Origin of the sequence: Halomonas sp. HL-93 (genome assembly GCF_900086985.1) — a bacterium.
Lineage (GTDB): Bacteria > Pseudomonadota > Gammaproteobacteria > Pseudomonadales > Halomonadaceae > Vreelandella.
Window position 1 is genome coordinate 1,370,341 of record NZ_LT593974.1, and the last position, 56,471, is coordinate 1,426,811.

The 56,471-nt window shown below is 54.8% G+C and carries 52 protein-coding genes and 5 tRNA genes (2 of these 57 only partly in view); 27 read left to right on the top strand and 30 right to left on the bottom strand.

The window, feature by feature from the left end; genetic code table 11:
- The 3 genes from phaC to GA0071314_RS06190 form a co-directional block, all read left to right on the top strand.
- On the top strand, positions 1–741 hold the end of the coding sequence (gene phaC, locus GA0071314_RS06180) for a class I poly(R)-hydroxyalkanoic acid synthase (protein ID WP_074395836.1). Its footprint begins 1,119 nt before the window's first position; 741 of the gene's 1,860 nt are visible here — the last part of the coding sequence; the start codon falls outside the window, past its left edge; it ends in the stop codon at positions 739–741.
- Positions 742–908: 167 nt separating this feature from the next.
- Positions 909–1,361, top strand: coding sequence for a copper chaperone PCu(A)C (locus GA0071314_RS06185; protein ID WP_074395837.1), 453 nt, complete (start codon positions 909–911; stop codon positions 1,359–1,361).
- A 23-nt stretch (positions 1,362–1,384) separates the two neighbouring features.
- Positions 1,385–1,966, top strand: coding sequence for an SCO family protein (locus tag GA0071314_RS06190; protein WP_074395838.1), 582 nt, complete (start codon positions 1,385–1,387; stop codon positions 1,964–1,966).
- A 1-nt stretch (position 1,967) separates the two neighbouring features.
- Here GA0071314_RS06190 and GA0071314_RS06195 read toward each other — a convergent pair whose 3' ends face one another.
- The 6 genes from GA0071314_RS06195 to miaB form a co-directional block, all read right to left on the bottom strand.
- The gene (locus GA0071314_RS06195) at positions 1,968–2,309 is read right to left on the bottom strand and encodes a hypothetical protein (RefSeq protein ID WP_074395839.1); all 342 of its coding nucleotides are present in this window, start codon (positions 2,307–2,309) and stop codon (positions 1,968–1,970) included.
- 132 nt (positions 2,310–2,441) lie between these two features.
- Positions 2,442–3,908, bottom strand: a complete 1,467-nt coding sequence (gene lnt, locus GA0071314_RS06200) for an apolipoprotein N-acyltransferase (RefSeq protein WP_074395840.1) — start codon at positions 3,906–3,908, stop codon at positions 2,442–2,444.
- A gap of 47 nt (positions 3,909–3,955) precedes the next feature.
- On the bottom strand, positions 3,956–4,846 hold the full coding sequence (locus GA0071314_RS06205; protein ID WP_074395841.1) for an HlyC/CorC family transporter: 891 nt from the start codon (positions 4,844–4,846) through the stop codon (positions 3,956–3,958).
- Between the two features lie 101 nt (positions 4,847–4,947).
- A complete protein-coding gene (ybeY, locus tag GA0071314_RS06210; protein ID WP_074395842.1) occupies positions 4,948–5,415 on the bottom strand; it encodes an rRNA maturation RNase YbeY in 468 nt (155 codons plus the stop codon).
- Entirely contained in the window at positions 5,415–6,491 is a 1,077-nt protein-coding gene (locus GA0071314_RS06215) for a PhoH family protein (RefSeq protein WP_074395843.1), read from the bottom strand. The genes ybeY and GA0071314_RS06215 overlap by 1 nt, the downstream gene beginning before the upstream one ends.
- Before the next feature lie 86 nt (positions 6,492–6,577).
- A complete protein-coding gene (gene miaB, locus GA0071314_RS06220) occupies positions 6,578–7,921 on the bottom strand; it encodes a tRNA (N6-isopentenyl adenosine(37)-C2)-methylthiotransferase MiaB (RefSeq protein WP_074395844.1) in 1,344 nt (447 codons plus the stop codon).
- A 180-nt stretch (positions 7,922–8,101) separates the two neighbouring features.
- On the opposite strand from miaB, the gene GA0071314_RS06225 reads away from it, so the two are divergent.
- From GA0071314_RS06225 to GA0071314_RS06240, 4 genes are all read left to right on the top strand, one after another.
- Positions 8,102–8,177 (top strand) — tRNA-Asn (locus GA0071314_RS06225).
- Positions 8,178–8,215: 38 nt separating this feature from the next.
- Positions 8,216–8,291 (top strand) — tRNA-Asn (locus tag GA0071314_RS06230).
- 49 nt (positions 8,292–8,340) lie between these two features.
- Positions 8,341–8,416 (top strand) — tRNA-Asn (locus GA0071314_RS06235).
- Between the two features lie 214 nt (positions 8,417–8,630).
- Positions 8,631–8,993, top strand: coding sequence for a metalloregulator ArsR/SmtB family transcription factor (locus GA0071314_RS06240; protein ID WP_074395845.1), 363 nt, complete (start codon positions 8,631–8,633; stop codon positions 8,991–8,993).
- Positions 8,994–9,069: 76 nt separating this feature from the next.
- Here the strand turns inward: GA0071314_RS06240 and GA0071314_RS06245 are convergent, their stop codons facing one another.
- Positions 9,070–11,181 (bottom strand): carboxy terminal-processing peptidase, encoded by a 2,112-nt coding sequence (locus GA0071314_RS06245; protein WP_074395846.1) that lies wholly within the window; start codon positions 11,179–11,181, stop codon positions 9,070–9,072.
- Positions 11,182–11,320: 139 nt separating this feature from the next.
- On the opposite strand from GA0071314_RS06245, the gene GA0071314_RS06250 reads away from it, so the two are divergent.
- A complete protein-coding gene (locus tag GA0071314_RS06250) occupies positions 11,321–12,625 on the top strand; it encodes a M18 family aminopeptidase (protein ID WP_074395847.1) in 1,305 nt (434 codons plus the stop codon).
- 64 nt (positions 12,626–12,689) lie between these two features.
- Here the strand turns inward: GA0071314_RS06250 and GA0071314_RS06255 are convergent.
- The 9 genes from GA0071314_RS06255 to GA0071314_RS06295 form a co-directional block, all read right to left on the bottom strand.
- Positions 12,690–12,766 (bottom strand) — tRNA-Met (locus GA0071314_RS06255).
- A gap of 64 nt (positions 12,767–12,830) precedes the next feature.
- Positions 12,831–13,922 (bottom strand): redox-regulated ATPase YchF, encoded by a 1,092-nt coding sequence (gene ychF, locus GA0071314_RS06260; RefSeq protein WP_074395848.1) that lies wholly within the window; start codon positions 13,920–13,922, stop codon positions 12,831–12,833.
- A gap of 84 nt (positions 13,923–14,006) precedes the next feature.
- Positions 14,007–14,591, bottom strand: a complete 585-nt coding sequence (gene pth / locus GA0071314_RS06265; protein WP_074395849.1) for an aminoacyl-tRNA hydrolase — start codon at positions 14,589–14,591, stop codon at positions 14,007–14,009.
- Positions 14,592–14,723: 132 nt separating this feature from the next.
- A complete protein-coding gene (locus GA0071314_RS06270) occupies positions 14,724–15,380 on the bottom strand; it encodes a 50S ribosomal protein L25/general stress protein Ctc (RefSeq protein WP_074395850.1) in 657 nt (218 codons plus the stop codon).
- A 96-nt stretch (positions 15,381–15,476) separates the two neighbouring features.
- Positions 15,477–16,418, bottom strand: a complete 942-nt coding sequence (locus tag GA0071314_RS06275) for a ribose-phosphate pyrophosphokinase (RefSeq protein WP_172822093.1) — start codon at positions 16,416–16,418, stop codon at positions 15,477–15,479.
- A 58-nt stretch (positions 16,419–16,476) separates the two neighbouring features.
- A tRNA-Gln gene (locus tag GA0071314_RS06280) sits at positions 16,477–16,551 on the bottom strand.
- Positions 16,552–16,580: 29 nt separating this feature from the next.
- Positions 16,581–17,429 (bottom strand): 4-(cytidine 5'-diphospho)-2-C-methyl-D-erythritol kinase, encoded by an 849-nt coding sequence (gene ispE / locus GA0071314_RS06285; RefSeq protein WP_074395851.1) that lies wholly within the window; start codon positions 17,427–17,429, stop codon positions 16,581–16,583.
- Positions 17,430–17,440: 11 nt separating this feature from the next.
- Positions 17,441–18,034 carry a lipoprotein insertase outer membrane protein LolB gene (gene lolB, locus GA0071314_RS06290; protein ID WP_441316778.1) on the bottom strand — a complete coding sequence of 198 codons (594 nt, stop codon included), beginning with the start codon at positions 18,032–18,034 and terminating at the stop codon, positions 17,441–17,443.
- Positions 18,035–18,155: 121 nt separating this feature from the next.
- Positions 18,156–19,910 (bottom strand): tetratricopeptide repeat protein, encoded by a 1,755-nt coding sequence (locus GA0071314_RS06295; RefSeq protein ID WP_074395853.1) that lies wholly within the window; start codon positions 19,908–19,910, stop codon positions 18,156–18,158.
- Between the two features lie 202 nt (positions 19,911–20,112).
- Between GA0071314_RS06295 and hemA the strand changes: the two genes are divergently transcribed.
- The 5 genes from hemA (at position 20,113) to GA0071314_RS06320 (ending at position 24,716) form a co-directional block, all read left to right on the top strand.
- Positions 20,113–21,426 carry a glutamyl-tRNA reductase gene (gene hemA, locus GA0071314_RS06300; RefSeq protein WP_074395854.1) on the top strand — a complete coding sequence of 438 codons (1,314 nt, stop codon included), beginning with the start codon at positions 20,113–20,115 and terminating at the stop codon, positions 21,424–21,426.
- Complete coding sequence (gene prfA / locus GA0071314_RS06305) at positions 21,423–22,511, top strand: peptide chain release factor 1 (protein WP_074395855.1); 1,089 nt, start codon at positions 21,423–21,425, stop codon at positions 22,509–22,511. Before hemA ends, prfA begins: the two co-directional genes overlap by 4 nt.
- Positions 22,511–23,362, top strand: a complete 852-nt coding sequence (gene prmC, locus GA0071314_RS06310; protein WP_074395856.1) for a peptide chain release factor N(5)-glutamine methyltransferase — start codon at positions 22,511–22,513, stop codon at positions 23,360–23,362. The genes prfA and prmC overlap by 1 nt, the downstream gene beginning before the upstream one ends.
- A 100-nt stretch (positions 23,363–23,462) precedes the next feature.
- Positions 23,463–23,963 carry a leucine-responsive transcriptional regulator Lrp gene (gene lrp / locus GA0071314_RS06315; protein WP_074395857.1) on the top strand — a complete coding sequence of 167 codons (501 nt, stop codon included), beginning with the start codon at positions 23,463–23,465 and terminating at the stop codon, positions 23,961–23,963.
- Between the two features lie 3 nt (positions 23,964–23,966).
- Complete coding sequence (locus GA0071314_RS06320; protein ID WP_074395858.1) at positions 23,967–24,716, top strand: HesA/MoeB/ThiF family protein; 750 nt, start codon at positions 23,967–23,969, stop codon at positions 24,714–24,716.
- On the opposite strand, the gene GA0071314_RS06325 is transcribed toward GA0071314_RS06320, so the two are convergent.
- Positions 24,713–25,279, bottom strand: a complete 567-nt coding sequence (locus tag GA0071314_RS06325; protein ID WP_074395859.1) for a bactofilin family protein — start codon at positions 25,277–25,279, stop codon at positions 24,713–24,715. The two genes, GA0071314_RS06320 and GA0071314_RS06325, sit on opposite strands and share 4 nt — an antisense overlap.
- A gap of 207 nt (positions 25,280–25,486) precedes the next feature.
- Between GA0071314_RS06325 and GA0071314_RS06330 the strand changes: the two genes are divergently transcribed.
- Positions 25,487–26,083 carry a bactofilin family protein gene (locus tag GA0071314_RS06330; RefSeq protein WP_074395860.1) on the top strand — a complete coding sequence of 199 codons (597 nt, stop codon included), beginning with the start codon at positions 25,487–25,489 and terminating at the stop codon, positions 26,081–26,083.
- A 69-nt stretch (positions 26,084–26,152) separates the two neighbouring features.
- On the opposite strand, the gene ahpF is transcribed toward GA0071314_RS06330, so the two are convergent.
- Complete coding sequence (gene ahpF / locus GA0071314_RS06335; protein ID WP_074395861.1) at positions 26,153–27,709, bottom strand: alkyl hydroperoxide reductase subunit F; 1,557 nt, start codon at positions 27,707–27,709, stop codon at positions 26,153–26,155.
- A 209-nt stretch (positions 27,710–27,918) separates the two neighbouring features.
- On the bottom strand, positions 27,919–28,482 hold the full coding sequence (gene ahpC / locus GA0071314_RS06340; protein WP_074395862.1) for an alkyl hydroperoxide reductase subunit C: 564 nt from the start codon (positions 28,480–28,482) through the stop codon (positions 27,919–27,921).
- 323 nt (positions 28,483–28,805) lie between these two features.
- On the opposite strand from ahpC, the gene GA0071314_RS06345 reads away from it, so the two are divergent.
- The 4 genes from GA0071314_RS06345 (at position 28,806) to GA0071314_RS06360 (ending at position 33,014) form a co-directional block, all read left to right on the top strand.
- Positions 28,806–29,912 carry a polyamine ABC transporter substrate-binding protein gene (locus GA0071314_RS06345; protein WP_074395863.1) on the top strand — a complete coding sequence of 369 codons (1,107 nt, stop codon included), beginning with the start codon at positions 28,806–28,808 and terminating at the stop codon, positions 29,910–29,912.
- Between the two features lie 108 nt (positions 29,913–30,020).
- A complete protein-coding gene (locus GA0071314_RS06350) occupies positions 30,021–31,202 on the top strand; it encodes an ABC transporter ATP-binding protein (RefSeq protein ID WP_074395864.1) in 1,182 nt (393 codons plus the stop codon).
- Positions 31,203–31,266: 64 nt separating this feature from the next.
- Positions 31,267–32,178: an ABC transporter permease subunit gene (locus tag GA0071314_RS06355; RefSeq protein ID WP_074395865.1), complete on the top strand. Its 912-nt coding sequence runs from the start codon at positions 31,267–31,269 to the stop codon at positions 32,176–32,178.
- Positions 32,175–33,014: an ABC transporter permease subunit gene (locus GA0071314_RS06360; protein ID WP_074395866.1), complete on the top strand. Its 840-nt coding sequence runs from the start codon at positions 32,175–32,177 to the stop codon at positions 33,012–33,014. Before GA0071314_RS06355 ends, GA0071314_RS06360 begins: the two co-directional genes overlap by 4 nt.
- Here the strand turns inward: GA0071314_RS06360 and GA0071314_RS06365 are convergent.
- Positions 33,011–33,220, bottom strand: coding sequence for a CPXCG motif-containing cysteine-rich protein (locus GA0071314_RS06365; RefSeq protein WP_074395867.1), 210 nt, complete (start codon positions 33,218–33,220; stop codon positions 33,011–33,013). The genes GA0071314_RS06360 and GA0071314_RS06365 overlap by 4 nt on opposite strands.
- A 112-nt stretch (positions 33,221–33,332) precedes the next feature.
- On the opposite strand from GA0071314_RS06365, the gene GA0071314_RS06370 reads away from it, so the two are divergent.
- The gene (locus GA0071314_RS06370; RefSeq protein WP_074395868.1) at positions 33,333–33,758 is read left to right on the top strand and encodes a DUF3617 domain-containing protein; all 426 of its coding nucleotides are present in this window, start codon (positions 33,333–33,335) and stop codon (positions 33,756–33,758) included.
- A 117-nt stretch (positions 33,759–33,875) separates the two neighbouring features.
- Here the strand turns inward: GA0071314_RS06370 and GA0071314_RS06375 are convergent, their stop codons facing one another.
- Both GA0071314_RS06375 and GA0071314_RS06380 read right to left on the bottom strand, forming a co-directional pair.
- Complete coding sequence (locus tag GA0071314_RS06375) at positions 33,876–36,989, bottom strand: efflux RND transporter permease subunit (protein ID WP_074395869.1); 3,114 nt, start codon at positions 36,987–36,989, stop codon at positions 33,876–33,878.
- Complete coding sequence (locus GA0071314_RS06380) at positions 36,989–38,056, bottom strand: efflux RND transporter periplasmic adaptor subunit (RefSeq protein WP_074395870.1); 1,068 nt, start codon at positions 38,054–38,056, stop codon at positions 36,989–36,991. The genes GA0071314_RS06375 and GA0071314_RS06380 overlap by 1 nt, the downstream gene beginning before the upstream one ends.
- 186 nt (positions 38,057–38,242) lie before the next feature.
- Here GA0071314_RS06380 and GA0071314_RS06385 point away from each other — a divergent pair, with 186 nt between their 5' ends.
- Entirely contained in the window at positions 38,243–39,427 is a 1,185-nt protein-coding gene (locus tag GA0071314_RS06385) for an NAD(P)/FAD-dependent oxidoreductase (protein ID WP_074395871.1), read from the top strand.
- Between the two features lie 32 nt (positions 39,428–39,459).
- Here GA0071314_RS06385 and GA0071314_RS06390 read toward each other — a convergent pair whose 3' ends face one another.
- The 4 genes from GA0071314_RS06390 to GA0071314_RS06405 form a co-directional block, all read right to left on the bottom strand.
- Positions 39,460–39,780 (bottom strand): YqjK family protein, encoded by a 321-nt coding sequence (locus GA0071314_RS06390; protein WP_074395872.1) that lies wholly within the window; start codon positions 39,778–39,780, stop codon positions 39,460–39,462.
- Positions 39,755–40,156, bottom strand: coding sequence for a phage holin family protein (locus GA0071314_RS06395; RefSeq protein ID WP_074395873.1), 402 nt, complete (start codon positions 40,154–40,156; stop codon positions 39,755–39,757). The genes GA0071314_RS06390 and GA0071314_RS06395 overlap by 26 nt, the downstream gene beginning before the upstream one ends.
- Positions 40,156–40,488 (bottom strand): DUF883 family protein, encoded by a 333-nt coding sequence (locus GA0071314_RS06400; RefSeq protein WP_074395874.1) that lies wholly within the window; start codon positions 40,486–40,488, stop codon positions 40,156–40,158. The genes GA0071314_RS06395 and GA0071314_RS06400 overlap by 1 nt, the downstream gene beginning before the upstream one ends.
- Positions 40,489–40,559: 71 nt before the next feature.
- A complete protein-coding gene (locus GA0071314_RS06405; protein WP_074395875.1) occupies positions 40,560–41,588 on the bottom strand; it encodes a phospholipase A in 1,029 nt (342 codons plus the stop codon).
- Positions 41,589–41,766: 178 nt separating this feature from the next.
- Here GA0071314_RS06405 and mscK point away from each other — a divergent pair, with 178 nt between their 5' ends.
- Positions 41,767–45,072 (top strand): mechanosensitive channel MscK, encoded by a 3,306-nt coding sequence (gene mscK / locus GA0071314_RS06410; RefSeq protein WP_074395876.1) that lies wholly within the window; start codon positions 41,767–41,769, stop codon positions 45,070–45,072.
- Here mscK and GA0071314_RS06415 read toward each other — a convergent pair.
- Genes GA0071314_RS06415 through GA0071314_RS06425 form a run of 3 tightly spaced genes read right to left on the bottom strand, consistent with a single transcriptional unit; the run spans position 45,069 to position 49,119 of the window.
- A complete protein-coding gene (locus GA0071314_RS06415) occupies positions 45,069–45,827 on the bottom strand; it encodes a TlyA family RNA methyltransferase (protein ID WP_074395877.1) in 759 nt (252 codons plus the stop codon). The genes mscK and GA0071314_RS06415 overlap by 4 nt on opposite strands.
- Entirely contained in the window at positions 45,824–47,866 is a 2,043-nt protein-coding gene (locus GA0071314_RS06420; protein WP_074395878.1) for a hypothetical protein, read from the bottom strand. Before GA0071314_RS06420 ends, GA0071314_RS06415 begins: the two co-directional genes overlap by 4 nt.
- 29 nt (positions 47,867–47,895) lie before the next feature.
- The gene (locus tag GA0071314_RS06425; RefSeq protein WP_074395879.1) at positions 47,896–49,119 is read right to left on the bottom strand and encodes an ATP-grasp domain-containing protein; all 1,224 of its coding nucleotides are present in this window, start codon (positions 49,117–49,119) and stop codon (positions 47,896–47,898) included.
- Positions 49,120–49,293: 174 nt separating this feature from the next.
- Between GA0071314_RS06425 and GA0071314_RS06430 the strand changes: the two genes are divergently transcribed.
- From GA0071314_RS06430 to tmpT, 3 genes are read left to right on the top strand one after another with little or no spacing between them, the layout of a single operon-like run.
- Positions 49,294–49,620 carry a DUF1820 family protein gene (locus tag GA0071314_RS06430; protein WP_074398453.1) on the top strand — a complete coding sequence of 109 codons (327 nt, stop codon included), beginning with the start codon at positions 49,294–49,296 and terminating at the stop codon, positions 49,618–49,620.
- Between the two features lie 49 nt (positions 49,621–49,669).
- Positions 49,670–50,305 carry a TIGR04211 family SH3 domain-containing protein gene (locus tag GA0071314_RS06435; RefSeq protein ID WP_074395880.1) on the top strand — a complete coding sequence of 212 codons (636 nt, stop codon included), beginning with the start codon at positions 49,670–49,672 and terminating at the stop codon, positions 50,303–50,305.
- 17 nt (positions 50,306–50,322) lie between these two features.
- Positions 50,323–50,955 carry a thiopurine S-methyltransferase gene (gene tmpT, locus GA0071314_RS06440; protein WP_074395881.1) on the top strand — a complete coding sequence of 211 codons (633 nt, stop codon included), beginning with the start codon at positions 50,323–50,325 and terminating at the stop codon, positions 50,953–50,955.
- 14 nt (positions 50,956–50,969) lie between these two features.
- On the opposite strand, the gene GA0071314_RS06445 is transcribed toward tmpT, so the two are convergent.
- Positions 50,970–51,563, bottom strand: a complete 594-nt coding sequence (locus tag GA0071314_RS06445; protein WP_074395882.1) for a YajG family lipoprotein — start codon at positions 51,561–51,563, stop codon at positions 50,970–50,972.
- A 265-nt stretch (positions 51,564–51,828) separates the two neighbouring features.
- On the opposite strand from GA0071314_RS06445, the gene GA0071314_RS06450 reads away from it, so the two are divergent.
- The 3 genes in view from GA0071314_RS06450 to GA0071314_RS06460 are tightly spaced (at most 48 nt apart) and all read left to right on the top strand, a layout consistent with a single transcriptional unit that may run on beyond the window.
- Complete coding sequence (locus GA0071314_RS06450) at positions 51,829–54,669, top strand: SNF2-related protein (RefSeq protein ID WP_074395883.1); 2,841 nt, start codon at positions 51,829–51,831, stop codon at positions 54,667–54,669.
- A gap of 19 nt (positions 54,670–54,688) precedes the next feature.
- Complete coding sequence (locus GA0071314_RS06455; RefSeq protein WP_074395884.1) at positions 54,689–55,936, top strand: RNA-binding domain-containing protein; 1,248 nt, start codon at positions 54,689–54,691, stop codon at positions 55,934–55,936.
- Between the two features lie 48 nt (positions 55,937–55,984).
- Positions 55,985–56,471, top strand: partial view of a site-specific DNA-methyltransferase gene (locus GA0071314_RS06460; RefSeq protein ID WP_074395885.1) — the beginning only. The gene runs 1,616 nt beyond the window's last position; the window shows 487 of its 2,103 coding nt (coding positions 1–487); the start codon lies at positions 55,985–55,987; its stop codon lies beyond the right edge, outside the window.

Sequence of the window (56,471 nt, forward strand, 5' to 3'; positions counted from 1 at the left end):
GATATCGGTGTGTTCCTCAACGAGCGTGTTTTAGAAGGCATCGAAGAGAGCATGCAATTAAAGGGCTATTTGGATGGCCGTTCCATGGCGTACACCTTTAATCTGCTGCGCGAGAATGATCTGTTCTGGTCGTTCTACATCAATAATTATCTGAAAGGTGAAACCCCGGCCGCTTTCGATCTGCTTTACTGGAATACCGACGGTACTAATCTGACGGCCGGCACGCATCCTTGGTATCTGCGCCATATGTATCTGGAGAACAAGCTAGTCGAACCAGGTGGTATTGAACTCGATGGTGTAAAAATTGACCTGAGAAAAGTGTCGGCGCCAAGCTACTTTGTGGCGGCCAAAGAAGACCATATCGCCAAATGGAACAGCAGCTATTATGGTGCCTTGTTGCCCAAAGGCCCCAGCACCTTTGTATTGGGTGGGTCAGGCCATATTGCCGGCATTGTGAACCCGCCACACAAGCAAAAATATGGCTACTGGACCAATGACAAGCTGCCCGAAAGCCATGACGCCTGGCTGGAAGGGGCTACCTTCAATGAGGGTTCTTGGTGGCCACACTGGCAAGCCTGGATGACCGAAAATGGCTATGCTGATCCAGCCCCGAAAAAAATGGTCGCTGCACGTCAGCCGGGGGAAGGCGAGTTGGAAGTGATTGAGCCGGCCCCTGGTCGCTATGTGAAAACTACGATTCCTGAGGTGTTAGGAGAAATACCGGCCACCCATAAAGCATGATGTTTGCAGAGAAAAAGCCCTGTCTTTTGGCAGGGCTTTTTTAGTTAAGTCGTTAGCGGCAGCGCCAGTTGACACAATGTCGCAGCCGGGTTGTAGAAAACTGACGGCAGGTTAAAGTGTCGTTCCTAGCCAGCAATGCTGGGCCTTTTATAGAGTGGATAACAAACATGATGAGCAACTTGCTTTTTTCCTGTCGGCATGTGGCGAGCGGTATGGCGGTGCTGTTCTTAGCGGCTGGCAGTGCCTTTGCGCAAGATGTGCAAGTCACCGACGCAAGGGTGAGCCTATTGCCCGGTGAACAGCCGGGGGCCGGCTATTTTCAGCTATATAATGCGGGTGATGAGGCTGTTGTTTTGGTCGGGGCCGAAAGTGATGCCTTTGAAAACGTTGAGCTACACGTGAGTTCCGAACGAAACGACATGGCGCACATGCATGCGGTTGAGGAAATAGAAGTGGCAGCAGGCGAACATTTCGAGTTTGTACCCAAAGGGCACCACCTGATGTTGATTGGCCGCAAGGATGCATTAGAAGTAGGCGATGAAGTCGAGGTGCTATTGGAGTTCAGTGATGAGCAGCGGCTGCCGGTAACCTTCGATGTGGTGTCGCCCGCATCACTTTAATGCGCTGCAATCAGGACTCATCAATGTATAAATGGTTGTTCATTGGGTTGATGTCGCTGTGGCTCGTCGGCTGTAGTGAGCGAAGTTGGCGCACAGCAGATACATCTGAGATCCAACCGCCGCTGGATTTTTCGCTGGTCGATGAAGACGGTCAGGCCGTAGAAGCTGAAGATTTTCTGGGTAAGGTCACGCTGGTTTATTTTGGGTATACGTACTGCCCAGATGTATGCCCAATTACGCTTGCCAGACTCGCGGGGACGCTGAATCAGCTTGATGATGACGTTCGCGAAGACATCCAGGTGTTGTTCATCAGTGTGGACCCTGAGCGTGATACGCCAGAGGTCGTCAAGCGTTACACAAATGCCTTTGGACCTGACTTTATCGGCATAACGGGAGATTTAGAGGAAATTGACGCCCTGACTAACCGCATGCGGGTGACGTATGAGTACGAAGAGCCTAATCAGCGCGGCGACTATATAGTGACGCACACCAGTGCTGTCTTCGCCTTTGATCGTGAAGGCGAGGCGCAGTTTTTAATACGCGATAGTCATCCGATTTCCGATGCGGTGGCTGATATTAATCGGCTTGTCGATGAAAGCGAGTAAATTACTGACAGGCAACGGAGAGGCTGCAGCGCGATTTATAACGACGCGAATTGATATCTAATTCAACGCTGTCGTTTTCTTTATCGTATAGAAACGATGCGTAACCACTGTCTGACGATGCCGTGCGGTATAACCCGCAAATCGTATAGCCATATTGCACTTTTTGAAGCTTCGAAAGTTCGATATCACCCGACGTATCCAGTTCATCTGCCAGCGCGTGTTGAATATCGCTGTCGACATTGCCGTCAGACATTGCCTGCCCACCAAAGATAATGCCCGCCAGGACCAACGCGACAACAAGGGGTGACGCGACAAGTAATAAAAAAGAACGGGATTTCAACATGGCAATGAAGGCTCTCTCGCAGAATCAGTGGAACTGCTAGCGGACTATCGACTCTCGGATGCCAGCCAACGATTAATGGGGCTGGCATCGTTAGGCGAATTGTCGCTAAGCCGCTAATGCGGTGTGCACAGTTTACTGGTGACGCGTCCGCGAAACACCTGCCAACGCCATGAGTGCGGCTAAAAACCACACCGGCCAGCTACCCATACGGGTAAACGGCGTTAAGCCCTCCGTGGCGAAGAACTCTCCGGTGATCGATGCGGTTTCGAACTGCGGTGCGCGCTCGACGATGCCACCCTGGTGATCGATGATCGCGGTAATGCCGTTGCTGGTGGCGCGCAGAACGTAGCGACCGTTTTCCAGCGCCCGCAGGCGTGCCATTTGTAAGTGCTGGTGGGGGCCAATTGATGCGCCAAACCAGGTGTCGTTAGACAACGTCATCAGTACGTTGCTGTCTTTGGCGCGGCTGGCCACCAGCTGCGGATAAATAATTTCATAGCATATGGCCTGGCCAATGCTGACGCCTGCCGCCTGCATCGGCGCTTGATCAGGCTCGCCTTTGGCGAAGCTCGACATGGGCAGATTGAAAAAGTTGATCGCGCCGCGCAGTAGGCTTTCCAGCGGCAGGTATTCGCCGAAGGGCACCAAATGCTCTTTTTGGTAGCTGCCTTCCACGTTGCCCACGCCCACCACACTATTGAACAAGCGCTCGTCGATGTCTCGCTGGACCACGCCGGTCACCAGCGCCGTGTCGGCGGGTAAATTGCTTTGTACCCGCTCAAGCACCGGTCGCGCCTGGGTTTCCATCATGGGTAGGGCGGTTTCCGGCCAGACAATCAGGTCCACTTCGTCAGCAACGTCGCGGGTTAAGTCGCTGTAGGTGTTAGCGGCATTGCGTTGACCTTCTGGGGTCCACTTCTGAAGCTGGGGAAGATTACCTTGTAAAAGCGCTACCCGCGTTGGCGTCTCAACGGGAGTTGTCCATTGCGATGGCATTGCCAGCGGAATCAGCCAAATGGCGGCCAGCGGTGCCAGCGTCCACCATTGGCGTCTCAGGAGAAGTGCTGCCCCAAGCCCGCCGCTAAGGGCGACCAGCAGGGAAAGTAAATAAACGCCGCCAATGGGCGCCCAGGCGGCTAGTGGTGAATCCACATAGCCTGAACCTAACAATAACCAGGGGAAGCCGGTGAATAAATACGTTCGCAGTACTTCGCCCAGCACCCAGGCGCCAGCAAAGCTTACTAACGCCAGACGCGGGCCGGTAAAACGGCGGTAAAGCCATAGCGTGCCGGCAAAAAAAAGCGCCAGCACGCAGACAAACAGGGCGGTGAGAAATAGCGCGAGCGGTACGCCCGTGTAGCCGTAGTCGTGAATCGATACGTACACCCAGGAGGCGCCGCTGCCAAACAGCGCTATCCCGTAGCACCACCCTTTTAGCGCTGCCTGTGCGGGAGTGAGCTGATGGATACCCGCGTACATTAAACCTGCTGCGATCGGGCCTAGCCACCAAAGCTCAAACGGTGATGCGGTCAGTGTGGTTAAGCCGCCAGCCAGCAGCGCGGCGATAAGCTGTTGATACACAGCGGGAATGCTACCCATAACGCGATATCCTATCTAGCGAATGTCCTGAGCGTGAGGCGTAAAGGTTACACGTCTTCTTGCTCGTCGTCGCTGGTGTCAGGGCGTTGTTCCCGGTAGGCCTCAAGCAAGCGGATGCGGCGGTTGTCGGCGTTGAGGACCTCAAAGCGCCAGCCGCCCAGATAGGTGTATTCTCCGCGCTGAGGGAGGTGGCCAAACTGCTGCATCACCAGCCCGCCGATGGTATCAAACTCATCGTCAGAGAATTGGGTATCGAAATGATCGTTAAAGTCGTCAATGGTGGTGAGCGCGCGAATGGCATAGCGCTTATTGCCTAACTCACGGATATCTTCTTCTTCGTCAGCGTCGTGCTCATCTTCGATATTACCGACAATCTGCTCAAGAATATCCTCGATGGTAATGATGCCCGCCGTGCCACCGTATTCGTCGACCACAATGGCCATGTGGTTGTGGGTATCACGGAATTCTTTAAGTAGGCTGTTAAGCCGCTTGGACTCGGGGATAAACATCGCCGAGCGGACAATGTCATCAAGCTGAAACGCATCGCGTTCGGCCTGGGTTTGCGAGAGCAGGGGCAGCAGGTCCTTGACCAGCAAAATGCCTTTTACATCGTCAAGGTTTTCACCAATCACCGGGTAGCGAGAGTGGCCGGTCTCTTGAATGAGCGCTAAATACTCCTCGCTGGTTTGATCGAGGGTAATTGCCGAGATTTGTGAGCGGGGAATGAGAATTTCGCGGACCTGTTGATCGCTAATTTCCAATGCGCCTTCAATGATCATGATGGCGTCTTGGTCAAGCTTTAAACGTCCTGCCGCGTGGCGTAAAAATTCCAGTAACTCATCGCGTGAGCTGGGTTCGTCGTTGTCGCCGGAAAGGGCACCAAAGAGTTTCTCGAGCCAGGATCGTTGATTGGCGTTGCTCGATCGGTCTTCGCTCATGCGGATAATCTCTTGTTGACGGACTCAGATGGCGTAATGTGAAGAAGTGTTTTATCACTGACTAGGGGCGCGATACCAGTTCAGCGTATAGGCATTAAGTCTTACAGTTCGGCGATATAGGGGTCAGCAATGCCCAGGGCCGCAAGCAGAACGCGCTCACATTGCTCCATTGCCTCGGCCTCGTCGTCGTCCATGTGGTCATAACCCAGTAGGTGCAAGGTGCCGTGAATCACCATATGGGCATAGTGATGCTCAAGGGCTTTATGCTGCTCCTCGGCTTCCTGCACAACCACCGCATGGCAAATCACCAAATCACCAAGTAACGGTAGCGTTATGCCCGGTGGGTTCTCGAACGGAAACGATAGCACATTGGTGGGTTTGTCCTTGCCGCGATAATCGCGGTTCAGCGACTGGCTTTCGGCAGGGTCGACAAACCGAATGGTCATTTCCCGGCGTGCGTCGTCAGGATGTGCGGCCAGGACATCGCTCACCCAGTGGGTGAGCTGAGTCTGACTCGGCAGGTGCTGATCATCGATGGCCGCTTGGCGGTCGATCACGATATCGCTCATTAGAGCGTATCTCCTGAGTCTTCACGGGCCTTTAGGCGAGCTTCTCGCTCTTGCTTGCGTACCTCTTGGCGGGCACGTTCTTCGACTTCCTGTTGGGATTCAAAGGCATCGTAGGCTTCAATGATGCGTTGCACCAGCGGGTGGCGAACCACATCTTTAGCGGCAAAATGCGTCACGCCAATTCCCGGTGTGCCTTTTAATACGTCGAGTACCTGGATCAGGCCTGAGCGCTGTCCCTTAGGGAGATCGACCTGGGTGACGTCGCCGGTAATGATGGCGGTGGAACCAAAACCGATTCGCGTCAGGAACATTTTCATCTGCTCCGGTGTTGTGTTTTGGCTCTCATCCAAAATGATATGGGCATTATTGAGTGTCCGGCCGCGCATGTAGGCTAGCGGCGCAATTTCAATCACCTGGCGCTCAATCAGTTTGGCCACCTGCTCAAAACCAATCATTTCATAAAGTGCATCGTAAAGCGGGCGCAGGTAAGGGTCGATTTTCTGGGCCAGATCGCCAGGTAAAAAACCAAGCTTCTCACCAGCTTCCACCGCTGGACGCACGAGTAAAATGCGCCGCACTTCCTGCTGATTCAACGCTTCCACAGCGGCCGCCACGGCAAGATACGTTTTACCGGTACCCGCAGGGCCAATGCCGAAATTAATATCGTGCTCGCGAATGCTGTTGACGTAGCGTTGTTGATTAAGGCCGCGGGGTTTAATCATGGTGCGCGGGGTGCGCATGATCACTTCATCACTATCGCCTTCGCCATCTTCTTCTTCATCGAGTGCTTCAAGCCCTGATTCTTGTAGAAAAAGATGCACTGTGTCAGCCGATAGCTCTTCTGCTGCCGTCTCACGGTAAAGGTGTTCCAGTACGTTTGCAGCGGCCTTGATACGGTTAGCTGCGCCCGCGAGTTGGAACACATTGCCTCGGTTGCGTAGCGTCACATCCATGCGGCTTTCAATCAGCTTTAGGTGCTCGTCCTGCTGGCCGCATAGGCTGGCAAGGCGCTGCGGATCATTGGGTTCAAGGCTTAGCGTGATAATGCGATTGGCCTGAAGCGATGGCTGGCTCAAGAGTGGAAAACCTATCGGTTGATGGATATGAAACTCAGCTTACTGCCCCAACGGGTGTTGGGGCAATTACCTAGGATAAGCGATATTTAATAACGCTCCGGGGTAGCCAGCTCGCCGCGCAGCGAATTGGGCAGGGCTTCGGTGATCTCAACGTCGACGAAGTAGCCGATTAGCTCGGTAGGATTGGCGGCACGGAAGTTGACCACCCGATTGTTTTCGGTACGCCCGGACAGCTGGCCTGGGTCTTTCGGCGAGAAGCCCGTCACCAATATACGCTGGGTGGTACCCACCATACGGCGGCTGATTTGCCCGGCTTGCTGGAGAATGCGCTCTTGCAAAATCGCCAGACGCTGCTTTTTAACGCTTTCCGGTGTTTCATCCTCAAGGGCGGCGGCAGGCGTGCCGGGGCGCGCCGAGTAGACAAAGCTAAATGAGTGGTCGAAACCAATGCGATGGATCAGATCCATCGTTGCTTCGAAATCCTCTTCAGTTTCGCCAGGGAAGCCGATAATAAAGTCGGAAGAGAAACTGATATCAGGCCGGTTGGCGCGAATCCTTTCCATCTTCTCGATGTAGGATTCTACTGTGTGGCCACGCTTCATCGCGCTCAAGATGCGGTCTGAGCCTGATTGCACCGGCAGGTGCAGGTGGCTGACCAATTCGGGGATATCGGCGTACGCCTCCACCAGACTATCGGTGAACTCAACCGGGTGCGAAGTGGTGAAGCGAATACGGTCGATCCCCTCAACGGCTGCAACGCAGGCGATCAGTTCGGCAAGGTCAATCTCATCGCCGAGCTGGTTTTCGCCTCGGTAGGCGTTGACGTTCTGGCCGAGCAAATTGATTTCGCGTACGCCCTGGTCGGAGAGGTGGATGACTTCATCCATCACCGCTTCAAACGGCCGCGAGACTTCTTCGCCACGGGTGTAAGGCACCACGCAGAAGGTGCAGTACTTGGAGCAGCCTTCCATGATCGATACAAAGGCGGTGGCACCGTCTGAGGTCGGTTTAGGAAGGTGGTCGAACTTCTCGATTTCCGGGAAGGTAACGTCCACCGCGGCAATTTGATTGTCGCGGCGTGCATCCAGCATGGACGGCACCCGGTGAAGCGTTTGCGGCCCAAACACCATGTCGACATGAGGCGCGCGCTTGCGCAATGCTTCGCCTTCCTGACTGGCCACGCAGCCACCAACCCCGATTACGAGGTCGGGATTGGCGTCTTTGAGTTTTTTCCAGCGTCCCAACTGATGAAACACCTTTTCCTGCGCTTTTTCACGAATGGAGCAGGTGTTAAGAAGAATGACATCGGCTTCACGCTCGTTATCGGTAAGTTCGAGCTGATGAGATACGCCGAGTAGATCCGCCATGCGGGAGGAGTCGTACTCGTTCATTTGGCAGCCGTGCGTTTTGATGAAGAGCTTCTTCGCCATCGGTACCTGTCATCTATGAGTCGTCGAAAAGACGAGGGATGAATGAAGTGTCGTTGCGCTTGGGCGCTAGTTGATTCGTTGCATTATACGGACACAACCCACAGGCGGCTAGCGTTGACGCGGAATCGGTGCTTGACCGTAACATTTCTATGAGTATACTACGCACCGTGTTTGAGCAGTTCCCCGATAGCTCAGTTGGTAGAGCAAATGACTGTTAATCATTGGGTCGCAGGTTCGAGTCCTGCTCGGGGAGCCAATGCACTAACTACCTCAAACACGGCAATATTAGATTGTTCCTCGATAGCTCAGTTGGTAGAGCAAATGACTGTTAATCATTGGGTCGCAGGTTCGAGTCCTGCTCGAGGAGCCAAATTGCCCCGCAAGAAGCGTAAAACCTACCCCTAAGGTAGTCCTATTGTTCCCCGATAGCTCAGTTGGTAGAGCAAATGACTGTTAATCATTGGGTCGCAGGTTCGAGTCCTGCTCGGGGAGCCATCTAGTACCTTTTGTCCTTCCTTTTTTGACGCACGCTACCAGTCGATTCAGCTCTTCTTTTAAAGTCTTTTGACGTGAATGTGGCACGTTTGCTGCCTTATAGTGCCTCAGATGATTTTGTGTGGCTGTCTAACGCTTATTACCAGCGGCTTTGCTGGTGTAAACGCAGTTGGCGTAAACTATTCGAATTATTTGCTAGGTGGGGATAATAGCGGTGGGAAAATCCACTTCGCTGCATGCGTTGCAGGTATTCAAGTGCTTAAGCGATGAGACGCGGTTAATGCTGGTGCTTTTGATTGCCCAGGAGCAATCGCTGTGCGTGTGTGAACTGACCTACGCGCTGGAGGCGTCTCAGCCTAAGGTGTCCCGTCACCTAGCACAGCTCCGCCAATGCGAGCTGCTAGTAGACCAGCGGGACGGGCAGTGGGTGTATTACCAGCTATCCCCCCAGTTACCAGACTGGGCTCGGCGTATTATTGACTCAGCCCAGCAAGGCTGCCCAGCCCACTTGGCCCGCTTGACGCAGCGTTTGGCCGCCATGGGCGACCGGCCGACGCGCCGGGCAGCACTGTGTTAACACGTCTAAAACAGCGCCGTTGCCATTGATTGGCATCGGCGCTGTCGAAGCATCTTCCTTTGATGCGCTAATCAGCTTACCGGTTTACGTAGCGTTGAGCGTTTTGTAGCTGAGCGTAATCCAGCAGAACTTCAGCGGCTTCAAGTACGTGGGCTCGTTCTACCGGCATGTCGTCTTCGTTATCGTCATCTTCGTTGCCGTTACTGGTGTCATCTTCAGCAGCGTTATCGCTAAGTGGTGTTTCGTCACGGGCGTCGGTCCATTCTTCAAGCTCGTCGAGTCCCAGAGCGCGACGCCGTTGGTTTTCCAATGACAACTGCTCAGCTTCCTGGGCTTCGGTTTCCCGCTCGCGCTGTTCACGGTTGAGGCTGACGCTGGTGTTTTGCTCACGGAGCTCACGCGATAGCGCTGATTGCTGCTCAAGATAGCGGAAATTAGGGTTATCCGCCGCGCGCTCCTCATGGGCTGATAACAGCGTATCAAGGTAGCGTTCGGGCTCACCGTAACGGCGGTATTGAACGTCTTGAACCGTGTCCCATTCCAGCGCATTGTCCAGACTGCTTTCGCCAATGCGCTCCGGGTCGAGCAGGGAAGGGAAGTCGATGTCAGGCTCGACGCCACGGTTCTGGGTGCTCTCACCCGAAATACGATAGAACTTAGCGCGGGTGAGTTTGATTTCACCATGATTCAAATCGCTTAGCGTCTGGACCGTGCCTTTACCAAAGGTAGAGCTGCCCATCACGATGCCGCGTCCATAATCCTGAATGGCACCGGCGAGAATCTCTGATGCCGAGGCTGATAGCCGATTGACCAGCACGCCCATGGGTCCGTCGTAGAGCGTTCCGGCTTCACTGTCGCCGTAGAGATTGATACGGCCGTCGGCGTCGCGCACCTGGACGGTGGGGCCGCGATCAATAAACAGGCCGATTAGCGAATTGGCCTCTTGCAGCGCACCGCCGCCGTTGTTACGCAGGTCAAGCACAATGCCTTCTATGTCCTGGCTTTTCAGGTGCTCGATCTCTTTGGCTACATCGCGGGTGGTGCTGCGGTAGTCGTCTTCTCCCGCCTGCCAGGCGTCAAAATCGACGTAGAAAGTGGGGATTTCAATAACCCCCAGTCTGTGGGTGGTGCCGTCGCGCTCGACATCAATCACCTCGCTCTGGGCGGCTTGGTCTTCTAAGTCAACCGTGTCGCGGGTGATTTCGACGGTTTGCGAGCGAGTCATATCCACGGCCTGGGCGGGCACCACGTCAAGCTTAACAACGGAGCCTTTGGGGCCGCGAATTAGGTCAACCACGTTATCCAGGCGCATGCCAATAACGTTGACCATCTCGCCGTCTTCTTGACCTACGCCAATAATCCGGTCGGCGGGCTCCAGAACACCAGCGCGTTCAGCGGGGCCGCCGGGTACTAAGCTGGATACTTTGACGTATTCGCCGTCTGCCTGGAGTAGCGCGCCGATGCCTTCCAGTGACAGGCTCATCTGAATATCGAACGATTCGCCTTGGCGCGGCGAGAGGTAGCTAGTATGGGGGTCAATGGTGCCGGTCACCGCGGCCATGACCAAGCCAAAGACGTCTTCCGATTCGGTTTGCTCCAGGCGGGAGAGCTGGCCCTCGTAGCGCTGGCGGAGATTATCGACGATTTGCTCGTCATCCTGGTCGGTTAAAGCCAGGGTCAGAGCATCATTTTTCAGCCGTTTTTCCCATAGCGATTCTAGCTCGCTTTCATTTTCGGCCCAGGCAGTGTCTTCGCGCTCAAGCTCAAGGCGTTCATCGCCGTCGAAGTTGAACGTTGTGTCGTCGTCAAGGCGCTCCAGTAACCACTCAAGGCGTGCGGTATGGCGCTCGCTGAGACGATCATAAAGCGCAAATACCTCATCCAGTTCACCCTCGAAAAGCGTCTCGGCCAGATCGGTTTCCAGGTGGCGATAGGGTTCGATATCGCTACTTAACAGATAAGCCCGCTGGCCGTCTAAGATATCCAAGTAACGGTCGAAGGCCTCTTTCGACCACGCTTGGTCGAAGCTGACCTCTGCGTAGTGCCCGTAACGGAGCGAGTCGGCAATCTCTACCGCCGCTTGGCGCTGTTCTTCGGTCGGCTCAAGTTGCGCTAACGCCGTCGAGCTGGTGACGACCAGCATGACGGTTAGGGCGACCGAGCGCGAAAGCGTTGCAAACAAGCTCATCAGTCAAGCTCTCCCGGATTTGTGTACACTCATGCTTTCCTAGACCCGCATCTGACCTATGAGTTGCGAAGGCCGAAGGAGCATTGTAGCAGGTCGTCTGCTTCGCTGAGACTCAATCATGTCGCTAATGGGGATTTCTATGTCCGAAACATTCAACGCTGATCGCGTCGCGCGGTTATGCGAGTTTTTACGCCAGTCACCTACGCCTTGGCATGCCACGGGTGCGATGGCTGAGCGTTTAGAGCACGCTGGTTTTCAGCGACTGGAAGAGACGGCCAATTGGCAGTTGATGCCCGGTCAGCGCTACTACGTGACGCGCAACGATTCATCGCTGATTGCCTTTCAACTTCCCTCGGGAGCGCTACGGGATTTGCGCATGATAGGAGCGCATACGGATAGCCCCGGCCTACATTTAAAGCCTAATGCCACCCAGTATGCCGCCGGTTGGTTGCAGTTGGGGGTGCAGGTGTATGGCGGCGCGTTGCTTGCCCCGTGGTTTGACCGCGACTTAGGCATAGCTGGGCGGGTGCATATCCGCCATGCTGATGGACAGCTTGAGAGTATGCTCCTTAACGTTGATCACCCGGTAGCGATCATTCCGAGCCTTGCGATTCACCTTGACCGCGATGTGAATGCAGGGCGTAGCATCAACCCCCAAACCCAAATGGCGCCGGTGCTGCTGCAGAGCGATACAGACAAGCTCCAGGACCTGTTGGCACGATGGCTGGAAGCCGAGCATGGCTTACGCGCCGTGGATATCGTCGATTTTGAGCTGGGCTTTTACGATGTGCAGCCACCTTCCCTGGTGGGCGTCAACCAGGAGCTGATTGCCAGCGCGCGGCTGGACAATTTGCTGTCATGTTTTGTGGGCCTGGAAGCGTTGCTTGACTGCGATGGGCAGCAAGGCGCGCTGCTGGTCGCCAATGATCATGAAGAAGTGGGCAGTGCGACTGCCTGCGGTGCACAAGGTCCCTTCTTGGGCGATGTGCTGAAGCGCCTCAATGCGCAGGTGGGAGGGGCGACTGAGGAATCGCTGGTGCAGCTGACTCAGTCGTCGCTGATGATCTCCTGTGATAACGCCCACGGGCTGCATCCCAACTTCCGTGATAAGCACGACGAGTTGCATGGGCCGTCGCTTAACGGCGGGCCGGTGATCAAGGTCAATGCCAGCCAGCGCTATGCGACCAATAGCGTGACGGGCGCACTGTTCCGCGATGTTTGTCGCGATGCCGACGTGCCGGTACAGTCGTTTGTGACGCGATCAGACATGGGCTGCGGTACCACCATCGGGCCGGTTACCGCCACCGAGGTCGGCGTGCCCACTATGGATGTGGGTCTGTCTCAGTGGGCGATGCACTCGATTCGGGAAACCGCAGGGACTCAAGACGTTGAGTATCTAACCCGTGCGCTGGTGGGGTTTTTAAACCGCTCGACGTTAAGCTAGAACCTTTAGCTACCGGCAAACAAAAAAGCCCGCCGACAGTGTCAGCGGGCTTTTAATGTTCGCTTGGTGGCTACGCCCTGATTTGAACAGGGGACCCCATCATTATGAGTGATGTGCTCTAACCAGCTGAGCTACGTAGCCATTCAACGGGGGCGAATATTACTCAGCGCTGCCGAGTCCGTCAAGCATTAGTTGGCGAGAGCCGCTACACATTGAAACGAAAATGCACGACGTCACCGTCCTTGACGATATACTCCTTACCTTCAAGGCGCCATTTGCCTGCATCTTTGGCGCCTTGCTCGCCGCCCAGGGAAACAAAATCATCAAAGGCGACGACCTCCGCGCGAATAAAGCCTTTCTGGAAGTCGGTATGGATAGCACCGGCGGCTTCAGGCGCGGTGGCTCCTTGCTTAACAGTCCAGGCGCGCACTTCCTTAACGCCCGCCGTGAAATAGGTCTGCAGGCCGAGCAGCGCATAGCCGGCGCGAATCACACGGTCCAAACCGGGTTCGTCCATCCCCATCTCACTTAAAAACATCTCGCGTTCTTCGTCATCCAGTTCGGCGATTTCGGCTTCGATCTGGTTGCATACCGGCACCACCACAGCGCCTTCCTCGGCAGCGATTTCGTGAACGACATCCAGATAAGGATTGTTCTCGAAACCGTCTTCATTGACGTTGGCGATGTACATGGTGGGCTTCAAGGTCAAAAAACCGAAGCTTTTTACCTGACGTTGCTCGTCTTCGCATAAGCCAAAGCTACGTAGCGGTAAGCCTTCAGCCACGTGCGGCTGGATACGGTCAAGAATCTCCTTGGTGGCAATCGCCTCTTTATCGCCGCCCTTCACCGAGCGGACAAGGCGCTGGCTGGCCTTTTCGACGGTGTCTAAATCGGCGAGTGCAAGCTCAAGATTAATCGTCTCAATATCGGCGCGTGGATCAACCTGGTTGGCCACGTGGATCACATTGTCATTGTCGAAACAGCGCACCACATGAGCGATGGCTTGGGTTTCGCGGATATTGGCTAGAAACTTGTTGCCCAACCCTTCGCCTTTTGAGGCGCCTGCCACCAGGCCTGCGATATCGACAAACTCCATCGTTGTCGGCAGGACTTTCTGCGGTTTGACGATCTCGGCAAGGGCATTAAGCCGCGGGTCGGGCATAGGCACGATCCCTACGTTGGGTTCGATGGTGCAGAAGGGAAAGTTTTCTGCGTCGATGCCTGATTTGGTAAGCGCATTGAACAGTGTGGACTTGCCGACGTTGGGCAGCCCGACGATGCCGCAGTTAAAACCCATAAAATGTTCCTGAAAAGAGATGGTAGGGCGTAAAATTAATCGCCATTCTACGAGATCAGCCCGCTGCCAACCACTGGTGAAATGTTATGGCTTTAGGCTGTGTAGTTGGTTCATGGCTTTGGCCCAGTCGCCAGCCAGGACCGAGGGCAAGGTTGCTAGGCACTCGTCGATGGCGCGCTCAATAGCCGTTTGCTCAGCCTTTCCAGCGCGACCTAGTACATAATTGGTGACCTGGCTTGCATCCCCCGGGTGGCCAATGCCGATACGTACTCGGTGAAACTGTTTTTGGTTGCCCAGTGCGCTGATGATATCGCGCAGTCCATTGTGGCCGCCATGGCCGCCACCGGTTTTATAACGTGCCTGGCCTGGCGGCAGGTCGAGTTCGTCGTGGGCCACCAATAAATTGTCAGGGGTAAGTTTGAAAAACTGGCACAGAGCAGCGACGGCTGCACCGCTGCGGTTCATAAAGGTGGTGGGGTTGAGTAAGTGCAGCTCATGGTCACCGACGCGCACCTTGGCATAATGGCCGAGGAACTTCTTTTCCGGGCGTAGTTCACCATGGGTGCTGCGGGCAATCGCATCGACGAGCCAAAAGCCGGCGTTGTGGCGCGTTGCCTCATAGTTAGCTCCGGGGTTGCCGAGTCCAATGATGGCCGTTACCTGGCTCATTTCCCACCTCCAACAAAAATTCTGGGAGAACGTTTTTGATGACGCCTTGTGGCGGCCACAAAAAAAATCAAGCGCCGAAGCGCTTGATCGTAACATCACGAGGGCCGTGCGGGGACGGCCCACGCAGACAGCTTACTCGGCGCTGTTGTCTTCTTCGCCTTCACTGTCGCTTGCGCTTTCACCGTCTTCGTCTTCGTCGGTAGTACGAACTTTCATCTTGGTGATGCTGAGTACCGCGTTGTCATGCTCTTCGCCATGAGACAGATCCACCGAGGTGACGCCTGCCGGCAGAGTCAGGTCAGACAGGTGCAGCGTCGTGCCGATCTCAGCTTTGCTGATGTCAACTTCCAGGTAGTCAGGAAGGTCTTTCGGCAAGCAGCTAATCGCCACTTCGTTAGCAAGAACGTGCAGTTCGCCGTCCTGATCCTTGATGCCGACACACACGTCTTCACCGATGACGTGCAGCGGCACATTCATGGTGATTTCGTGGGTGGCATCAACACGCAGGAAGTCGGCGTGGGTCAGCAGCGGCTTGTACGGGTGACGCTGAAGGTCACGTACCACTACCTGCTCTTCCTTGCCTTCAATCACGAGCGTGATGACCGAGGAGAAGAATGACTCGTCTTCAATCGCTTTGTAGAAAGCGGTTTTTTCGACGGCAATTGACTGCGCGTCTTTTTCACCGCCGTAAACAACGGCCGGTACCTGTTGGTTCGCACGACGCAGGCGGCGGCTCGCACCTTTCCCCAGGTCATTACGAACGCTGGCTATCAAACTAAAATCAGACATGAAATGTGCCTCTTGGTTTAAGTAAGGAAACGCCGCCGCCCGCGACCAGACGACGACGCTTCCAGGGGCCCGTTGCCGGGCTATGGTGTCAGCCGATTAGTGGAACATCGCGCTGACAGATTCTTCATTGCTGACCCGGCGGATAGCTTCCGCGATCAAGCCAGCAACACTCAATTGACGAATTTTGCCGCTGCGCCGCGCTGTGTCGGAGAGCGGGATGGTGTCGGTCACCACCACTTCATCAAGTACCGAGTTGGTAATATTATCGACGGCAGGGCCGGATAATATCGGGTGCGTGGCGTAAGCAACAACGCGCTTGGCACCGTGATCTTTTAGCGCTTCTCCGGCTTTGCAAAGCGTGCCGGCGGTGTCGATCATATCGTCGACGACCACACAGGTGCGGCCTTCGATTTCACCGATGATGTGCATCACCTGGGCTTGGTTAGCCTGGGGGCGACGCTTATCGATAATGGCCAAATCGGCGTTAAGCTGTTTGGCGATGGCGCGAGCGCGAACTACGCCGCCAACGTCGGGGGATACCACTACCAGGTCGCTGTAGTTCTGACGTTCAATGTCGTCGAGCAAAATAGGCGACCCGTAAACGTTATCAACCGGCACGTCGAAAAAGCCTTGAATCTGATCGGCGTGCAGGTCCATGGTCATGACGCGGTCTACGCCAGCCTTAACCATCATATCGGCCACTACCTTGGCGGAAATGGGTACCCGCGCCGAACGCACGCGTCGGTCCTGGCGTGCATAGCCAAAGTAGGGCAGCACGGCCGTGATGCGAGTGGCTGAGGCGCGCCGCAGGGCGTCGACCATCAGGATCAGTTCCATCAAGTTATCGTTGGTCGGCGCACAGGTGGATTGCAGGATGAAGACATCCTTACCGCGCACGTTCTCATTGATCTCGACCGCGATTTCACCGTCGCTGAATTGACCCACCGTGGCATTACCCATTCGGCTGTCTAAGCTCTCGGCAATTTTTTGAGCGAGTTCGGGATTAGCGTTCCCGGCGAAAACCATCAATTTTGACACGCGCAGCCACCTTTGCAGTGTTGGGGATCAGGGAGGAAAACGCAGGTCAACGTTAGGTTGGCTGGGGTACCAGGATTCGAACCTGGGAATGCCGATACCAAAAACCGGTGCCTTACCACTTGGCGATACCCCAGTAATAACCTAATGCGATGACCGGGCGAATCAGCAGCCCAAAGCATCATGTAGAGGAGAGGTGTTGAGTCCGCGTGCTACCCAGGCTGGTCCGTGATGGCCCGCCGCCTCGGCAACTGCGTATGCCGTCTGCGCATTCTCAAATGCAGCAAACACGCAGGCCCCTGTGCCGGTTAACCGGCTCGGTGCATGCTGTGATAGCCAGTCTAGCGTTTCCGCAATGGCTGGATAGCGCTGTTTGACCACGGCTTCACAGTCGTTGCGCCACTCCGACGCTCCCCCCTGCAGTGCGCGCGCCATAGTAATGGGGCGGCTGTCGCGTGTCAATTGCGGGTCCTTGAATACAGCAGGCGTTGAAACGCTAACGCCGGGGTGAATAATCACAAACCAGGGGGTGTCGAGCATGACCGGCGTAAGCTGCTCTCCAACGCCTTCCGCCCAGGCACTACGGCCATACACAAATACGGGGACATCAGCGCCTAGCTGTAGCCCCAGTTGGGCCAGCTCATCAAGCGAAAAACCCAGCTGCCAGAGCACATTGAGGCCCAGTAGCGTTGTGGCCGCATCGGAGCTGCCGCCGCCAAGCCCGCCACCCATGGGTAGCTTTTTGTCCAATGCCAGCGTCGCGCCCTGTCGGGTGCCGCTGGCCTGCTGGAGCAGCCGTGCGGCACGTACGATCAGATTGTCGCTATCGGCGACGCCAGGCACACGGCTAATTAGTTGGATGATGCCGTCATCGCGCGCGCTAAGTGTCAACTGGTCGCACAAGTTAACGATCTGAAACAGCGTTTGCAGCCGATGGTAGCCGTCTTCACGACGGCCGGTAATGTGTAACAGCCGATTCAGCTTGGCGGGCGCGGGCAGCGTTAAGGTCGTCATAATGGCTTGGCTTATTCGTCCTCGTCATCCGTGGGACGCCACTCATTGACGATTAGGGTGATGCGAATATCGTCATAGTTCATGACCAGGCGGCGCGGTAGCCAAAGCCCGTTGTATTGCTCCCATTCGCGATAGTCAATTTCCCAACCATCCTGTTCCAGGTGGCTTGGGAAGCCAAACTCATCGGTTTCCAACTGGTAGTTGTCGTCATCCCCGGGCAGGCCGCGCGTCCAGTCGGGCATGGCGCGGACCGGCAGTGACCAGCCGAGTTGTTCTTCCATCAGTGCTTCTGGGGTTTCTGCTTCAAACTGGCCGTCGCCGTTAGACAGCGAGAAGCGCCCCTCGCTGCCTTCCAACACGGTACGGCCACCGCCAAAGGGACCGCTAATCAGCATGCGAAAGTAATGCGGATGCTGATTCCAGTCGAGGTTGGCACTGGTGTTTTCGTCAGGAGTGCGTAGCCCGGCCTTACCTACCAGGGTCCAGGTGTCGAGTGCTTCAACCTCGGCCTCTTGGGCCTCCCAGTCACCGGCTTGTCGACCGCTTTCATCTTGCGGTGCCTGGGTGGCACACCCGGCGAGTAATACCGCCACCGCACAGGCCATCAGCCTTGAGGCGCGGCGTAAAGGATGGCTCGGAATAAAAATTGAAGAGGTGTGCATGTCGGACTCCTTGTCAGTTAATTGGTCAACGGCGATCGCATTAAAGAATGGCATTCGGCTCGCGTTAGAGGGAATCTGCCGGGTCGAGTTCGGGATAGCGCTGTATTAATGCATCAATGGTTGGGTGGTTTGCGGTGCGCTGCTGTACGTCATTGATAATCTGGCGCGCTTCGTCACTTCGTCCAAGGGCATGCAGTACTTCAGCCAGGTGAGCGGCAATTTCCTGATCGGGCATGCGTGAATAAGCTCGTTCCAGCCAAGTGAGCGCTTCCTGAGGGTCGCCGAGGCGGTAGTGCACCCAGCCGAGGCTATCGAGAACGGCTGGATTATCAGCATCTAGCTTGTAGGCGCGCTCAATCAATTCGCGAGCTTCCTCCAGGCGGTCAGGAAGATCCAGATCCGCTAGGGTATAACCTAGCGCATTGAGTGCCACGGCGTTGTCGGGTTCGATGCTGATTACGTGGCGCAGATCCTGTTCCATTTGCTCAACGTCACCCATCTCCCAGGCACGCATTGCTCGATGGTAAAGCAGCTCAGTGTCATCGGGCGTGCGCGTTAGTTCGCGGGCGAGCAGAGCTTCTGCGTCAGCGGTGCGGCCGAGTTCGTCGAGCAACTGTACTTCCAGTTTAACTAAGTCGCTAAAGTAATCTTCATGACGCATGCGCTCGACGCGCAAGAAGGCGCGCGCGTCGATTAGCCGGTCGTCATCGATGAGCATTTGCGCCGCTGTAGCGCGTGCCGGTAAAAACTCCTCGCCACCATCTACCTGACGATAGTAGAGCAGCGCGTTCTCGGTGTCGTCTTCGGACTGGGCGATTAACCCAAGTAAATAATAGGCCAGGTTAGGCGTATTATCTTGACCCACCAGTGGCTTGAGTAGGCGCTGCGCGGGGGCGGCATAACCCTCATCTAAGTAAAGCTGCGCCAGGGCGACCCGCAATGCATCGCTGCCTGAATGACGGTCGAGCAGCGCATCGGTTTGCTGTTGGGCGGCGTCCAGATTATCAAGGCGGATCTCGGCTTGAGCCAGCAGCAGTAAAAAGCGCACATCGTCTGGGTTGTCCTGCAGGCCTTGCTGGGCCGCCTGACGCGCCCTGGCGGGATTGTCGGTTTCAAATGCCAGCTGACCTTCTACCAGTAGCAGCGTGGGCCGCTCAGTCAAACCAGAGGCTTGATCAAGGTAGCCACGGGCTTGCTCGGTACGCCCCAATGCCGCTTCCCAAAGTGCAGCCGCCAGCAGTGCATCGGCTTGCTGCACTGGGTCGCTGGGCGGCGTTTGATTTAAGTGCTCGACGAGGCGGTTCAGCAAGCTGTCAAGCGGGCCCTGTTCAGCAATCGCCGTTTCAGCAAAGCCGGTTAGCTCGCCATCCTGGTTGGCCGCTGTCAAGGCGAGACGGCGCTCCAGGCTTTCTAGCCAATTGCCCTGTTGCAGCGATAGAGCAGCCAACAGCCGGTTCGGGGTTTCGGCCTGAGGGTTGAGCGCTTTCCAGCCCTGTGCTGCCTCCTCAATCAGGCTGTCGTCATCGCTAAAGCGAGCGGCAAAGGTCGCTCGCTCAGCCAGTTCCTCCGCGCCGAAGCGTTCTGCAGCTTCAAGGTAGCCTTGGCTTGCGCGCTTGAAGTCGCCGCGCTGCCCAGCAAACTCTGCCTGCAGCAGCGTGCTTAAGCCGGCAGCGTCCAGCCCCTGCGAAATGGGCGGGGCGTTACGCATGGGGTCATCGGTAAACGGCAGCCGCTCATCGTGGGCATTGGGCGACAACTGACAGCCGCTCACGAATAGCGTGATGGCGGCCAGGGGGAATAGCAGCAAACGTGGTGGCATGCGGGTCTCAATCAGGTGGCCGAGTGCTCAGCATAGCGGCTTGCCCGCCTGCGGCAAAGTGGTGTGCGCCAGATCATTGTGTGCTGTGGTAAGATAACCCACTTTATCGAGCGGCATTTAGCCCTCACCATCGCTGCTTAGACTTGCCCGAGCAAGCCCAAACTGACGTGAAGACCGACATACTAGCGAAGACGCATACCCCATGACGCTCCTTGCCCTGGGAATTAATCATCGCACCGCCAGCGTAGCCGTGCGGGAACAAGTTGCTTTCACACCGGCGCAGCTCGACCACGCGCTGGCGGAATTGCGTGCGCTGCCGCAAATCAGCGAGGCGGCGGTGCTATCGACCTGTAACCGCACAGAGCTTTATTGCGTCACTAACGCGGCGGGTGAGCAAATCGTACTTGACTGGCTGGGCCGCTTTCATCAATTAAAAGTGGATGAGTTGACCCGCTGCGCCTACCACTACCTGGACAACGAAGCGGTACGCCACCTGATGCGCGTGGCCGTGGGACTGGATTCCATGGTGCTGGGTGAGCCGCAAATTCTTGGTCAGTTGAAAGACGCCTATCAGCAGGCCCGTGAAGCTCAGGGGCTGGGTAGTGAGCTTGAGCGGTTATTCCAGCATACCTTTGCGGTTGCCAAACAGGTGCGTACGGAAACCGGTATCGGTAAAAACCCGGTGTCGGTGGCTTATGCGGCGGTCAGTATGGCAAGCCGGATTTTCGACGACTTTGGTCGCTCGCGGGCGCTGCTGATCGGGGCAGGAGAAACCATCGAGTTAGTCGCCCGGCATCTCCATGAGGCGGGAGTTCGCAAACTGACGGTTGCTAACCGTACCCGCGAGCGAGCCGAGAAAATTTCGGGGCCGTTAGGCGGCACCGCGATTACTCTGCCGGAGATTCCGGCCGCGTTGGAAGAGGCCGATATCGTCATTTCCTCGACGGCGGCACCACTGCCAATTTTGGGCAAGGGAATGGTTGAGCGTGCCCTGAAAAAACGCCGTCATCGCCCGGTGTTCATGGTTGATATTGCCGTGCCGCGCGATATCGAGCCTGAGGTGGGTGAGCTTGCCGATGTTTTCCTCTACACAGTTGATGACCTTGAAGAAGTCATTCAGGAAAACCGCCGCCATCGCCAAGTGGCAGCCGACCAAGCTGAGTCTCTGATTGAGCATGGTGTTAGCGGCTGGCAGCATGAGCGGCGCATTCGTCATGGCGGCGAGCTTATTCGCGGCTACCGCCGTCACGGGGAGTCGCTGCGTGATACAGCACGAGATCAGGCCTTGGAGCGATTGGCGCGCGGCGAAGACCCGGCCAAGGTCGTCGAGCGCCTGGCCCACCAGCTGGCCAATCGGCTGATGCATCAACCGACACAAACGCTGCGCGATGCCGCATCTCAAGAGGATCACGTGTTATTGGAGGCGGCGCCGCGCCTCTTGATGCCGCCTAAGCCCGCCTTTGAGAAACCATCGACATCGACGGCCAATCGCCAGAAGGATGACACGCCCGCATGAAAGAAACTCTGCGCCAACGTTTAGATAGTTTTGCCGACCGGTTTGAAGAGCTGTCAATGCTGCTGTCTGACCCTGAGGTGATTCACGATCAGCAACGTTTTCGTGACTACTCCCGTGAATATTCAGAGCTTGATGAGTTGGTAGGTGCCTGGCAGCGCTATCGTCGCATTGAAAGCGATATCGAGGCAGCGCAGCAGCTCAGCCAGGACAGCGACCCGGAGATACGTGAGCTCGCTGAGATGGAGATTGACGACGGTCGCGAGCAGTTGGACACGCTGGATACAGAGCTTAAACGGCTGCTAGTGCCCAAAGACCCGGATGATGGTCGCGGGGTTTACTTGGAAGTCCGCGCGGGTACCGGCGGCGATGAAGCCTCGTTGTTTGCCGGTGATCTTTTCCGCATGTATTCCCGCTATGCCGAAAAGCGTGGCTGGCGTGTGGAAGTCGTCAGTGCCAGTCACGGCGAGCAGGGTGGATATAAAGAAGTTATTTCGCGGGTCAAAGGCGACGGTGTGTATGCCCGCTTGAAGTTCGAGTCGGGCGCCCACCGCGTGCAACGCGTCCCCGCGACCGAATCCCAGGGGCGTATTCACACCTCGGCGTGTACCGTGGCTGTGATGCCAGAAGTTGACGATGTTGGCGATGTGGATATCAACTCTGCAGATTTGCGAGTCGATACCTTCCGCTCCAGCGGCGCGGGCGGTCAGCACGTCAATACCACCGACTCGGCAATTCGCATTACCCACTTGCCGTCGGGCGTAGTCGTCGAATGTCAGGAAGAGCGCAGCCAGCACAAGAACCGCGCCAAGGCGATGTCGTTGCTGGCGGCGAAATTGAAACAAAGCGCACAAGATGCCCAGCGCCAGAGCCAGGCCGATGCTCGCCGTTCGTTGGTGGGTTCGGGTGATCGCAGTGAGCGTATTCGCACGTATAATTTTCCTCAAGGGCGAATTACCGATCACCGCATCAACCTCACGTTGTATAAGTTAACCGAAGTGGTCAGCGGTGAGCAGCTCGATGACGTCATTGACCCGCTGGTGCATGAGTATCAGGCGGAACAATTATCCGCCCTGCAGAATGCCTGATGACACTGGATGCCTTGCTAAGAAAAGCCGCTGAACGGCTAGCTAATGCAGGCTCGACCAGCGCGCGGCTGGATGCCGAGGTACTGTTGGGCCATGTCGTGAAGCGCGATCGCACCTGGCTGTATACCTGGGGAGACAAAAGCTGCTCAACCTGGCAGCACGCGCGGTTTGATGCCCTCGTTGCAGCCCGAGCCCAGGGGGTGCCCGTCGCTTATTTGACCGGGCAGCGCGAATTTTGGGGCCTAAACCTCGCTACGTCGCGGGATACGCTGATTCCCAGACCCGATACCGAAACACTGGTTGAATTGGCGTTAAGCCGAGCAGACTCATCCAGCGGTCGTTTGCTGGATATCGGCACCGGAACAGGGGCAATTGCCCTGGCGTTTGCCAGCGAACGGCCCGGTTGGCAGATTATGGGCGTGGACCTGCTCCCCGCCGCGGTGGCGTTAGCACAAACGAATGCCGAACAGCTGGGGCTTGGCAATGCCAGCTTTCAGCAAAGCAATTGGTTTAGTGCCTTTGCTTCGCCCCATAAAGCCGCCACCTTCGATATTATTGTCGGCAACCCGCCCTATATCGCGGCTGACGATCCTCATTTGAAGCAGGGTGACGTGCGTTTTGAGCCGGCATCTGCTCTCGTCGCCAAGGCCGACGGCATGGCCGATTTGCTACACCTTATCGTAACGGCGAAGGCTTACTTATCCGCTTCGGGTTGGTTAATGCTTGAGCACGGTTATGACCAGGCCGCCGCACTACGCGAGGCGATGCATGCGGCGGGCTACCACAACGTTGAAAGTGTTTGTGACCTGGGAGGCAACGAACGCGTTACGCTAGGCGTCTTTCAGATTTAACTTTGATTTACTGCGAGTTTCTCGTAACGACCGGCCAAACCCGACAGACACCTTGGCTGTTTATCTTCAACCGCCTGATTCATCAGCAATGGATCCTGCCATGAAAGCAAAAAATAAAACGCTGGACCGTATCGATTTAAAAATTCTGCGCTGCCTGCAGGAAAACGCGCGAATTTCATACGTGGATTTAGCCACCGAGGTGGGCCTTTCCACTACGCCTTGCCTAGAGCGGGTTAAACGCTTGGAAAAAGCAGGGATTATTCGCGGCTATCAGGCGATACTCGACCCTCAGGCGCTCAAAGCCAACTTACTGGTGTTTGTCGAGATTAGCCTGGAAACCCAGTCGCCTGCCGTTTTCGATGAATTCAGGCGCGCGGTGGAAAAGCTGCCGCAAATTCAGGAATGTCACTTGGTGTCGGGGCAGTTTGATTACATTCTAAAGTGTCGTATCCCGGAAATGTCGGCGTATCGTCAGCTGCTCGGCGATGTCGTCTTGACCTTGCCCGGTGTCAAAGAGTCGAAAAGCTACGTGGTCATGGAGGAGGTTAAAGAGAGCTTTAGCCTGCATGTGCCCAAGTTTGAGGAATTCGAGGAAAAGTAGCCCATGATGGACGACCCCACGCTGCTTCGTTACAGCCGTCAAATTATGTTACCGGAAGTAGATATCGGCGGTCAGCAGCGGCTGATCGATAGCCATGCGCTGATTATCGGGGCCGGTGGCTTGGGGTCACCTGCGGCACTGTATTTAGCGGCGGCGGGGGTTGGGCATATTACGCTGGTAGATGCAGACAGTGTTGAGCTGTCCAACTTGCAGCGTCAAATTGCCCACCAACAGACGAGCCTAGGTCAAAACAAAGCCGCTTCGGCGAAGGCCAGCATGCAGGCGCTCAATCCCCAGTGCCGTGTGAGTGTTGTGGCTGACCACGCTGACGGGAAGCAACTTGAGCGTTTGGCGGCCACCGCCGATGTGGTGCTCGACTGTACAGACCGTTTCTCTAGCCGCTACGCGATTAATGTCGCCACGCAAAAAGCCAAGGTGCCGTTGGTATCCGGTGCAGCCATCCGTTTTTCTGGTCAGTTGGCGGTGTTTGATCCTCGCGTGCCCGATGCGCCCTGTTACGCCTGTTTGTATCCCCCTGATGGACAAGGTGATGAGGCGCTAAGCTGCGCGGAAAGTGGCGTCATGGCACCGTTGGTCGGCATTATCGGCTGTTTTCAAGCGGTGGAGGCGTTCAAGCTGCTGAGCGGGGCAGGCAAGGCGCATCAGGGGCTATCACACTTCGACGCGCTAAGCGGACACTGGCGGCATTTTAATCTGCCGAGAGACCCTGCTTGCCCTGTGTGCGCGCCCTAAAGTGAGTCGGTTTTTTCGCTTCCATAGCCGTCGTTAACCGGGAGACTGGTACTTTGCGTATCAGCGCGGTTGTGGTCGCTTTTAGCCTTCCCGCTCCCGCCCTTTAGCTGCTGCGATGTAAAAACGCTGGCGAAAACGTCGTTATCGGGGTTCATATCAATGCTGCCATGGAAAACGCTGCCGTCTTCCAGAACGAGACATGGTGTCGTAATGGTGCCCGTCACATTCGCCCCGTCATGAACCGTTACTTTATGCAGGGCAACCAAGTTGCCTTCTACGCTACCCGAAATGCGCAGGGTATGCGCATAGGCATCGCCATTTAGGCTGCCGTTGCTGCCAAGTGTCACGGTGTGTTGTTTGCAGGTCACGACGCCGGTGATCTGCCCTTCGATGGTAATGTCTTCGTCGCTATTAATGTCACCATGGACCTGGGTATTGCTACCAATCACCGACGTGCTTTGCCGTGACGCTGTGGGCAGGCTTTTTTGCTCGGGATACGGTATTTTTTCTTCAGTGGCGGTCGCGCTTTGATGCGCGGCAGTGGATTTAGCTTTACTGAACATGCGATGTTCCTGTCGGGTGGGGCCGTGTGCCAACGCGTAAATGCCAAAATGATGGCAGCCATATAGGTGAGTTTTTTAATCTACGCTGCTCATCTGCAAATCGAAGCGTAAAGATACCGCGCAACTCGCCTTGTATTCTCGCCGTTAACCTATCAGCTTCGGGTCTATAACCTTTATGCTTAATTAAAGGCGGGGGCGTCGCATCTCATGGGTATTGAAACATGGCTGATTTTGCTGGGTGTTGCAGTAATGACGATGATCATTCTGGATGGTAAGCGTAAAAAGTTAAAAAAACGGACAGGGACCCGCCATAACACCTCAGGCCTGAACACCTTGACCGATGCCGTTGCGTTGTCTGGGGCTGGCGATATATTGCCGCTGGCCGAATCGCTCAATGTATCCGAGTCGCGTGGCGAGCCTTCGCAATATGACGGCGCTAAGTCGTTTGAAGATCGCAGAGAAGGAAGTCACCTGGGCGTCGCAACGCAAATAGCCGGAAAAGTCATTGCCCATGAGAGCGTGTCGATCAAGGGGCGCGTTGTGGGCGCCGTTATTGCTAAAAATCAACTGATTCAACTGAGCCCCAGCAGCATTGTTTGTGCTGATCTGGAGGGCGGGCATATCTGTATAGGTGGCCACCTAGACGGTGATATCCATGCAAGTGATAGATTGACATTGATGCCCAGTGCTACCGTTCGGGGGACGATGTCAACTAATCGCTTTGAGTGTCATTCAGGTGCAAGCGTTAATGGCACCGTGGCACGACAACGAATGGATGATTCCACACAAAAAAACGCCCGCTAGGTAGCGGGCGCGACGTAGTTAATGACGTCAAAGGAACCTATCCATTAGCGTGCTCAAAAAACCATGGAGTTAGTGGCGTATAAGGTAATCAAAGGCGCCCAGTGAGGCTTTGGCACCTTCGCCCATGGCAATCACAATCTGCTTGTAAGGCACAGTGGTGACATCGCCAGCAGCGAAAATACCCGGCACCGACGTCATGCCGTGGGCATCAACGATGATTTCGCCGCGTGGGCTCATCTCAATGGGCGAGCCTTTAAGCCATTCGGTGTTGGGCACCAGGCCGATTTGCACAAAGATGCCTTCCAGCACGACGTGTTTAATCTCATCGTTGGTACGGTCTTTATAGGTCAAACCATTCACGCGGCTACCGTCGCCGGTGACTTCTGTGGTCTCGGCGTTGAGGATGATATCCACGTTGGATAGGCTTTTGAGTTTTTTCTGCAGCACGGCGTCGGCGCGCATCTCCCCCATAAACTCGATCAGCGTGACGTGGCCGACAATGCCGGCAAGGTCAATCGCGGCCTCAACCCCTGAGTTACCACCGCCAATCACCGCAACATGCTTGCCCTTGAACAGCGGCCCGTCGCAGTGCGGGCAGTAGGCGACCCCTTTATTGCGGTACGTTTGCTCGCCGGGCACGTTCATTTCCCGCCAGCGTGCGCCAGTGGCTAATACCAAGGTTTTGCTTTTAAGCGTGGCGCCAGATTCCAGCGTGACTTCGTGTAAGCCACCTTCGCTTTCGGCGGCTTTTAGCGAGCTGGCGCGTTGCAGGTTCATCACGTCGACTTCGTAATCTTTCACGTGCTCTTCAAGCGCGCTTACTAGCTTGGGTCCTTCGGTATGAGATACGGAAATGAAGTTTTCAATGCCCATGGTATCGGCTACCTGGCCACCGAAGCGCTCTGCCGCAACGCCAGTGTTAATGCCCTTGCGCGCGGAATAAATAGCGGCTGCTGCCCCCGCTGGACCTCCACCAATCACTAGGGTGTCAAAGGCGGCTTTTGCGTTAAGCTTTTTGGCTTCGCGCTCAGCGGCACCGGTATCCACCTTGGCGATGATTTGCTCAAGGGTCATGCGGCCTTGATCAAACGGTTTGCCGTTGAGGTAAATGCTCGGCACCGACATTATTTCGCGGGCTTCGACCTCGTCCTGGAACAGCGCGCCATCAATGGCAATGTGGCGAATATGGGGATTGACAACCGCCATCAGATTGAGCGACTGGACGACATCGGGGCAGTTCTGGCAAGACAGTGAGTAGTAGGTCTCAAAGACCAGCTCGCGATCGAGCGCGCGGATCTGGTCGAGTACCTCGTCACTGGTTTTGGGCGGGTGTCCGCCTACCTGAAGCAAGGCCAGCACCAGCGAGGTAAACTCGTGGCCCATGGGGATGCCCGCAAACACGACGCCGGTGTCTTCGCCAGACCGGTTAATGGCGAAGGAAGGCGTGCGAGAGTCTTGGCCTTCTGTCGACAGGCTAAGCTTATCGCTCAAGCCGCTAATGTCTTGCAACAGACTGAGCAACTCCTGCGATTTGTCACCGTCATCCAGCGAGGCGACGATCTCTAATGGCTGCGTGACTTTTTCCAAATACGCTTTTAACTGATCTTTTAGATTGGCGTCGAGCATGATCGAGACGACCTCGTAGCTAGCAAAGGTGAGTAACGGCAACTGGGTGGGCCAGCCGATTCCTGGGCTTAAATGTTTTAAGGCGGCTCAGCGCACTCTGGGTATAGCGTGCTGAGGCACAGGAAAAACAGTGCATAGAAAGCAACACCCGGGCGATACCCGGGTGCCTGGCGAAACGTCAACGAGCGCATTGCGGCGCCATGAAGCGTTTAGATTTTGCCGACCAGATCCAGCGACGGTGCTAGGGTTTCTTCGCCTTCTTTCCACTTGGCAGGGCAGACTTCGTTGGGGTTAGCACGCACGTATTGGGCGGCTTTTACCTTGCGCAGCAACTCTTCAGCATTGCGTCCGATGTTGCCTGCATTGATTTCAACAATTTGGATCTTGCCATCAGGATCGATAACGAAGGTGCCGCGCTCGGCCAGGCCTGCGTCTTCGATGAGTACTTCAAAGTTGCGAGAAATCCGCAGCGTGGGATCGGCAATCATGGGAAACTGCAGCTTGCCGATTGTTTCGGAGCTGTCGTGCCATGCCTTGTGGGTAAAGTGCGTGTCGGTGGAAACGCTGTAGATTTCGACGCCAAGCTTTTTAAATTCTTCGTAGTTGTCTGCCAAATCGCCAAGCTCTGTAGGGCAAACGAACGTGAAATCGGCTGGGTAGAAGAAGAAGATGCTCCACTTGCCTTGCAAATCGGCATCGGAAACGTCAACAAATTCGCCGTTCAGGTAAGCGGTTGCATTGAACGGTTGGACTGCTGTGTTGATTAAAGACATTCAGATCATCTCCATTGCTGACTAATAACAGTGAAATAATTTGCTGATTAGACTAAGGGCTAACGCCTGATGGTTAAAATTGTAAAAAACCATCGCAGCGATAGCGGCGACCTATCATAACACCCGTTATTAGCCAATGTGAGCGCTTGCGCTACGCTTCAGGTTGAGGTGGCTGGGCACAAGCGCAATAATTTTTGCGCATTGGCTTGCGATAGCGGGGCCCGCGCCGCAAAATCCGCACGGTCAGCCGCGGGATGGCGAGTGGACAAGCATATCGGCTGACTTGTCTGTGGTTATCGTTAGTCTCACTAAGGAGTAGGTAAATGGGGAACATTCACAAACTTTCCGGGGCCGTTGCGGCCATTTCACTTGTCGCAGCGGCAACCACGGTTCATGCCGATGATGAAGTGCGCGTGTATAACTGGTCTGACTATATTGCGCCCGATACATTGGAAAAATTCACGGAACGCACCGGCATAGACGTCACTTACGACGTGTTTGATAGCAACGAAGTGCTCGATGCAGCGTTGCTTTCAGGCCGATCTGGATATGATGTGGTTGTGCCGTCCACCTACTACCTGACGCGGCAAATGAAAGCCGAGGTGTATCAGCCGCTGGACCACGATAAAATTCCCAATTTAAAGCACTTGAATCCCACGCTGATGGAGAATCTGGAACAGGTTGATCCAGGCAGTGAGTACTCGGTGCCTTATATGTGGGGAACCAACGGCATTGGCTACAACGTCGATCGCGTCGAAGAGATTCTAGGTGAAGACGCGCCCGTCGACAGTTGGGCATTGTTATTTGACCCGGAAATTACCAGTCAGCTCAGCGAAGCCGGATGTGGCTTGTCGATGCTGGATTCCGGCGATGAAATGCTATCGCCCGCAATGGTGTATCTGGGACTGGACCCGACCAATGAAAGCATCGAGGACCTTGAAGCGGCAGGCGAGTTGCTCGGCGAGGTTCGCGATGACATGACCTATTTCCATTCGTCTCGCTATGTGTCGGACCTGGCCAACGGCGACATCTGCGTCGCAGCCGGTTACTCTGGGGATATTTTCCAGGCGGCTGACCGGGCTGAAGAAGCCGGGCGTGACTTTGAGGTTGCTTATAGTATCCCTAAAGAAGGCGCTGCACTGTGGTTTGACATGATGGCGATTCCCGCTGATGCACCCAATCCCGATAGCGCCCATGCCTTTATCAACTTTATACTTGACCCGCAAATCGCCGCTGAAATAACCGAGTACGTGCGGTATGCCAACCCTAACGCCGCCGCGGATGAGTATCTGTCTGACGAGATTCTCAACGATTCCGCCATCTACCCCGATACTGACGTGATGGATAACCTCTACGTTCAGGTTGAAAAGCCCCAGGACATCCAGCGCGCTCGCACTCGTATCTGGAACCGCGTAAAATCCGGCCGTTAAGATACGTTCATCCGACGGCGAGCCCAGGCAGCTTCATATGATTGGCCTGGGCTCGCTGTTCGTTTTTTGATTGCCCGTTTTCTGCGGGCCTTTTGATGGGAGTGGCGAATGGTGACTACGCCCCTATCGAACGACGCGTCATCCACGTCTCCTACCAATGCCGCTACGCTGCGTGCCATGGGCAAAGCGCCTCGGTTCGCGGATGATATCGTGTTGGAGGTAAAGCGGTTAAGTAAACGCTTTGATGATGCCTTGGCGGTAGATGATGTCAGTCTGCAGGTAAAACGCGGTGAGATCTTTGCCCTGCTGGGTGGTTCAGGTTCCGGCAAGTCGACGCTGTTGCGTATGCTGGCGGGTTTTGAAACGCCAACCGAGGGGCGTATTTTGCTGGGCGGTGACGATATCACCGCCATGCCGCCGCATAAGCGACCCATCAATATGATGTTTCAGTCTTATGCGCTGTTCCCGCATTTGAGCGTGGCTCAGAACATTGCGTTTGGTCTCAAACAAGACAAGTTACCTAAAGCCGATATTGAAGCGCGGGTCGCGCACATGCTTAAGCTGGTACACATGGAGCGCTTTGCCAAGCGTAAGCCTCACCAACTTTCCGGCGGTCAGCGCCAGCGTGTCGCACTGGCCCGTTCGTTGGCCAAACGGCCCAAGCTACTGCTGCTTGACGAACCGATGGGGGCGCTAGACAAAAAGCTGCGCACCGAGATGCAACTGGAAGTCGTTGAGATTATCGAGCAGGTCGGGGTGACGTGCATCATGGTCACCCACGATCAGGAAGAGGCCATGACCATGGCCGACCGCGTGGCGATAATGGCCGACGGCTGGATCGAGCAGGTGGGCTCGCCTATTGATATCTACGAAAGCCCGGTCAGCCGTATGGTGGCCGAGTTTGTAGGCACAGTGAACCTCTTTGAGGGCGAGATTGTTGAGGATGCGGCCGACCATTGCAAGATTGTTTCACCGGCGCTTGAACGGCCGATTTATATCGATCATGGGATTACCACCCAGGCCATGGACCGCCGAGTGTGGGCGGCGCTGCGCCCCGAGAAAATCTGGCTGACCCGCGAGAAGCCCGACGCGGCGCATAACTGGAGCGAGGGTAGGGTGGAAGATATTGCCTACCTGGGAGGGTTTTCGCTTTATTACGTGCGCACCCCCAGTGGCCAGCTCATCAAGGTCAGCATGGCCAATACCGAGCGGCGCGGCGATCGACCGACCTGGGAAGACCGTGTGTATGTACATTGGGAAGATCATAGCGCTATTGTGCTGAATCGCTAACCGTGGGCTCCTTTGGATGCTGTGGAAACGCCCGCTGCGGCGGGCCATCAGGAGATCGCCTTAAATGATGCCTGCTCGCTTTTCCGCCATGCTAAAACGCTGGCAGCTAGGGCGGCGCGCTGTCATCGCGCTGCCCTTGGCATGGCTGACGTTATTCTTCTTGCTGCCCTTTGCATTGGTACTAAAAATCAGCCTCTCGGAGGCGACCGTTGCGGTGCCGCCTTATGGGGCGCTGGTTGAGTACGTTGATCAAACGCTGCATATTGCCCTCAACCTGGGCAATTACCTGTTCTTGGCCTCGGACTCGCTGTATGTGGCGGCGTACTGGGGGTCGTTGAAAACTGCCTTCATCGCAACGCTGGTGTGTCTGTTGATTGGCTACCCAATGGCGTATGCAATGGCGCGTACCAGCGCGCGCTGGCAGATGATTTTATTGCTGTTGGTGATGTTACCGTCCTGGACGTCGTTTTTGATCCGTATCTATGCCTGGATGGGGATTCTCGGCAACAGCGGCTTGCTGAACAACCTGCTGATGGGCGTGGGTCTGATTGATTCCCCCTTGCGTATGATGAATACCCAGTTTGCGGTGATTATCGGGATTGTCTATGCCTACCTGCCGTTTATGGTACTGCCTCTCTACGCCCATCTGACCCGGCTGGACAGCGCGCTGCTTGAAGCGGCGTCGGATCTGGGATCTCGTAAGCTGAATACCTTCATCAAGGTGACGTTACCGCTGTCGATGGGCGGCATTATTGCAGGCTCGATGCTGGTTTTCATTCCTGCCGTTGGCGAATTCGTGATCCCCGAGCTGCTGGGTGGGCCGGATACCTTGATGATTGGCAAGGTGCTGTGGGAAGAGTTCTTCAATAATCGAGATTGGCCTGTGGCTTCGGCACTGGCCATGGTCATGTTGCTTTTGCTGTTGATTCCCATCGTATGGTTTCACCGTTATCAGTCCCGGGAGTTGGAAAAATGAGCATAGCCAAGCCACGACTGCGCTTTACCAGCGTTATGCTGGTGGTCGGATTGCTGTTTTTGTACCTGCCGATGCTGGTGTTGGTGGTTTACTCGTTCAATGCCTCGAAGCTGGTGACGGTTTGGTCAGGGTTTTCAACCCAGTGGTACGGCGAGTTGTTTCGCGATGAACAAATCCTTTCGGCGATATGGATGAGCCTGCGCATTGCGTTTTTCTCCGCCAGCATGGCGGTATGCCTGGGCACCATCGCCGCGTTTGTGATGACCCGCTACGGTCGATTTCGCGGCAAAACGGCGCTTTCCAGCATGGTGACGGCGCCCTTGGTGATGCCCGAAGTCATTACCGGCCTATCGCTTCTACTGCTGTTTGTGCAAATGGCCCAAATCACTGGGTGGCCCGCAGATCGGGGAATGGCGACGATTTGGATCGCGCATACCACGTTTTGTAGTGCTTACGTGGCTGTGGTGGTGGCGGCCCGTCTGCGTGAGATTGACCTGTCTATCGAGGAAGCCGCCATGGACCTCGGCTCGCCGCCGATGAGAACGTTTTTCTGCGTGACGCTGCCGATTATTTCCCCGGCCCTTGTGGCGGGCTGGCTACTGGCGTTTACGCTCTCATTGGATGACTTGGTGATTGCCAGTTTTGTGTCTGGACCAGGCGCCAATACGCTGCCGATGGTGGTGTTTTCGTCGGTACGTATGGGCGTCTCACCCAAGATTAATGCGCTGGCGACGCTGATTATTTTAGCGGTATCGCTGGCAACGCTTTTGGCGTGGTACCTGATGCGGCGAAATGAAGCCAAGCGTCAGCTTGCGCTGAAAGCGTCCGCCCATTAAAGGATATCGTCGTCGCTGCCCACGCGAACACTTTCCAACTCGCCGGTAATCAGCGATACCTCGATGGCCAGTTGGATGGGCGCACAGCATTGGTGGCAATCCTCCCAGGTAACATGACTGCCCTGGGAAGCATCAATCAATAGTGTTAATAAGGTATCGCAGTAGGGGCAGTAAGCGTCATACTCTACTAAGGTATCTTCTTGCATGGTGCGATCCTTCTGGCAGTGGCACTTTAGTGTAGCAGCCGTATTATCGAGAGGCATTGCCATGTGGAATCAGGTAGGCTAAACGCCGTTTATAACGCAATGGAGAGCAGCGATGATGTTACGACAGGTGGCCGTAGCGGCCTTATTGGCCTTGCCGGTAGCCGCGTGGGCGGAAACACCCAACATAGCGCCAGGCGAATGGGAATTCGTCAGCACCACGACGGTTAGCGGCGACATGCCGATTCCGGATCAAACTGAAACCGAGCAACAGTGCATTACCCAAGACGACCTGGAAGATGCGGATCTTGGCTTTATTGAAGAAGAAGAAGGTTGTGAACTGCTGGATCAAGACACCAGTGAGGATGGCATTTCCTATAGTATGGTGTGTCGGGCCGATGGCGGCGAAGCCAACATCGACGGCGATATGCAGTTTATGGGTGAGCGCATTGAAGGCACCGTCGATATCCAAACGCAATCGCCAATGGGCGAGCTTAATATGCAAACCGCGATTGACGGCGAGCGGTTGGGCGACTGTTAATCGTTTATTAAATGCTGCTTAAATGTCAGTTAAGCATCATCTAGAAGGGCGCGCCTAACCGGTGCGCCCTTTTGTTGGTCAAGCATATAGGTCCGTAATGGGATGGTGGGCTTCCCGCTAACGTTGCGGCGGGGCATTAGCCATTTCGTTTTCTAGCCGGCGCTTAACGGCGCCTGGTGAACCGCTTTGTTGTGCTAGCAAATCGTAGGCGACGGGGACGACAAATAGCGTAAACAACGTGGCAGCACCTACCCCGGCCATGATGACAATACCAATCACATAGCGAGACTCGGCACCCGGGCCGCCCGATACAATCAACGGGATGGCCCCCGCCATGGTGGTAATTGCCGTCATTAAAATAGGCCGCAGGCGAGTAACCGAGGCCTCGATGAGAGCGTCACGAAATGCCTTGCCTTCATCGCGGAGTTGGTTGGCGAATTCGACAATCAAAATACCGTTCTTCGCCGCAAGACCAATTAACAACACCAATCCCACTTGGCTATAAATATTCAGCGACTGGCCGGTTAACCATAGCGCCAGTAATGCGCCGCTCATGGCAAGCGGCACGGTGAGCATGATGACGAAGGGATGGATGAAACTTTCAAACTGCGCCGCCAGCACCAGAAAGACCACCAGCGCACCAAGGACCAGCAGGAACGTGGTGGCACCGCTGGCATTCTGGAAGTCTCGAGATGCCCCGGCGACATTGGTTTGCGCTTCTTCTGGCAAGATTGTATCCGCACTTTGCTCAAGATAGGTGAGTGCTTCACCTAGTGGGTAACCATCTGCTAAGTTGGCCTCGATGGTGATTGAGCGCACGCGGTCAAAGCGGTTAAGCGTACTGGCACCAGCGGCGTCGCTTAACGTTACCAGGCTTGCCAGGGGGATGAGTTCATTGCTGCGCAACGAGCGCACTTGAATATTATCCAGGGAGCGCGGACTGTTTTGGCTGGCGCGGTCGCCTTCGACGATAACATCGTACTCTTCGCCATTATCCACATAGCGGGTCACGTTGCGGCCACCGAGTAACACTTCCAGCGTGCGGCCAATCTCGCTCACTGTGACCCCCAAAGCAGCGGCGCGCTGTTCGTCGATCTCCACGTTGAGCTGGGGCTGCGTCTCGTTGTAGTTGCTTTCGATGGCGCGAATGCGTGGATTGTCATCGCGTATATAGTCAATTAGCTGATCGCGCCACTCGGCCAGTTCTTCGTAGGTGCCCCCGCCGAGTACAAACTGCACGGGCTTTTCCGTGCGTTGGCCAAAACCTTGGCGCATGACGGGAAATGCCTGAACGCCGGGCAGGGTGTCAAGGGCATTGCGAACGTCATCCATGATCGCCCAAGCGCTACGCCGACTGCCCCATTCGGCCATGTTGACGATGATGAAACCGCTGTTGAAGTTTTCAATATTGCCGTAGCCACGCGGTGCGCGCACCACCACCCGCTCCAGTTCGCCGCTTTCGACCATCGGCGTCAAACGGGCTTCCACCTCATCCATATAATCCATCATGTAGTCGAAGGTGGCCCCTTCGGGCCCGTTGACCAGTACGATGAAGTTGCCGCGGTCTTCTTGAGGGGTGTATTCGTTAGGGAGTAGTTGGCTTAACCAGGCAGTCATCGCAATCAGCAATACGAAGACAGCAGCCACCCAGATTCGCCGCGCCAGCAGTACTTCGAGCAGCGAGCGGTAACGGCACTGTGCGCTGCGCGTGATGCTCTGTACCGCTTTGGAAAGGCGACTGTCGTGCATACGCGGCGAGAGGATTTTAGACGCCATCATCGGTGTCAGCGTGAGCGCTAACAGGGTAGAGATCGCGACCGCGGCAGCCATGGTCAGCGCAAACTCGGAAAACAAGCGTCCAATATCACCTTGCAGCATGCTGAGCGGCACAAACACGGCGATCAATACCAGTGTGGTGGCAATGACCGCAAAAGCAATCTGGCGGGTGCCACGAAACGCCGCTACCAAAGGTGTTTCGCCCTCGTCGTGCATGCGGCGGTTGATGTTTTCCAGCACCACGATGGCGTCGTCGACGATCAGTCCAATAGCGAGTACCAGCGCCAGCAGGGTAAGCAGATTGATCGAGAAATTCATGACCGCCAGCGCGGTAAAGGCACCAATGATAGCAATGGGCACCGTGACAGCGGGGATCAGTGTAGTGCGCAAGTTACCCAGAAACAGGAACATCACCACGATGACTAACACCATCGCCACCGCCAGCGTAAAGACGACTTCCTTGATCGCCCCGGACACAAACACCGATGCGTCATAGTTCAAACTGAGGGACATGCCCTCAGGGAGAGTCGTTTGCAGCCGCACAAGCTCCTGTTGCACCGCGTCTGACAGTTCGACGACGTTCGCGGTCGACTGCATAATCATGCCCAGCCCGACCATGGGAACGCCATTTGCGCGAAATACGCTCCGGTCCTCAACAGAGCCAATCTCAACGCGGGCTACGTCACCTAAACGCACTAAATAGCCATCGTCGCCCTCTTCAAGGGGGAGGGCCTGGAAGTCATCGGCGGTTTCAAACGTGCGTGGCAGCCGAACAATAAACTGGCGGTCCTCAGACTCGATGGCACCGGCCGGTAACTCGACGTTCTCGGCCCGCAGCGCATCTTCAATATCGCCTACGGTCAGGTCCCGTGCTGCCATGGCATTGCGGTCAATCCATACGCGCATGGCATAGTCGCGTCCACCGCCGACGCGAACCCTGGCCACCCCGGGCTGCACCGAGAGGCTATCGACTAAAAAGCGGTTGGCATAATCGGTTAGCTCGGTCATTGAGTAGTCTGCCCCTGAGAGGCTCAACCAGACGACGATTTCCTCGCTGCTGTCGGCTTTACTCACCTCAGGGTTTTCGGCATCGTCGGGCAGGTTGCGCAGGGCGCCGCCGATGCGGTCACGCACATCGTTTGCCGCCGCGTCGATGTCCATGGTCAAGGCAAATTCGATATCGATGCGTGAGCGACCGTCCTCACTTTCGGAAGTGATTAACTCGATACCTTCCACCCCGGCGATGCGGTCTTCGAGGACTTGGGTAATCCGAGTTTCAACCACGCTGGCCGATGCGCCGGGGTAGCGCGTGTCGATGCTCACAACCGGCGGGTCGACGGTGGGGTACTCCTGTAGCGGTAAACGGTCAAGCGCCAGTAAACCAAAGGCAATAATTAATGCCGCCATGACCACCGCAAGAACGGGGCGCTGAACCGAGATATCCGATAAGCGCATTAGCGGTCTGCCTCAAGTAAGTCGCGAACATCGGTCTCATCGTCAATCAGGCCAACCAGTCTTACGGCTTGGCCATCCCGGGCGCGCTGCAAACCATGCACAGCGACGACGTCGTTGGCCGAAACGCCAGCGTTAATTTCCACTTCGCCGGCCCGGCGCTCGCCTATTTCCACGCTTTGTTGGCGCAGACGGGGAGAGGCGTCGGGGTTGTCGATTAGCATGACATAGTGACGATTGCCATTAGGCTGAATGGCAGCCTCTGGCAGAACGACACTCTCGCGGGGCTCCTGGCGCACCACGACCTCCATGAGCATGCCGGGGCGTAGACGTTCATCGGGGTTGTCGATATCAGCGCGGACGCTAATGCTGCGCGTCACCGGATCGACCCGCGTGCCAAGGCTGGCTATTTCGCCGTGGAATACATCGTCAGGGAAAGCCGCGGTGGTGGCGCTAAGCGATAGACCTGGTGCCAATCGGCTCAGGTAGGTTTCAGGTACGCTGAAGTCGAGCTTCATGACGTCCAGTTTGTCCAGCGTGATCAATTCCATTCCTGGGGTTACCAGTGCTCCGGCGCTTACATTGCGCGTGCCGACTCGGCCACTGAATGGAGCCTTAAGCCGGTAATCCTCCAGGCGTGCGCGTAACGCAGCGATCTCTGCTTCGGCCTGGTCGACACCCGACTGGTTGTCTTCTACGTCGGCGCGGGCTGCCAGATTGCGGTTTTGTAGCTCTAAAGAGCGCCCCAGTGCGTTGCGTCGTTCGTCACGCAGGGCGAGTGCGGCTCTTAAGCGTGCCTGCTCTTCGGCGTCTTGTAGGCGAATAAGTATATCGCCCTGGTTCACACGCTGGCCGTCTTCGAAGCTAATCTCGGCGATAGTATCGGTGACGGTGGCCGACAGCGTCATGCTTTCGTCGGCGCGCAAGGTACCCAATGCCTCAAGGGGGTCTGACCAAGGGGCCAAGGCAGCGCGTACGCCAATTACGCTGGGCTCGGATTGAGCATGAGTTAACATGGGAGCGGTAAATAGGAGCAGCGTGAGCATCAAGCGGCGACAAAATAAAGGCATAAGTCTCTCTGCAATATGTTGTACCGCCTGAGCTAGATCGTGATGCCAAGCAGCGTTTTTTTATCGATGGTGTTGATAGTAGGCTTAAATTGTACAAAAGCTGTATTTATTATTTATATGATACAACAAAAAAGCCTCTATAGGCTGTTAAAATGCCGCCTTTTGCAAAGCTGGGAGCGGTGACGAATGACCTACGATGTCGTGATCATTGGGGCTGGCGCGGCAGGCCTGATGTGCGCCGCTCAGGCGGGCTATGCCGGTAAGCGCGTGTTGGTCATTGATCATGCTAATAAAGCCGGCAAAAAAATCCTGATGTCGGGCGGCGGCCGCTGCAACTTTACCAATCTCGCTACTACACCACAGCATTTTTATTCAACGAATCCGGCTTTTTGCATTTCAGCGCTAAAACGCTATCGCCCCGAGCACTTTGTCGAGTTGGTAGAGCGTCATGACGTTGACTACGTTGAAAAAACGCCGGGCCAGCTATTCTGTTCAACTTCGGCTAAAGAGATTGTCCGCATGCTGCTCACGGAGTGCGAGTGGGCGGGAGCTGAAGTAGCACTCAGTGCACAGATTACCGGCGTTGAGGAACAGGGCAGCGCCATGCGGCTATCGACCTCGATAGGAAAAATAGATGCCGGTGTGGTGGTGGTCGCAAGCGGCGGCCTGTCGATTCCTACTATGGGGGCTAGTGGCTTCGGCTATGACCTTGCCCGCCAATTTGGCCTTGAGGTGCTACCCACCACGCCCGGTCTTGTACCGTTTACGCTGAGTGATCAATGGAAAGCCAGGGCCAGCGAGTTGTCTGGCGTCAGCTTGCCGGTGACGGTAAATACTCGCCTGAAGGCGTTTAATGAGCCGATGCTGTTTACTCATCGTGGGCTATCCGGCCCGGGCATGTTGCAAGCGTCTAGCGTTTGGTCCCCCGGTGAGGCGATTGAAATCGATTTATTACCGCAGCATGACGCCCAGGCGCTATTGCACCATGCCCGTGAGCATACGCCGAAACGTCAGTTGGTCACCTGGCTGATGGATCACTTTCCCAAGCGAGTGGCGCAATCGTTAATGGACTGGTATCCCGATGGCAATGATACGCAACCGCTGGCGCAGTACAGTAATTCGCAGCTTCAGCTATGGGCGGAGCGACTAAATCGTTGGCAGCTAAAGCCTGCCGGTACTGAAGGGTGGCGAACGGCCGAGGTAACGATGGGGGGTGTCGATACTCAGTCGATTTCATCCAAAACGTTTGAGGTTAAAGGGCTTCCTCAACTGCGCTTTATTGGCGAAGTGCTGGATGTGACCGGAGAGCTGGGGGGCTATAACTTTCAATGGGCATGGGCCAGCGGGGTGGCCTGTGGCCAGGCCTGTTGACCCAGGCAATGCACAAACGCATCAGCAGTTTCTTAAGTGGCGACTTTGGCAAGCAGCTTAAGCTTGCGATAAAGCATGTAGCCAGCCAGCACCTTGCGGCCCCCTGCAAGTGCCCCCCGCGGGTGGCGAACCAAACGCAATGCGGCAAGCCCGCCAATCACGTAGGCGGGTATTTTAAACCGCTGCCAATTGGAATCGAGGGGAGACGCCGCGCGCAGCAGCTGATCGCTGTCGACCAGAATATTCACGCGCTGCTGCTCAAGTTCAGCTAGTAGGCGTGCCTTGCGCTCAGCTCTTGTAGGGGGCTTGATGTCAGCCCCTGGTGGCTTAGCGGGCGCGTTGTTCAGGCTCATTTTTTGCCTCCAGCAAGGCGCGGTCGGCGGCTAATTGACGTAGCGTTTCTTTCAGTAAGGTGTGTTGTTTCGCTTGGCGAAGCGCAATAACCGCCAACGTGAAGCTGGCGGCAATCAATACCAAGGCACTAACTGCAATAGCGGTGAGCCGGTAAGTGTCCCAGAAAAGCACCACCACTAGCGCGACCAAGGTGGCGACACCTAGCAGCAACAAAAGTAGGCTGGCGCCAGCAATGAGCATTAGCACCATAAGCCTGGAGCGTTCTTCTTCAAGCTCCACCACCGCTAAACGTAGTCGCGTCTCACCATTGGCAATCAGCGAGTTAAGCAAACGTTTAGCGGCTGAAAAAACGCGTTGGGTGGGCCCCAAAGCCATTAGCGACGACCGAGTAGCATACCGATGATGACACCTGTTGCGGCACCGATGCCGATGCTGGTCCAGGGATTTTCATGAACATACCTGTCGCAAGCGTCGGCTTGGTGTGTCAAGGAGTCGCGGGTGTCTTCATAAATACGCTCGCCACGAGCTTCCAAGCGATGGCGGGTATCCTTGAGGCGTTGCTCGGCACGGGTGCGGAGGTCGCGCATCTCACCACTGGCATCTTTTGAGGTAGCGTTTACCAATTCTTCAACGGTATCGCTTAGGTGGCGCAGATCTTCTTTCAGTTGATCGGCCTGTGCGGTGCTTTCGTTTTGACGTTTAGCCATGATGTCATCCTTTGACGGTAAGTGAACAACTACCAGCATAGCAGTCGCATAACCACTGACAAGTGAATTGCTTATCGGTTCAGGCCGCTGGCGCTGAATAACGGATTTAAACTAAACCCAATGCTCAGGCGATGTACGCGGTGATCGTAATCGATCAGGCTCTCGCCGTAACCGTAGTAGTATTGGACATGGGCACGCAGAGAATTGAAGGCAGGCCAGCTGTAGTCAATTTGTGTGCCCATGTTGCCGGCGCTTGGATTGCCACGCAGTTGTCCGCTGACTTCATGGTTATCATCGAGCCGCTTTGCCACACGAATATCGCCATAGCCCATGTAGCGTTCAATGTCTGGGTTATCATCATCTTCTTCGGATTCGGGAACCCGCCAGTGGGGCGCAAAGGTAACGGCCCAGTCGCCACGTTGAAAAATACTCTCGAGATAGACGCGGTTCCAACTGCGCGATAATGGGTCCGAACGGCCGTTAGACTGGTGGTTAATCGCCACCCGGTTGCGCGTATTGACCCAGCCCAAGGCATCCCAGGGGGTGTCTATGTCGATAAACATTTCAGGTTCATAATTGGTCTCGCGAAACGGCGAGGACGCATCGGTGTTATAGGCTTGCCACCAGCTGCGCTGGGTATAGCCAAAATAAAGATCGCCAACGTCGTCCCCCAGCAAATCTTCTGCCAGATTGACCTTGGCACTGAACTGGAATTTCAGCTCGCTATCATCTGGCGCTGTGTCGGACGAGATACTGCGAAAATTGTCGCGATTCTGATTCTCGTTGTAGCTTACCGGGAAAAGGTAATTAGTCCGGTGGGTGGTGATCGAGAATGGGTTGCGTCCGGATTCTTGTTCCAGCTCACGCCGCTCGTTCAGGTCTTCAATCGCAACCAGTTCGGGTGGCGGCACAACGGTATCACTATTGGACTCAAGGTCATCAACCTGACGTAACTGCTGGTGGAGTTGGGATAGCTCGCTATTCAGTTCGTCGATGCGCGCTTCGATCTCCTCGCGGCTGTCGGCGTAAGCGAGAGTACTGACGGCGGTCAAACCGCACAGCACAATAAAACATGTTAAATGTCGGTGTCGAATGGCCATCGATAACTCACAAAAATAGGTGGGGCACGTGCCTGTGCCCATGTTGTTCTATCACGCTGTCGGCATAAGTCAACTGTTATGATTGCGCGGTGGCTGACAACCCCCGACAATAGCCAAGCTCAACATCGACGCATCTACGAGGCATGGCGCTGTGGTTAAATTTACCTTTCCATTGGTAATGAAAGGGTTAGTGGCCTTAGCGCTGCTGCTGTGCAGCCTCGCGCTAAGTGCGGCGACGCTGAACGATGTGCCTGATGAAAGGGCGCTTCAGGAGCGTCTTGCTGAGCTTGAATCCCAGGAGACTTTAAACGCTCAGCAGGCGCTTGATCAACAGGCCTTGGCCGCCGCGTTGGAGGCTTATGAGCGTTTGGATGCCATTGAGCAGCAGCTTGCCGAGCTAGAAGAGCGAGTAAGCCAGGCCCCCGACGCGCTTATCAGCGTAGAGCGTTCGCTCGGTGAAGCTGAAGATAGCGATGATGTGCCATCGATCGATGAGCTAAGCGACTTGCCTTTGGCAGCATTGGAAGCCGAGCAGGCAGAGGCGCTGACCAATCTTCAGCAGCTTCAGAGCCAGTTGGCTGAAGTGAATTCGCAATTTTTAACCGCACAAACGCTGCCGGAACGAGCTCAGCAATCCATGGCGGTAACGCTTGAACGGATGGAGACACTCCGCCGTGACTACGCCGAGCGTGAAGCCATGCTGGGAGATCGTCAGCTGTCCGCCCTCAATGACGCGCGCATGATTCAACTCCGCCTTGAGCGTGCCGTGGCTGAGCGTGAGGTGGCGCTCTATCAACGCCAGTTGAGCGCTAATGGTCGGCTGCGTGATCTTGCCCAGCAGCGTCGTGACTTATTACTGCTACAAATTGACCAGCAAGAGCAGCAGCTGAACTTACTGCAAAGTGTCACTGACCGAGAGCGGCGGCTGGCATCCGAACAGGCGATAGCCGATGCCGCACAGGGCAACCCCTTAATTGCTGCAGGACATCCTATTGTCGTCCAGGCGCAACAGCGCAATCAAGCGCTGAGCCTGTCGTTGCTGCAGGCTGGCGAGCGCGATAACAGCTTGGTGCGCGATAACATCGATGCCCAGCGTCAGCTTGAGCACGTTCGCCAGCTACAGCGCAGCTTGAATGAACAAATCGAGGCCATCCGAGGCAGTCAGTTGCTATCGCGGATACTTCGCGAGCAGCGCCAGTCGCTGCCCACCGTATTGCCGCGCCGCGATTTGCAGGATGAAATTGCCGACTTACGGCTGCAGCAGTTTGATCTGGTCCGCCAGCGCGATCAACTTCGCCAGGCCGAGCAACTGTCAAGGCAGCGGCTTCAGGAGGCAAATATTGAGCCGACGCCTGCGTTGATCAATACACTGTCACGGCTTTACCAGTCTCGACGTGAATTGGTCGAGCAGCTTGAAGAGGTTTACGGACGTTTGTTAAGCGCCGCCGTCGAGCTACAGCTTAACCAGCAGCAGTTACTGACCACCACCCAGGCATTGCGCACCACTATTGATGAGCAGCTGTTTTGGGTAGCGAATAGTCGCCCTTTGGACGTTAATTGGCTGCGCCAATTACCCCAACACCTTCGCCTGGAATGGCAAGAAGGCGAGTGGCGCGCCATTCTGCCGACCCGCTGGCCGTCGCTGGATTGGGAAATGCTTAGCGGGCTCCCCTTTTTCGTGGTCAGTCTTATTCTGGTGGCCCTGCGGCGCCTGATTAAAACCCGCTTGGCCACGCTGCATAGTCAAATAGGCCGGCTCAAAAGCGACACGCAGTTGCACACCCCAAAAGCTGTATTTCTGAATGCGCTACTGGCGGTGCCAGGGCCGTTGGCGCTTGCCGGTAGCGGTGTCGCCTTGGGCGCCACAGAAAGCCTACTGGCGACGAATGTGGCGCCTGCGTTAGTTCAGTTAGCACTTAGCTGGAGCGTTGTGGCCTGGGGGCGTAGGCTGCTAGTGGCCGACGGCGTGGCCGAGCAGCACTTTACCTGGTCGCCTGTTTATAACGCTCAGTTACGGCGGTTACTGGCTGGGCTGGGGGTGGCTCTGGTGCCGGTGATTGCTATCTCGACGTTAGCAGATAATCTGCAAACCCCGTTAGCCCAGCGGCCAGTTGCCATGGGCTTATTAACCTTGGGGCTGCTATCGATGGGCCTGTGTTTGGCGCGACTGATCTTAGCCCATGTGCCCATTTTTGGCGTACGCCTGTTTCGCTTGTTGCTGGGTTTGTCCATGGCGGCGGTGCCCTTGGTCCTACTTGGACTGGTGATGTTGGGATACGAATACACGGCATTGAGACTGGTTGGCCGCTTTGTGGCCACGCTGTATCTGCTAGGCCTGTGGGTCGTGGTAGAAGCCACTGTGGTGCGAAGTTTAGCCGTTGCAGCAAGGCGTCTGGCGTACCGGCGGGCACTGGCCAAGCGCCGCGCCCAGGTTCAGGAAGGTGCCGAAGGCGGCTTGGAGGTAGTGGAGGAGCCTCCGCTGGACATGGAGCAGATAAATACCCAGTCGCTACGCCTCTCCAAACTGATTTTGTTGATTGCTTTCATTGGGCTGCTGTATCTGGTTTGGGCGGACCTGCTCTCGGTGCTGGGCTACTTGGATCAAGTGTCACTTTGGGAGAACACCGACGGCGAATTGGTTGACAGCGCGTTGTCTATTTCAGACCTGTTTGGTGCCCTGCTGGTGGTGGCATTGACGTTCATTATGGCGCGCAATTTGCCGGGGCTGCTGGAGGTCATGGTGTTGTCCCGTCTGACATTAAAGCAGGGCAGTGCCTATGCGATCAGCTCGCTGCTGTCGTACACCATTGTCGGCACCGGGGTGGTCATGGCGTTAGCCACGCTGGGCGTATCTTGGGATAAATTACAGTGGCTGGTAGCGGCCTTAAGCGTTGGCTTGGGGTTTGGGCTGCAAGAGATTTTTGCGAATTTTATTTCGGGGCTGATCATTCTGTTTGAACGCCCCATCCGGATTGGCGACACCATCACGTTGGGTAATTTGCATGGCACGGTGAGCCGTATTCGTATCCGCGCCACAACGGTGACCGATTTCGACCGTAAAGAAATCATCATTCCCAATAAAACCTTTGTCACCGACCAATTGATCAATTGGTCGCTCTCCGACAATGTCACCCGGGTGGTACTGACTTACGGCGTTGCTCATGGCTCGGATTTAGCCCTGGTACATCGTCTGTTGCGGCAAGCAGCGGATGAAAACGCCCGCGTGCTGGTGGACCCTGAGCCACAGGTGTTTTGCATGAGCTATGGTCCTCATAGCCTCAATTTTGAGCTGCGTATTTTTGTTAATGACCTGCTTGACCGGTTGTTTGCTGCCGATGAGGTGAACTGCCGTGTAGACGCGCTATTCCGCGAGGCTGATGTGCGTGTTGCCTTTGAGCAAATGGATGTTTGGCTGCACCATGAGTCGGGTGAGGCCGTTAAAGTGGAAACGCTTACGCCGCCGCAAGGTCCGGCGAGTGGTTAGACGGTTTTTTGTGCATAGAGCAGAAACTCGTGGTTACCGTCACCGCCGGTAATTGGGCTGATTTGCCAATGCGTGATCACTAACCCCAGTGCCTGACAGGTTTTGTGCAAGCGTTCCTCAACCTGCTGGTAATGAGCCGGATTGCGAACCACTCCCCGTTTATCCAGTGCTTTAGGGGTGAGCTCGAACTGTGGTTTGACCAGTGAGATAAGCCGGCCACCGCCGGGCAGCAAGGCAGCTATCTCAGGCAATATCAAGGTTTGCGAAATAAACGATACATCCATAACCGCGACGTCAATGGGATGCTTAGCAAGCGCTCGTTGCAGAGCATTATCAGCGCTCATGGCGCGGCCATTGATGCCTTCCAGGCAGGTGATGCGGGGATCGCCACGCAGGCGAGCGTCTAGCTGACCATGACCGACTTCGACACCAATAACATGGCGTGCGCCAAAGTGAAGCGCGCAGTCGCTAAAACCACCGGTCGACTGCCCAACATCGAGCACGTTAAGGCCGTCAAGGCGAAGTGTCAGTGCGTTAAGCACTGCTTCTAGTTTGAGCCCGGCGCGAGACACATAACGTTCTTCGGGGTCGGGAGCAACGTAAAAGCTCGTCTCAACGGGCCACTTTTCGCTCGGTTTGGTCAACGGTGTGGTGCCCTCGGCAAGATAAACGCGCCCATGGCGAATAAGCCGCTGGGCGCGTGTGCGGGAGCTCACCAGCCCTTGGCTGACAAGTAGTTGGTCAAGTCGTGTCATGCGTCGTTGGGTGATGTGCTCTGTGGGCCTTCATTGGCCTGCAACTCCGCGGCGGGTAGCCGCTCGGCTCCCCAGCTTTGCTGCAAATAACGTATAACGGTGTTGAGCTCGTCTTCGGTAACCATCGCCAGTTCGCCACGCTCAAGCGGGTCGTAATGGTAAATGTAAAGCCGCGAGACAAACTGTGAAAACGGTAGCGAGGCTTCGCCAAAACGTTCGCCGTGGCCTGCTGTGCTGACTTTTACGCCACCTCCCCAATCCTGACCGCTGTCATTGTTGGGGTTGTAAAAGTAAATGCGCATCACGTCACCGGGGTCGAGTGAGGCGCGCAAAATAGTGATGGCGTGCCAGCCAATGAATCGAGCAGCGCTGTCTGTGACGGCGATGCCGGCGGGCTGGGGGTGAATCAGCGGCTGGTTGCCGTTGTAATAAGGGTGATAGCAAGCATAAAAATGCCGCACGAAATCGTCAACATCACTAAGTTGACCGGTGGCCACATCGACATTAATGCGAAATCCGCGTCCCGACCACCAGCCATGGAATTCCGGGTTTACCCAGCGGTGAGGGTCGCCTTCTCGGTCCACACAGCGTCGGCCCATTTCCGCGTAAATGCGATCCAGGTGTGGCACCACGATTAATGAAACGGGATCGAGATCGATGGGTAGCTCAGTGGCCACGCCCGAAAGGCTCGCCATCGACGAAATAGCTTGGCCTTCAAAGTGCATGATAATTTCGTCGTCGCGTGCAGCCCATGTGACCATTTGCAATAAATAGTCGGGGTCATTATAGGCCCACATCGAAAGCGCGCGGGCTGACTGGCAAGTCGGGTTATTGCCCTGGCCAACGCCAAGCGGTAAGCCAAGCATGCACAGCACGCCTTCCACTAAGCGTGCGCGGGGCGAGGTCGCTTCGCCATAGGCAATATTCAGCCGGGCTTGTGACCACTCAGATAGTGGCAGACTGAGTTGGCGCCACATGGCCGGTGCCACAGGCGGCTGGTAGAGAATTCCTCGCTCAAGCATCAATGCCAAGCCATAAACCGCTTGGCAGGTGGCGGGGTAAACACCGCCACGAATTAAGGCATGGACGAGTTCGCGATAACACAGAAGGCAGTCGCGGCCGGTTGACGAGAGCCCCAACGCTTCAGACACCAGATGATCGCCTTCTTCAAGCAAATGGCGAAGCAACACGGCGTGGTAAGGCGATACCAGCCCAGTGTCATGCATGGCCCGCGCAAAACCGGTGGCCTCTGCTTGTAGGGCAGATTGGTCCATGCCATCGAGTCGCTCGCGGTAGACCTCAACGCCTGGATCTTCACGGCACGCTTGGGTGGGCCCAAACAGCGAGCTAACCAAGCGGTCGGCACCTTGGCCGCTGGCCCCCAGGTCTATCTCGGGGTTGGCCTGGCACAGCGCAATTTGGGTAATCATTTGCTTGATCGAGTCGACCTGAATGGGGCGCTGTTTAAGAATGCGCCAAATTTCGTCGATCAACTGGTCGATGATGTGCTCGTAGCCAATCCGCTGGGCGAGGTGTTGAAAAAGCTTTCGTGGAATCGCGGCCAGGCGACCTTGTTGTTCACGCTCCGCTTCGCTGGGGGGGGTGAACAACAGCCATAAGTTAAGCGCGATCACTTGGGTTAAATAGTGATGGGCATACTCCTGGGAAACCAGTGAGTGCTCAACGTCGCCTTTTGCCACCGCCAGAAGCCGCAGTTCACTTAATGCTTCAATGACCACTAGATTGGCGTCGGCACTTTTGAGCGACAGCGTGGTAAGGGTGGGCACTAAATATTGCGGTGTTGCCCAGTCGGAGCCTTCAAATACGCCTGCGGATTCAAAATCAGCCGAGCGTGTTTCAAGCGCCTCACAGCCCCCATCCTGCATCAACAGTCGGCGAGCCGTATCTAGCACACGTGGAAGCTTGGCCGGTTTTGAAAATGTAGGCGCCTGCGTGAGCAGGCGCACAGCATCGTCAAATTTGGTCAGCAGCCCGTTGAGTTTTTCATCTTGCGCGGATGGCTGTTGATCGGTCGTCACGGTGACTCCTTGTCCCGGTGGAGCGGGGATTATACATAGAAGTCGAGATCTTCTTGATGTTTTAGTAGATCACGAAGGGTATGTGCATCCTCGCCCTTAAAGTAGACCAGCCCCCAGTGTGTGCCAAACGCGGTTCGTTTGGTAACGGTTTCTTCCATGGGCGCGGTCAGCTCGTGAGATTCGAAGTAGGGGTGATCTTCGGTCTCTTCGGGAATTTCCAGGCGGCTGACCACGCGGCGGCGTGGATAAACACCGAAACAACCAGCAAAGCCGTCGGCATCCACCACTTCTTTGGGGAAAAATTCAGCGACTTCCTCGGCCGACGTTTTAGGGTCAAACACCAGCATGGAAGCCTGGTAGGCGTTAAATCCGTAAACGCGCTCAAGAAGCTCAAATACCTTGAAACCAGGTGGCCGGTAGGCGACTTCGCCAAAGTACATTTCGCCATCGCTGGTGACAAAGTATTCCGGGTGAATCAGCCCAAAGTCGATATCGAAGGCCTTGATCAGCTTTTCAATTTGCGTTGTGATCTGCTCACGATATTTTTCAAGCTCAGGCGAGGCGGGAACGAAAACCGAATAGCCAAGCGTGACGTACTCTGAAATATTCAGAAACGCGATCTTGCCATTATGAACCCAGGCTTCAACGGCGAATTCCCATCCATCTAGGTGTGATTCCATTAATACCGGGAATTCTTCATCGGGGATGGTATCGACTTCGTCGGGGGTGCGAATGACTCGGTGGCCTAAACAGCCGGCTTTGTCGAATGCCTTGAGGTGGATCGGGTCGTTGGGGTCACCGTCAAGTTTAAGCAGCGTCTGGTTGACGCGCTTGAGAAAGCGAACAACGTCATCTTTATCGTGGGCTTCCTCAAAAATCCCCACGCGTATGCCGCCTAGCTGGGCGCGGCGCTTCATTAGCGCCTTATCGCGCAGTAGCAGCGACTGGCCGTATAGGCGTGGGTTATCAAGCAGCACAGAGTTGATTGCCCCGGCCCATTCCACTGTCTCTTCGTAGAGTGGAATAGCGACATCAACGCCTTTATCTTTTAGCGTTTCAGCAATTTCTAAAGAACGGTCATTTAAGCGTTCAAAATTCCAAGGTACGTAGGGGATATCGTGTTTCTGGCAGTAGTCTTCTGCCCAATCGGGGGCCACCACGATGTAACGGCGATTAAAATTTTCTGCCGCTTCAATGGCATTGAGGCTCCAGCCAAGTAGGGCGATATAGCCTTTGTTTGGATCCTTTTGCATAGGTAACTCCTTCGGTGGGTGAGTGAAGAAAAGCCGAACCGAGCCGTGCACCATACACCAGGGGCAACGGCTTCGGCCATGTAGAGGTTGTCCGCACTGCAAACGCTTACGTGCGCGAATATGTTAGGCTGTGAGGTCAACAGAATGTTCCAGCGGCAAGAGGAAAAGGCCAAGATGGCGGCCAAGCCGATTTACCGAGTGGTGGTGCACCAGCAGGGCGAAATTTGGGATTTATACGTGCGCGAGATATTTCAAAGCGAACTCTGGGGCTTTATTGAAGTCGAGGAGTTTGTCTTTGAAGATGCTTCGCGGGTGGTGGTCGATCCTGCGAGCGAGAAATTGCAGCACACCTTCGAAGGCGTAAAGCGGAGTTACCTTCCGCTCAATGCGATCGTGCGTATAGACGAGGTAGAGCGTGAGGGACCTTTGAAAGCGGTTAAAAGTGACGCGCGAGTGGCGGAGTTTCCACGTCCTTTCCCACTGCCTCCGCGCGGAGATTAGTCATGTGAGCGTGGCCCAGCAGGCTGCGTATTAATTAGGACATTATGTCATGCAAGTAACTCAATTTTGTCATCGTTACCGGGCGGTTGCCGCCGGTGTATTGGTCAGTTTGTGGTGTGTTAATGGGGCCGCTCAGTCAGACAGTAACGCCTGGGTAACCGACGAACTTTCAACCTATGTGCGCAGTGGCCCAACCGATGGCTATCGCATTGTGGGGACCCTTAGTGCCGGCGAGCAGGTCGAGGTGCTGGAAACCAACGGTGACTACTCCCGTGTGCGTGGTGACGATGACGAAGCCGTGTGGATTTTGAGTGAGGAACTGCAACAAACGCCTAGCGCCAGCGAGCAACTGCCCGAACTTGAATCGCAAGTAGAATCGCTAACGGAAGAGTTAGACGGTATCAACGAAGAGTGGGAGCAGCGCGTGGCGAGCATGCGCGAAACACTGGATGCCCGCGAGCAGCGCATTGACGAACTAGAAACGCGCAATGACCAACTGGGTAGCGACGCCGATGAATCGAGCGAGCAAGTGCGGTCACTGCAAGCGCGGCTCGATACTCAAGAGGAAGACTTGCTGTTGCGCTACTTCATGTATGGGGGAGGCGTTGCAGGTGCTGGTTTAGTCGTCGGGTTGATCGTGCCGCATTTGCCTCGTCGGCGTAAAAAACGTGATCGCTGGTTTTAACAGGCGGATGCGCGTTGATGACTGACCATTGGCGTAGTCGCTGGCAGGAAGGGCGTATTGGCTTTCATTTGCCCCAGCCACATCCCGCGTTGAAATATTACTGGCCATCGCTTGGCGTGCCTGAACGCGCCAAAGTGCTGGTCCCTCTGTGCGGTAAAAGCCTGGATATGCGCTGGCTCGCCGAGGCGGGCCACCCTGTGCTCGGGGTTGAACTGGCGCCCGAAGCAATTGAGCAGTTTCTTGCCGAGTCACAGGTGCCGGTATCGCGTTATCAGCAAGCGGGGTTCAATATCAGCCGCCAGAGTAGTATTGAGCTTTGGTGCGGTGATTTTTTTCACCTGCATATTCAGCAGGCAAACGAGGTGGGGGCCTTTTATGACCGCGCCGCGTTAATTGCCTTACCCGAAGCGACGCGCCAGCGTTACGCGTTTCACCTTGCTCAACTGGTGCCGCCAGGAGGGCAAGGGCTGTTAGTCAGTCTGACCCACGAAGAGGAAAGTGCCGGCCCGCCCTATAGCGTTACTAACCACGAAGTGGAGACGTTGCTCTCGCCCAACTTTCGGGTTTCGCTACTCGAAGAGAAGGCGCCGGACGAACGCGGGCGATGCGAGAAGGTATGGCAGTTAGTGCGCCGAGGACCGACGCACTAGAATGTCTATCTCGCTTACCGGGCTAATAGCTGGCCAAGCTCTTGGTCGCTGAAAGCGCGGTTTAGTGCATCGCCCAGTAGGTCGTTGAGCATGCGCGTGTTGGTATCTTTATCCGGCTTGAGGGCGTATTCCTGATTACGGCGCGAGGTATAAGTGCCGGTGTAGGTGGTGCCATCGTTGCGGGCAGTCGCCTTTAATACCCCCTCCAAGCGTGCTTCATCGATCAAAGGTTGATCGCTATTTCCCTGGGCGTAGGAAAGGCTATTGAGTTCAAGCGTTAAGCTTGGACGACCGTCTGCGGCTTCCTGGGTGGGCGTAAAGCCCATGTCGGCGACCGCACGCTCGGCTTCTTCCTGCAAGCGGGGAATGATTTCATGGCTGTTGACGGTAATTTGCGCAGTGGACATGCCACCACCTGCACGGTTACCAATGACTTCGCTGTCGCGGCCGTCCTGAGCGAGTACGGTGATTTTCTGACCATCACCTACCGAGGCTACTTCAGCGGAGCGTTCGGGAGAAAGCTGCAAGTAATGTGGGCTGGCACAGCCCGAAAGCCACGCGCTGGCAAGCAGCACACCTGAAATCCTTAAAAAGTGACGCCGAAGCATATGTTAAATCCTTTTCTAACGGTGATGCCCAAGGGGATCTTTGTTATAGAATGCCAGTATAACGCCTAGCGCATTCAGGAGTAAGGTTTGGCAATGCTGACTGTGAAGAATTGTTTCTCACAATGACGGGCACATTCGCATGAATCGAATGTTAACCTAAAGCTCAGAATGTAGCTTGTTATGTCTGGGACAGATAGCAAGCAAAATATCTTTTGAGCGAACAGCCCTACGCTAATCCCAATGTTAGCTACCAAAAGGATGGATGATGTTCACCCGCCACCAGAGCGCTTATTTTGCCCACTGGTTGACGCAGTCCGGTAAGATTGAGAATCAAATCTCACGAGCCATGGCGTCAGCACGTGTCGATATGAATCCACACCAGATTGATGCTGCCTGCTTCGCATTAAAATCACCTCTAGAAAAAGGGGTATTGCTTGCGGACGAGGTTGGGTTAGGTAAAACCATCGAAGCCAGCTTGGTAATGGCCCAAAAGTGGGCTGAAGGAAAGCGCAACATCCTTTTGATCGTTCCTGCATCGCTGCGCAAGCAGTGGAATCAAGAGCTGCAGGATAAGTTTGAGCTTCCATCAGTCATTATTGATGGCAAGGTGGCTGTAGAACTTAAAAAAGAGGGGATAAATAACCCGTTTGATCACCAAGATAAAATCGTTATCTGCTCATATGAATATGCTTCGCGCCAGAAAGATGCTATCCGTTTGGTAAGCTGGAATTTGGTAGTGTTTGACGAGGCTCACAAACTTCGCAATCTCTATCAAAAAAAGGGTAGCAAGCGCGCACGTTCGTTGGTGGAAGCAACCGAATTTGCCGATAGCCGTGTGCTGCTATCCGCTACCCCGATTCAAAATAACCTGATGGAATTGTATGGTCTGAGTCAGGTAATTGACCCTCATTTTTTTGGTGATGAGAAATCATTTCGATCCCTTTATGTTAATCGTCAAAAGAACGATAAGGCGCTTGAAGACTTAAAACAGCGTATCCGTCCGCTCACCCACAGAACATTAAGGCGGCAGGTGCAGGAAGAGGGTGGTATCAACTTCACTAACCGCTATTCCATTACACAGGACTTTACACCGCTGCCTGCTGAGTGGGAGCTATACCAAGACCTCTCGCATTATCTTCAACAGCCCAATAATCAGGCGATTAATTTCCGTGCTCGCCACCTAGTAAGCATGGGACTGCGTAAAATATTGGCTTCATCCTCTTTCGCTGTTGCCGAAACACTTAAGAGTATGATTGAGCGGTTAGAAGCGCAGCAATTGCTGAACGAAGATGCGTTATCAGACATTGAAGAGATAGATGATTGGTTGGAAACACGGCAAAACGACAGTAATGATGATGCTTTCAGTGAGCAACCAGCGTACTCAAATGATGCGCTTCGGCAAGAAATAGCCAAGCTTAAGGGGTTTCGGGATCTAGCCCAAAGCATCACCTCTAATGCCAAAGGGCAGGCCTTGCTAACGATGCTTGAGAAGGCATTGGCAATGACAGAAAACCTTGGTGGGCAACGCAAAGCGGTAGTATTTACCGAGTCCTGTCGCACACAGCTATACTTACAAGAACTGTTAGAAGAACATGGTTATCAGGGGCGGACAGTATTACTAAACGGTTCCAATAATGATCCTCGCTCTAAAGCGATTTACCAAGAATGGCTTCAAAATCATAAGGGCTCTGCCCGCGTCAGTGGCTCTAAAGCTTCTGATATGAAGGCAGCATTGGTTGACCGTTTTCGCAGTGACAAAGCTGACATCCTCATTTCCACTGAAGCGGGCGGAGAAGGTATTAACCTCCAATTCTGCTCAGTTTTGATTAATTATGATTTACCTTGGAATCCGCAGAAAGTAGAGCAGCGTATCGGTCGCGTACATCGCTATGGGCAGAAGAACGATGTGGTCGTTGCTAATTTTGTCAATCGTAAAAATCCGGCTGACCGTCGTGTGTTTCAACTACTGAATGAAAAGCTAAAGCTTTTCGAAGGTGTTTTTGGTGCGTCAGACGAGGTGCTGGGTGCGATTGAAGGTAACATCGACATTGAGAGGCGTATCTACGAAATTTACCAAAAGTGCCGTACTGACCAAGAGATCGAGTCTGAATTTGACCAGCTCCAAAAAACGCTGGAAGAGACCCTTGTGGTCAGGGAAACTGCTGCTAGAGAGACGCTGTTAAATAACTTTGATCGAGACGTTGTATCGACACTTAAAACCCGTAGGGATCAGAGTCATGACTTTCTTCAGGAGTATGAGCAAGTACTGATGGACTTGGCAAGAGCTGAGCTTCCTGACGCTGAATTCAACACTAACCATTTTTATCTGAATGGCCAGCGTTATGATCTAAGCTGGCCACTGGCTGAAGAAAATAATTCAGAATTCTTCCGCCTGCAGGCTAATGAACATTTTTTGGCATGGGAGCTAGTGCATAACGCCAAATCCTACATTCTGGAACCTGCGCATCTGACATTTCATTATGATCAATTGCAAGGACAGTTTGCAGCGCTAAAAGACTACATCGGCCAGTCTGGAGTTTTAACTTCCTTTGAACTTTGCTTCTCCTACAATCGCGGTAAGACGCAGAATACTCGGCTTATCGTGTTAGCACAGACGGATGGCGGTCAGCAGTTGAGCTTAGAAAATAGCGATCATCTGTTGTATATCCCAGCCTCAGAGCAAGCACTAACCGGTACGTTACCCCCAGGGTTGTTTGATGATTGGCGTTCACAAATCGTTGAAGAGGCTCAAGCTCAAACCGAAGAAGAGCTAGATAGCTATTTAGAGCAAGAGTCTGAAAAGCTTGAACGTTGGGCCCAAGACCGCCGTAAAGCGTTGATGGCGACAGTTGAAGAGCTGGATGAGCAAATTCGTACGTACAAGAAAGAAGCCCGGCAACTGGCATCCACGGTAGAGAAAATTCAGGCAAAGAAAGCGTTGCGTAAACTGGAGCGAAAGCGAGATGACGCTCTGGCAGAGTATCACCAGTCGAAAAAACAGATTGAACAGGAAGAGGATCGCTTGCTGGATGAGGTAAGTGAAAAGCTAGAGCTAACCCTCGAGATCAAAGAACTGTTCACCGTACGCTGGACACTTAAACACTAAGCTTCTGCGAGATTGCAACATGGATCGGGAAAAGCTCGTTAAAGACATTTTATTTCATATTCGCCTGGGCGAGGATTCTAGTATCGAATTCAAAGCCATTACCTATGACGGAGATCGTCCCAAGGATCCTAACCGAGATAAAATGGCCCATGAAATCGCGGCCTTTGCCAATGGCCAAGGCGGGCGAATTATTCTTGGCGTTATAGATCGTACCCGAGAGGTAGTAGGCATTGATGACGTAAACGTTGCCAAAACAGAAGAGTGGGTTGTTAACATCAGCCAAAACAATATTAACCCTCCGGTTCGGCTGGATACCCATTTGATTCAACTGCCAAATCAGCAAGGCGACCTGAAAACGGTTATTTGTGCGGATATTCCCCGCAGTATTTCAGTGCATCAGAGCGCAGGACGTTATTATCAAAGAGTGGGCTCTACCAAACAGGAAATGAAACCAGAAGTTCTAGCGCGTCTGTTTCAACACCGCTCTCAGGCCAGGTTAATACGATTCGACGAATCCCTCGTCCCCGGAACCACCCAAGCTGATATTGATAAAACACTTAAGTATCGCTTTCTTAAGCCAGACACCCCGGAACGGGACCAGTTGTATAAACTTCACCTGACCGCGAAAGACGAGTATGACGAAGGGCTTTCCGTGTGTGGTGTTTTGCTCATTACACCAGATCCTACGCAATGGCTTACCAACGCTTATGTGCAGTGCGTGTTTTATAGCGGTACGGAGCGCGATGCCCAATATCAATTGGATGCACAGGATTACACAGGGCCAGTTGATCAACAGATCAATGGTGCAGTGGATTTCGTGAAGCGCAATATGCGGGTAGCCGCTAAGAAAGAGCTGGGCCGTATCGATATTCCCCAATATGACCTTGGTGCGGTGTTTGAAGCAGTGGTGAATGCCATTGCCCACCGTGACTACTCCATGACAGGTCGGCGTATTCGTCTACACATGTTTGCAGACCGGCTGGAGCTTTTCAGTCCCGGTCAGCTCTCCAACAGCCTTACCATTGACGGTCTAATGGAAAACACGGTTACTCGCAATGAAGCGCTGGTCAATTTATTAAGCCGCTATTACCAAGCGAGAGAAGAAGCAGGTCGCCAAGCACTGATTGAGCGGCGGGGTGAAGGTGTCCCCAAAATTATTAACCGTAGCCGCGAATTAAGTGGTGTGGAGCCAACGTACCGGATGGTAGATGATAGCGAGTTGCTACTAACGATTTACGCTGCCAGAAAAGATAATCATACAGACTGATGTTAAAAAACATTGGTAGTCAAAATTATTTGGGATTTACATTTTTATATGAGTGAACAGAATACGCGCCTTGCAGGCGAATCATTGGATATAACCCAGCAACGCCGCATTGAGCTCAAACAGCTTTTCCCCACTGCTTTTACCGAAACCCGTAACGACAAAGGGGAAGTAGTCGAGTCACTTGATTTTGAACGTCTAAAAGCTGAATTAGGCGAGCTAACAGATATTTATGACAATCGCCGCGAGCGGTACGGCATGGATTGGCCTGGGAAACGCGATTGCCTACGGCTGATTCAACAGCCGTCAACTGCCACTCTTAAGCCTTGCCGGGAGGAGTCGGTGGACTTTGATACCACTGAAAACTTATTCATAGAAGGCGATAATCTTGAAGTACTGAAGCTCCTGCAAAAGGGCTACTACGGCGAGGTCAAAATGATCTATATCGATCCGCCTTACAATACTGGTAAAGAGTTTATTTATCCTGATAACTTCAGCGAAAGCCTGGATACCTACCTGCAATACGCTGGTTTAAAAG

Excerpts from the sequence above, each read along its gene's own strand:
- ahpF (WP_074395861.1), bottom strand. The coding sequence starts at position 27,709 with ATGCTCGACGCCAATCTAAAAGATCAGTTAAAAGCGTATTTGGAAAAA.
- GA0071314_RS06380 (WP_074395870.1), bottom strand. The coding sequence starts at position 38,056 with ATGCCTTTATTTTGTCGCCGCTTGATGCTCACGCTGCTCCTATTTACC.
- lnt (WP_074395840.1), bottom strand. The coding sequence starts at position 3,908 with ATGGGTAGCATTCCCGCTGTGTATCAACAGCTTATCGCCGCGCTGCTG.
- GA0071314_RS06435 (WP_074395880.1), top strand. The coding sequence starts at position 49,670 with ATGCAAGTAACTCAATTTTGTCATCGTTACCGGGCGGTTGCCGCCGGT.
- GA0071314_RS06355 (WP_074395865.1), top strand. The coding sequence starts at position 31,267 with ATGATGCCTGCTCGCTTTTCCGCCATGCTAAAACGCTGGCAGCTAGGG.
- GA0071314_RS06385 (WP_074395871.1), top strand. The coding sequence starts at position 38,243 with ATGACCTACGATGTCGTGATCATTGGGGCTGGCGCGGCAGGCCTGATG.
- GA0071314_RS06450 (WP_074395883.1), top strand. The coding sequence starts at position 51,829 with ATGTTCACCCGCCACCAGAGCGCTTATTTTGCCCACTGGTTGACGCAG.
- GA0071314_RS06360 (WP_074395866.1), top strand. The coding sequence starts at position 32,175 with ATGAGCATAGCCAAGCCACGACTGCGCTTTACCAGCGTTATGCTGGTG.
- GA0071314_RS06400 (WP_074395874.1), bottom strand. The coding sequence starts at position 40,488 with ATGGCTAAACGTCAAAACGAAAGCACCGCACAGGCCGATCAACTGAAA.
- GA0071314_RS06245 (WP_074395846.1), bottom strand. The coding sequence starts at position 11,181 with ATGAGCTTGTTTGCAACGCTTTCGCGCTCGGTCGCCCTAACCGTCATG.
- ybeY (WP_074395842.1), bottom strand. The coding sequence starts at position 5,415 with ATGAGCGATATCGTGATCGACCGCCAAGCGGCCATCGATGATCAGCAC.
- GA0071314_RS06365 (WP_074395867.1), bottom strand. The coding sequence starts at position 33,220 with ATGCAAGAAGATACCTTAGTAGAGTATGACGCTTACTGCCCCTACTGC.
- GA0071314_RS06295 (WP_074395853.1), bottom strand. The coding sequence starts at position 19,910 with ATGCCACCACGTTTGCTGCTATTCCCCCTGGCCGCCATCACGCTATTC.
- GA0071314_RS06405 (WP_074395875.1), bottom strand. The coding sequence starts at position 41,588 with ATGGCCATTCGACACCGACATTTAACATGTTTTATTGTGCTGTGCGGT.
- ahpC (WP_074395862.1), bottom strand. The coding sequence starts at position 28,482 with ATGTCTTTAATCAACACAGCAGTCCAACCGTTCAATGCAACCGCTTAC.
- mscK (WP_074395876.1), top strand. The coding sequence starts at position 41,767 with ATGAAAGGGTTAGTGGCCTTAGCGCTGCTGCTGTGCAGCCTCGCGCTA.
- GA0071314_RS06320 (WP_074395858.1), top strand. The coding sequence starts at position 23,967 with ATGATGGACGACCCCACGCTGCTTCGTTACAGCCGTCAAATTATGTTA.
- GA0071314_RS06325 (WP_074395859.1), bottom strand. The coding sequence starts at position 25,279 with ATGTTCAGTAAAGCTAAATCCACTGCCGCGCATCAAAGCGCGACCGCC.
- miaB (WP_074395844.1), bottom strand. The coding sequence starts at position 7,921 with ATGGCGAAGAAGCTCTTCATCAAAACGCACGGCTGCCAAATGAACGAG.
- ispE (WP_074395851.1), bottom strand. The coding sequence starts at position 17,429 with ATGACGACCTTAACGCTGCCCGCGCCCGCCAAGCTGAATCGGCTGTTA.
- GA0071314_RS06250 (WP_074395847.1), top strand. The coding sequence starts at position 11,321 with ATGTCCGAAACATTCAACGCTGATCGCGTCGCGCGGTTATGCGAGTTT.
- GA0071314_RS06205 (WP_074395841.1), bottom strand. The coding sequence starts at position 4,846 with ATGAGCGAAGACCGATCGAGCAACGCCAATCAACGATCCTGGCTCGAG.
- ychF (WP_074395848.1), bottom strand. The coding sequence starts at position 13,922 with ATGGGTTTTAACTGCGGCATCGTCGGGCTGCCCAACGTCGGCAAGTCC.
- GA0071314_RS06455 (WP_074395884.1), top strand. The coding sequence starts at position 54,689 with ATGGATCGGGAAAAGCTCGTTAAAGACATTTTATTTCATATTCGCCTG.
- lolB (WP_441316778.1), bottom strand. The coding sequence starts at position 18,034 with ATGGCCTGTGCGGTGGCGGTATTACTCGCCGGGTGTGCCACCCAGGCA.
- GA0071314_RS06185 (WP_074395837.1), top strand. The coding sequence starts at position 909 with ATGATGAGCAACTTGCTTTTTTCCTGTCGGCATGTGGCGAGCGGTATG.
- GA0071314_RS06330 (WP_074395860.1), top strand. The coding sequence starts at position 25,487 with ATGGGTATTGAAACATGGCTGATTTTGCTGGGTGTTGCAGTAATGACG.
- GA0071314_RS06195 (WP_074395839.1), bottom strand. The coding sequence starts at position 2,309 with ATGTTGAAATCCCGTTCTTTTTTATTACTTGTCGCGTCACCCCTTGTT.
- GA0071314_RS06390 (WP_074395872.1), bottom strand. The coding sequence starts at position 39,780 with ATGAGCCTGAACAACGCGCCCGCTAAGCCACCAGGGGCTGACATCAAG.
- GA0071314_RS06370 (WP_074395868.1), top strand. The coding sequence starts at position 33,333 with ATGATGTTACGACAGGTGGCCGTAGCGGCCTTATTGGCCTTGCCGGTA.
- GA0071314_RS06445 (WP_074395882.1), bottom strand. The coding sequence starts at position 51,563 with ATGCTTCGGCGTCACTTTTTAAGGATTTCAGGTGTGCTGCTTGCCAGC.
- GA0071314_RS06190 (WP_074395838.1), top strand. The coding sequence starts at position 1,385 with ATGTATAAATGGTTGTTCATTGGGTTGATGTCGCTGTGGCTCGTCGGC.
- GA0071314_RS06270 (WP_074395850.1), bottom strand. The coding sequence starts at position 15,380 with ATGTCTGATTTTAGTTTGATAGCCAGCGTTCGTAATGACCTGGGGAAA.
- GA0071314_RS06415 (WP_074395877.1), bottom strand. The coding sequence starts at position 45,827 with ATGACACGACTTGACCAACTACTTGTCAGCCAAGGGCTGGTGAGCTCC.
- GA0071314_RS06375 (WP_074395869.1), bottom strand. The coding sequence starts at position 36,989 with ATGCGCTTATCGGATATCTCGGTTCAGCGCCCCGTTCTTGCGGTGGTC.
- GA0071314_RS06395 (WP_074395873.1), bottom strand. The coding sequence starts at position 40,156 with ATGGCTTTGGGGCCCACCCAACGCGTTTTTTCAGCCGCTAAACGTTTG.
- pth (WP_074395849.1), bottom strand. The coding sequence starts at position 14,591 with ATGAGCCAGGTAACGGCCATCATTGGACTCGGCAACCCCGGAGCTAAC.
- hemA (WP_074395854.1), top strand. The coding sequence starts at position 20,113 with ATGACGCTCCTTGCCCTGGGAATTAATCATCGCACCGCCAGCGTAGCC.
- GA0071314_RS06345 (WP_074395863.1), top strand. The coding sequence starts at position 28,806 with ATGGGGAACATTCACAAACTTTCCGGGGCCGTTGCGGCCATTTCACTT.
- GA0071314_RS06350 (WP_074395864.1), top strand. The coding sequence starts at position 30,021 with ATGGTGACTACGCCCCTATCGAACGACGCGTCATCCACGTCTCCTACC.
- GA0071314_RS06430 (WP_074398453.1), top strand. The coding sequence starts at position 49,294 with ATGGCGGCCAAGCCGATTTACCGAGTGGTGGTGCACCAGCAGGGCGAA.
- tmpT (WP_074395881.1), top strand. The coding sequence starts at position 50,323 with ATGACTGACCATTGGCGTAGTCGCTGGCAGGAAGGGCGTATTGGCTTT.
- prmC (WP_074395856.1), top strand. The coding sequence starts at position 22,511 with ATGACACTGGATGCCTTGCTAAGAAAAGCCGCTGAACGGCTAGCTAAT.
- prfA (WP_074395855.1), top strand. The coding sequence starts at position 21,423 with ATGAAAGAAACTCTGCGCCAACGTTTAGATAGTTTTGCCGACCGGTTT.
- GA0071314_RS06425 (WP_074395879.1), bottom strand. The coding sequence starts at position 49,119 with ATGCAAAAGGATCCAAACAAAGGCTATATCGCCCTACTTGGCTGGAGC.
- lrp (WP_074395857.1), top strand. The coding sequence starts at position 23,463 with ATGAAAGCAAAAAATAAAACGCTGGACCGTATCGATTTAAAAATTCTG.